This is a genomic window from Paenarthrobacter sp. NPDC090522, from assembly GCF_044769225.1.
Classification (GTDB): Bacteria; Actinomycetota; Actinomycetes; order Actinomycetales; family Micrococcaceae; genus Arthrobacter.
Window position 1 is genome coordinate 252,809 of the sequence record NZ_JBIVXL010000006.1, and the last position, 57,671, is coordinate 310,479.

Below are 57,671 nucleotides of genomic sequence, written 5' to 3' on the forward strand. Positions count from 1 at the left end.
GTACTGGATTCCCTTGCATGCCTTGCTCCTTGTTCCAGTTTAAAGCTGCCAGCCCGCGCTGGTAAGGCTTTGCTGGGTGTGGATTCCGCTGAAGTCCACGAGGTCTGGCGGCTCGAGGACTGGCCGGGACGCTCTTTGGACTGCAGCTTGGACGTGTTCCCATTGCGAGCGCTGTTCCCACTCCCAGTTGGCTGGAGCTGTACCGAGAGCGAGAGAGGAGTCGTGGATACCCCAACGGTCCCTGTAGACGGCAACGTCTCGAATCAAGGATGCATTCTCGAACCCATCTGCTTGAGCCTCCAGCTCTGTGGCGAGGGCTATCTTCCATTCAGGTTCCTCAAGTAGGGCAGCCCTGGCGACGTGGTCCATCCGCTTCCCAATCCGCCGTCGTACTTGATTCAGAGTCTCTCTCAAGTCGTCACGTTCAACGAAGAGCCGTTCTGTCATGGGATCGATGGGTATGTGGGGCATCGCGGAGCAGTAGCGACGAAGGCGTGAGTGGATCACCGCGGTGAGGTCCTCGGCCGTGGCGCCTGCGGCAAGGGATTCGGAGAGTACGCGGTGCGCCCCTGGGCGATTGGTGTTTGTCGCCTGACGCCACGCAGCTACTGCTGCTCCCCAAGCGGGAGAGACTCGCAGTGTGTCAGCAAGACCGGGCGAAAGAGGCTCGAGAGTTCTTGCCAGATCGGCGCTCGCCGCTAGCTGAGCCAGATAGTCGTACTCGCGGTTGAGCCGCTCAAGGCTGTCCGCGTGGGAGCGTTCACGGTCGCGAACCTCGTGGGCCGTCCGCTCAGCGCCTTCCGCTGCCAGGACTTCGCCGAGTATCGCCCGCCAGCTGGATCGCGCGGTCGGGTCAAGGATCTCGTCTTCGTCGGGGTCATTCTCACTGACATAGGCCATGTTGGACAGTCGTCCCCGGGTCATGCTGACGTACAGGAGTTCACGGGTGAGCCGGCCAGGCGTGACTACGACGTGGGCGGAGTCCACCGTGATGCCCTGAGACCTGTGTGCCGTGGTGGCGTATCCAAGTTCAACGGATGACTCCAGATATGCAGCGCCGAGTTCGACCGTCGCGTCAGTGTCCATTCGGCGAGCACGCAGCGATCTCTGACGTACGTTGATGCTCACCACTTCAAGCAGAGTTCCGTTCCGAATGAACGCACCCTGGTCGTCCACAAGGGATCGTTCATTTCGACGGGCAATGACGATGTCGCCACGACCCGCCTGCAGCCCATCCCTGAGCACAAGTGTCTGCTCTGCATCGGCGACGCCCAGGATAACCCTGTCAGCTTGGGCCCGCTGGTTGAGCATGCCGACCGTCTCGTTGTCAGGAGCAATCAGGACCGAAGCGCGCCCTGAAAGGACGTCGGAGTGCCAAGCAGCATAGGCGCGGTCCATCATGTCCAGATACGTGCCGTGAGCGATCCGCCCATGATGCTCGTATTCCTTGACGGCGGAAATGTCGCCTCCGCGAAGACCCACAGAAGCCGATGCCTCCCATGCGTGCTGGAAACGCCAAATCGAACTCAACCTGGCCGCCTTGCCCTGTCGGTCGAGCCACCCAAGAACTCCGCCGGCTTCGATGGAATCAAGCTGAGCGGGATCACCCACCAAAATGACCTTCGCGCGAGCCTGTTGGGCTTGTGCCACGATGGCCGCGAGCTGTTGTGTGGAAACCATTGACGCCTCATCGACCACCACAAGCTGATTCGCGCTGAAGGTCCACAGGGCCTGCTCGGCCGCCAGCCGCGTGATCCGTTGCTCGAGCAGTGTCCTCGCCGCATCCCGCGCCACTGGTGTGTTGAGCCGCGACTCTGCGTCAAAGAAGGCCGAACTCCTCTGCGCCGCTCCGCTGCCGACAGACTCGTAAAGCCACTTGGACACATTCTCGGCGCCCATGGCCAACTCCGAGCCAAGAACCTCGGCGCTCGCAGCCGCCGGAGCCAATCCAACCACGCTTCCCGAACCGAACTGAGCTTCCCAAGCGGCTTTGATCGCGCCGAGGGTTGTGGTCTTTCCCGTTCCGGCGGGGCCAACGATTGCGTCCAGCCGATGGGTGCTCAGCAGTACTTCGGCGGCTGCCGCCCGTTGGTCGTCGTGCAGCTCCGACGAGCCATCCTTTCTGTACGAGGCGAGCGACGCCATGGCGACATCCGCGCTGACGGCTGGGCCGCCGTCGTCGTTCCTTGCCGCAAGGACGTGCTCCTCGAGCGCAAGCGTCGTCTCGTCCGTGTAGACGCGCGAACCGTGAAAATCGAAGACGCTCCAGTTCGCAAAACGGAGATCGTCGGCAGCCTCGGCAGGGAGGCTGTAGCGGTACTCGGTGAGCGGCACCGATTGGAGCTCTGCTGCCGTGGCGACGGCGTCGATCATCGCGTTGCGGTCCTCCGGCGAGGCGCAACGGATCTCGGCGCAAACACGCTCTGCCTCCGCGATCAGGTTCCAGCGATTCCAGGTGGACCGCTTTTCAGCGACACGCTGACGGGTCACATGCCCGACGGCGGCAATCCAGTCCGGGGCAAAGTCGCCTACCCGGAAGGGTCGGTTGTGCGACCGTCGGATGACGGAGGCGACGACCCTCTCGGGATCGAAGCCCTTGGTCCGAGAGCGAGCGCGCCAGGCAGCGGAAAGCTCGCGCAGGGGAGCGGGGGCGGCCTCCTTTCGGTTTCTTGTGGACAGGGTCGCTTGTTGACGTAGCTTGACGGTGGTGGTTGCCAATGGTCTTGTGCCGTGCTCGGCGATCCATTCATTGACCAGTCGGTCAGTCTCGACGTCGATGAGTCTCGATCGGTTGGAAAACTCACGGATGAGGACGTCGTCGATCCCGGTCAGTTGTTGGCTCGGGTTGTGTGTGTTTTGGGCTGGTGGACGGATTTCCGTGTCGGTTCCGAGGTTGTGTTTCAGGGCGTCGAAGAGCAGGCCGTTGTAGTGTTCACTGGCCGCGACGACCGCCTTGTAGAGGCCTCGCGAGTCGAGTGTGGTCCAGGCGCCGTCGGTGATGCGCTGGACGCGGTTTGCGATCACGACGTGGGTGTGGAGTTGCGGGTCGCCGGCACGGGATTCCCAGTGATCGAAAGCGGCGGCGATGGCTCCCCGTGTGCCGAGGTGCGCGATGCCGTTTCGTCCGGCTCGGGTGTTGATGACCAGGTCCTCCAGCCAACGGACCGTCGCCTCGACTGCCTCGTGGTGGGTTTCGAGAATCTGCTCTTGTAGTTGGCGTGGGCTGAGGGCCCAGAGTCCTGAGACGGACTTGGGGACGCTGAAGGTGAGGTCGAAGCCGGCGACGGCGTGGTTGGCGATTGGTCCGTGGTTCTTTTGGGTGATGGTTGCTTCGCCGTAAGCGCGTCCGAGAGGCACCGCTGTGTCAGGATGTTGGGCGTCTTGGAAGATTGACCTTGCGTCGGACTCCGATACCGTCTGCCCGGCAGTTCGGTTGATGCCGTCGAGTCCGCGACCGATCCAGCGGCCTTGCGGTGTGCCGGTGGCCATGTAGTAGCTGATGGTGTCCGCGGGAGTGGGGCGGGCGTCGTCGAGCATTGTCGACTTGAAGAGGTACTTTAGCCCGGACTTTATCGATAGCCGGGCGATGGACATCGTCATGCACGAAGCGCCCCGGTTCTGCTTTTGCTGGGAAGCCAGCCTCGACGGCGGAGGATGCCGACGGTGGTTGGGTCGAGGGCGACGCCCTTCATTTTCGACACGTGGACCAGGGCTGCGGCCACGTGCGCGAGGTCTTGGACGTTGGTGCGTTGGGCTCGTTTCAGTCGGAGGACTTCGTTGTGGAGGAGACCATTGCGTGTGTCGAGCTCGTCGTAGATTGCGTGGAGTCGCTCGAGTTCAGTCGATTGGGACCTCAGTTCGGTAGTGAGGCGTTCGACGCGGTCTTGGCAGACGTCAGTGCTCGTGTTCTTGGATGCTGTGGAGTTCTTCTTGTTCACGAACGTTCATGGTGGAGTCGTCGACGGCGTGCATGACCATTCGTCGCGAAATGGAGGAATCGGGCCTTGGATGCCAGAGGTGTGAGACGACTGACGGGCTCGCACCGCCCGGGGTAGCGGTATGTTGTGACGCCGTGCCGGAATGTGGGCTTGCCCTACGACGAGCGCGACGATGAAACAGAGTTCGGATGCTCGACTGGTGTCAGCTTAGGTTTTGTGACCTCGTTGCTGCGTCGTCAGGTATCGGCAATATGAGCCTTAACCTGATGCTTATCATCACTGAATGTGACGTCAGGTTGGGGTGAAGTTCAGGTTGGGGTGAAGTTCAGGTTGGACGCTGCGGCTCGGCACGATGAAAGGACACAGGCATTCGGCCGATTCAGCAGGCTGATGGTGGAGACCTGGTATCACTTAGTCCACAGCACGATGGGTGAGCGGGTGGGTTTGGGTCTAGAGGCCTGTCTTGGTCAGAAGTGCGTCGATCATCATGAAGTACATGGTCTTGGGTGTTGCTGTGGTTGGGTCTGTCATGTATTGGATAGCGGCGCCGTCGAAAATCATCAGGAATGAGCTGACGAGCAAGGGGATGTCTATTCGGGATTCTTCGCTGCTGTGCATCGCTGCCGAAGCGAAAATGTTTCCCAGTTCCATGATGTAGGCGGGGTAAATCTTTGCGGCAAGCGGGCTCTCTGGAGCGTTGCGTGTGGCCCAGAGAATCATTTCTATTTCGGCCAGGATGTTGGCCGGTTCTTCCACCAGGGCCCGCCAGTAGCCCTCGGCGACGCTTTCGACTGCTTTGCGAAGTCCAAGATGGACGGGAGCGTCTCTAGAGAACCGGCTGAAGTTTCTCAGCCACGCTTCGGCGGCGGCATCCATGATCTGGTCTTTACCGTCGAAGCAGTAGCTAACGATTGCCAAGGGAGCATTGGCTTCCTTGGCAATCGCACGGATCGTTACCCCTTGCACGCCCTGCCGGCGCATGATTTCAACGGTAGCCGCGATCAACTGTTCTCTTCGTTCTTCTGCGGGTATCCGCATTGCTCCCTGTCCTCGCCTCACCGGACCGGCCGGGCAGACCGGTCCACTTAGACTAGGCCGTAGTAGCCTGGAATCAGAACAACCCCCTCGAACACGCGCACAACTCACCCCTGGCTATCACGAATCTGTGGATCTGGGCGGTCTAAAAACCGAAGGGGTGTTACAACCCCATTAGGAGTCTTCGGGCTCCTCTACACGGTGTTGCTTGCCTGCAGAAGGCTCAGTGCAGTCCAAGACTTTGAGGGGCGTATCAAAATTCATGCGCCTTTACTTGGCTCAGGAGCCGGCGCCGCCCGGTCGTTGAATTCCACCGAGGGATTACTCCCAATCTGATCCCTCGGCGGAATTACCATGGTTTTCAACGCATTTATGGCAATTCCCGCCGTGCAAGGACAAGGACGATCTCTAGAAGATGACGTAGAGCTTACGGAGGGTTTCATGGATCTCCCAGTTCCCACTCCAGCCTCGAGGGATGAAAACAGTGTCGCCCGGACCAACAAGCTCCGGTTCACCGCCGTCGGGAGTGATTGTCATGGAGCCTGACAGGACGTGCACGAATTCATTGGTTTCCAGAACCCAGCGCGAGGGGCCTGCAGTGCACTCCCAGATCCCGGATTCGGATCCATCTGACTCTTTCCACAGGTAGCGTCCACGGGTGTCCATCTGCTTACCCGTCGCCTCCGGGCAGGGTCCCCAATCGTCCAAGTCTTTGATGCTTCCGGCATCCCGAATGAGTCGGGCAGAAAGGAGAGTGGTCTTGTCAGTCATGAGGTTGCCTTCCAGATTGGATGATTTGGTGCCGACGATCCGGGCAGGTCTGCCAGCGCGGGTCGTTAGCTTTGAGTGATTTGACGTGTCGGATTTGTGCCTAGATATTGGAATATTTGAAAGAGTGGGACTCCAGGCCGTGGGGATTTGGGCCATAAATGGTCACCATCCGCGCATATACAGGCGCGAAATACCGTCCCGTCCGACCTGGGTTGACCCGTGCTGCGTCGCCAGGCCCGAGGACAACCGTTTTCCCACCACTCTCGATATGCAGTTCGCCTTCAAGAACAAAATTGGTCTCCGTGTGGGGATGGAAGTCTTCCCAGGCGCAGGAATGAAGTTCCCATTCCGAAAGGATGAAGTCTTCCCATTTGCCAACGCTGGGGTGGGAATTGATAAACCTGCAGCTCAATCCCATCCACTCATCTTTCATAGGCTTCATAGACTGTGCTGGCCACACATCGATGGCCTCCTCTGTTGAGGTCTGAGGAGTGGTAGTCGTCATTGTCTTAACCGTTCTCTGAGGGAAACCCTAACGGGTGATTCTTGCAGCCAAGAATCCAAGGGTGACATCGCAATGTTGCGACCACCCTGACATGAACATGCGTCCAAGTCAACAGTCCATCTAGATCTCCATTGCTCCTGGCGCGAACGCAGAGTAGGCGGATGATGTCATGATCGAGAATCTTTCTTGAACCATTGACTTGGACGCTTGTGCATGTAAAAGTTCTGAGATCAGAAAGTGATTGGCATCACACTCAGCCGGTTCGAATTTTGGCTTGCCGGGTCCCGGTGGAAATGTGGGGATGCCTCGCCTCTCGTGATCAGGTAGATGCCATGTCGTGCGCCCGCCTGGTCCCTTTACCCAGTTTTTGCAGTCCGCGACGAACGGTTCTGGCGATGATGAGCAGTTCCGCAAAGTGGGGACATCACCACACCATTCAGGAGAGAACATGGAAACCCTCATAGGAAAGCTCAGCAAGGCCGGCGCCATATACAAAGTAGAAGATGGCCACGCTGGGTTGCCCTCGATGAACCTGCCAGGCAGTGAAGCGGCGATCGGCGATTCCCTACACAACCCCGACGGATCGGTTATGAGTGCCGGCTTCTTTGAGCTGAAGGCTTCCGAGCCCGTCGTCTACACCTACACGTACGACGAAATGAAGGTCGTCGTGCAGGGCGAGTTCATCGTCACCGACGAAAGCACCGGGGAAACCACTCACGCGAAGGAACGTGACGTGCTGTTCTTCCCCAAGGGCACAACCGTCAAATTCGAAACTCCCGACTGCGGCCTGGGCTTCTTCGTCGGCGACCGCACCTTCGCACCTTAGCCTTCGTAACTTCGCATCGCGGACCACAACAGGTCCGGGATGAGACGAGATTCAGGAATCGCATCGACGCAGGTCGCGCCCGACGAAACCAACGGGACACTTGGCGATTCCATCCCCGCCGCTGGAGCTGGGCAATAGGTGCGGATCAACTTTCGAGGCCGCCGCTCCTGAACCAGTCAGGGTTCTTCACAGCTGCGCTTAGGCGTCCCACACACAGAACCTGCGCTTCGAACAACAGCCCGACCGGAACGCCTGTGGATATCCACTTGCTGTGCTGCGGGCGTATGGCACAGACCAGAATTGGAGTTGGACCGTTGAGTACGAATCTTATGAAGAGTGAGCCTGAGTCGCCACCGGCCGAGGTCGCCAAGGACCGAGGACCCAAGGTCAATTGGAGGGTCTTCACCATCTCTGCCGGCATCATCATCGCGTTCTCCTTATGGGCGATGCTCATGCCCGCCATCGCGGACAGCACCATGAAAACGGTGGTCGGCTGGATTGCCCAAAACCTCGGCTGGTTCTACGTCCTCACCATCACCCTAGTAATCGGGTATGTCCTCTGGGTGGCATTGTCCAAGGTCGGCTCGGTCCGTCTAGGCCCGGACCACTCCCGCCCGCAATACAAACTGTTCACGTGGGTGGCCATGCTCTTCGCATCCGGCGTGGGCATCGACATGCTCTTCTACTCCGTGACCGAACCCATCACCCAATACATGGCTCCCCCGGCGAGCCAAGGCCAGTCCGCTGAGGCGGCCCAGGATGCCGTGGTCTGGACCATGTTCCACTACGGCGTGGCCGGCTGGGCCATGTATGCCCTACTCGGCATGGCCATGGGCTACTTCGCCTACCGCCGCGGCACAGCCCTGACGATCCGCGCGGTCCTGTATCCTCTGCTTGGAAAACGAGTCCGGGGCGGAGTTGGCGACGCCATCGATGTCGTTACCCTCGTGGGCACCGTGTTTGGTGTTGCCACAGCCATGGGCATCGGCGTCGTCCTGCTGAACGTAGGATTTTCCATCATGTTCGGCCTGGAACAGGGACTGGCTCTTCAGATCGCACTTGTCATCGTCGCCGTCGTGTTGACGATCGCTGCCTGCACGTCCGGCGTTGACAAGGGGATCCGCTGGGTCGCGGAACTGAACATCTGGAGCGCTGCGGCCCTGCTCCTGTACATCCTTGTGACCGGCCAAACCTCCTTCCTACTTAACTCCCTGGTGGAAAACATAGGCCGCTTCATTGTGACGATGCCCGGACGCACGCTGCAGACCTTTGCATATCAGGAAGGCGGATCGGAATGGATGGGCGGCTGGACGCTCTTCTTTTGGGCGTTCTGGCTGGCATGGGGGCCGTTCGTTGGCTTGTTCCTGGCTCGCATCTCGCGGGGACGGACTCTACGGGAATTCGTCATTGCCGCCATCACCGCCCCTGTGCTGTGCGATTTCCTCGTCGTCAGCATCTTCGGCAACAGTGCTATGCACCAAGTCCTTGGCGGCAACACCGAGTTCGCGAAATTGGCCATGGATAGCCCCGAACAGGGCTGGTACGCGCTGCTGGACATGTTCCCGGGAGCGCCCCTCCTCATCGGCCTTGGCACCTTGTCCGGCATGCTGTTTTACCTCACAAGCGCCAACTCTGGCGCCATGATGATGTCCAACTTCTCCTCCACCATCCAGGACGCGTCGCAGGACGGCGCCAAGTGGCTACGCATCTTTTGGGCTCTGGTGACCGCGCTGTTGACGATCGCGATGCTCATAGCCGGGGGCGTTAGCACTATGGAACATGCCACCCTGATCTTCGCGCTGCCAGTGACGATCATCGCGTGGCTGGTCATGGCATCCTTCACTAAAGCCCTCCGGATGGAACGGGCAGCCCGGGAAGGACGCATACTCAGACGCGGACTCATAGCCCCGCATGGAAGTGACCATACGCTGGGCCGCACGTGGAAGCACAGGCTCGCCGCCCTACTGTCCTACCCCCCAAAGACCCAAGCCAGCGCATTCCTGGAAGAAACAGTGGTCCCCGCCCTGACCGAACTCATCGGTGAGTTCACTAAGCAAGGACATCACGCAGAGGTGAATGTTGTGCCAAACGAGCAGACCGGGATCCCCGGTTACGTCCTGACAGTCGCGGTTCCCGACCATGAGGACTTTCTCTACGAGGCCCAAGCTGTCGAAGCGTCGGTGCCGGTATTCGGCGGACGAATGTTCCCCGAAACGGAGGTCTATTACAGAGTCGAGGCATTCACCCGCACGGGGTCCGACGGATACGATCTCATGGGAGTCTCACATGAGCAAATGATCGACGACGTCCTGGCCCGCTACGAGAGTCATCTGGGCTATCTCACACACATCGGCAGGCAGGAACTGCCCTCCAACGCGGCCCAGAAACCATCTCCACCGGCATCAGAGGCACTCGGCGAACCCGAACTCCGCAGTAGGCAACGCCCAGGCCGGAAGTGATGCACCTCATGCTGATCACTGCTCTCATGTGTCGCGTCATCCGGTACCAAGAAGACGCCGCCGCGCCACCTACCGGGTGACGTGCCGGTCCTCACCGTTGCCGCGACGCATGGCCCCCCAGGTTCGCCAAACCCTGCAGTTGTGGGTGGAAAGGCCCTGTATTGGTCAGGAGGGCGGCGTTCCTCATGAAGTATGGTCCAAACTGGGAGAGGGGCTGCTGTTCGAAGAACGGTGCCGAAGGGACGCGCCGAGGATGCCGGGCGCTTTCTTCCAACTTCAGAGCAAGGTCACAGGATGAGAACGGCTCCATGCTCCTGGCAAAGGTCCCAAAGCCTCGACACATAGAGCACAGCTGTAGGAAATAGTCGCGCGCCCCCCAATCCGCCGGAGACTTGCGGTCTCCGGCGGATTGATTTCCGGCATTAGAGCGGCAACAGATGTCTTGGCATAGTATTCAGTGACTCACGCTGACTGAGCCGCGGGGTTGTTTAGCCGAGGCTCATTTCTACGCGGTATTTTGAGATCAGGTCCTCGTCCAGTTGCACGCCGAGGCCGGGTTCGTTCCGTACGCGGACGGCGCCGTTTTCCAGGGTGATGGGGTTGGTGACCAGGTCCTGGTAGAGGGCGCTGGTGCTTTGGGAGAACTCGATGAGGTTCCCGCCGGGGATGCTGGCCAGGAACTGCACCGTGGCTGCCATCAGTATTCCGGTGCTGAAGCCGTGGGGAACGAGTTCTGTGCTGTGTTGGGTCGCGACTTCATGGATGCGGCGCATTTCGCTGATTCCACCGCAGCGGGTGATGTCGGGCTGGATGATGTCGGGTCGGGTGTTTTTGATGAAGTCGGTGAACTCGGCAACTGTCGTGAGGCCTTCTCCGCCGGTGATTCTGGTTCTTGAGGTTTCGGCCAGTCGGCGGAGTCCGTCGTGGTCATCGCTGGGGAGGGGTTCTTCGATCCAGTTGAGGTTGTATTCGTGGAGCCGGTCTACTTGTGTCTTTGCGTATCTGTAGTTTTTCCAGCGGTAGACCAGGTCCACGGCGATTTTTGCGTCATCGCCTGCCGCGTTGCGGGCGGCGTGGACGATGCGTTGGTCGTGTTCGGGGTCCAGGCCGAAGAGACCGCCACCGAGTTTGAAGCTTGAGAAACCTGCCGCCAGGAGTTCGGTGACCGCCTCGGCGGTTTCGGTTGGTGTGTCTTTGGGGATCATCGTTCCGTAGGCGGGAATCGTGTCCCTTAGTTTGCCGCCGAGGAGCGTGTGGATAGGGACGCCGTAGTGTTGGGAGGCGATGTCCCACAGGGCGATGTCGATGGCGCTGATGGCGTGGATACCGGCGCCGCGTCGTCCCATGTACGAGGATTCTTCGTACATTTTGTGCCATAGCCGTGAGATTTCGAGAGGGTTTTCGCCGAGGAGGATGTCCCGCAGACCGCGGCTGGTGGAGTGGGAAGAGGGTGTTTCGACGAGTGCCTTGAGGACAGCCGGTGAGCTGTCAGATTCGCCGATTCCGATGATTCCTGTGTCCGTGTGGACCCGCACGATGAAGGCATCTTCGCCCCATTCACATGGTTCCGTGAAGGAGGGGATACGTAGCCAGATTGCTTCTACGTCTGTGATTCTCATTTACTTCTGCTTTTCCTCTGAGACGTCTTGTACTGCTTCAAGGTGGGGGAGGCGGACCAGCCCGGTTTCGGGATCGATCCGTGGGGCATCCTGCCGTAGCCACTTGAAGAGGCCCCAGACCTGGACCAGCAGGAGGAACAGGAATGGGATGGCTGTTAGGGTAAGGCCGGTTTTGAGGGTCCCAAGGTTCGCGTTGATCGCAAGCATGGCCATGGGTACTGCTGCGAGCATAACCACCCAGAACAGGCGCAGGTGCCGCGACGGGTCTTTGCCGTGGGGGAGGTTCCGGGTGCTGACGGCCGCCACGGTGAAGGATGTGGCGTCCATGTGTGATGCGAGGAAGACGAGCATGATGATGAAGTAGACAACGGAGAAAACTTGTCCGAAGGGCAGGGTGTTGAGTATCTGTGCGACGGCGGTGTCTCCGCCACTTGCTGTCAGAACCTCGGGGGCGTTGACGGTGCCGTGTGCCATTTGGTTGATGGCGTAGCTGGAGAGCACGCCGAAGAAGAACATGACGCCGGCGCTGCCGCCGACGATGAGTCCGAGAACGGTCTGGCGGATGGTCCGCCCCTTGGAGACTCGTGTCACGAAGATGGCGACGCCGGGGAGGTAGGAAATCCAGTACAGCCAGTAGAAGACGGTCCAGTCCCTGGAGAACGCGCCTCCGCCGTTGGGGTCCGTGAAGAGGCTCATGTGCAGGAAGTTCTGTGCTTCCAGGCCGACGGAGTTGACGATGTTGCCGATCGTGAACTCTGCCGGGCCGATGAGCAGGACGACGGCGGCGAAGAGGAATGCTGCCATCACGGCGACTTTGGCGAGTTTCTGGAGTCCTTTGTCGATTCCGATGTAGGAGCTGAGACCAAAGAGCAGGGTCGAGACTGTGAGGATGGATGCTTTGAGCCAGAAGGCGTTTTCGATGCCCATGAGACTCGCGACGCCTGCCGAGACGGTGCTGACCGTTACGGTCACGGTCAGGATCAGACCGCCGAAGGTGCCGAAGAGGAACAGAAGGTCAATGATCCGCCCGCCGATGCCGTCGGCTTTGATTTTCTTGGTGACGGCTTCGACGTTGCCGGCGTAGCTGAGCCGCTTCCCGCGCCGGACATGGAAGTAATAAGCCATGGCTACGCCCGCTACGACGTACATGGCCCAGGGGATTGGTCCCCAGTGGAAGAACGCGTACGCGACGCTCATGTCCAGGGCTTGGCGGGATTCGGGCTCCAGGTTCAGGCCGGGGGTTTGGTAGTAGTAGGCCCATTCCATGAAGGCCCAGTACATGGTCGCTGAGCCCAGGCCCGCGGAGATGAACATGAAGAGCCAGCTCGCGTTCGAGTAGGTGGGTTTGCCTTCGCCGAGCTTGATTTTGCCGTATTTGGACACGCCAAGCAGGACAGCCAGGAGAAGACAGCCCAGCCCCAGGACCTGAACGGGAGCACCAAAAATACGTGTGGAGGTGTCAAAGAGGACACCGGCCGACGCTTGGGCTTCTTTGGGCCAGAGCAGCAAGGCTGCCACGACCACTCCCACGACGAGGATGGAACCAATAACAAGCGTTTTATCCACCCGTGAACGCGGGGAATTCGTGGTTTCTGCCGCCGTTTTGGCGGCCGTTGTTTCGAGCATGGTGTCTCCTTTGACACGCTGGGGTTGGGTTGGGGGGTGAATCTCAGGCTGTGTCTGCTGCGTCGTCGAGCAGGTCTAGGTAGGGCTGGTTGGTGCCGATGATGTGTTCCTCGATGGCTTTGAGGCTCGCGTCCAAGTCACCGCTCCGGAACACCCGGGCGAGGTGTTTGTGGTCTTCCAGGAATTGGGTGGTTGCCCCGGTCCGGCCTGTTTGGAGGGCGAAGTGCATCCTGGTGCGCTGGTGGATGGAGTCCCAGATGCCCCGCACGGAGTCCGCGGGGCATGTATCAACCAGGACGGCGTGGAAGCGCATGTCCGCTTCGTTGAACGCTTCGCTGTCTTTGTTCAGTACCGCGCGTTCCATCTCGGCAAGGGCCCGGTCGAATGCCTCGAAGGTCTCAGCGTCGAAGAGACTGAATCCTTCGGTGAGGGCGAACTGTTCAATCTGAACCCGGATGGGCAGGAGAAGATGCTCAACCTCACTGCGTGAAATCGAAGCCACTTCCGAGCCCTTGTACGGGGTGGAAACGATCAACCCTTGAAGTTCAAGGATCAGCATCGATTCCCGGACGACAGCACGGCTGACCCCATACTCATCCGACAGCTCCTGCTCGATGATCCGCGCATGAGGCCGCAACTCACCGGAAAGGATCTTGCGCCGCAGCTCTCCAGCCAGCCGGTCCTTCAGGGATATGCGCTCCAGCTTTCCCATCATCTTCTCCTTAGCAAGTGACACAGTTCCGACGGTCGTCGCCCGACAGTCGTTTGTCGACAATCTAAATATAGAGTGAGGCGTACCACATTGACAAGTGATGAGTCTAAGAGTGTGAACCTTGGAGGTCGCAGTGCCTGGGTGCGGTGGGAAGAGTTGCGAACGAGATCGCGGCTGATTTCTTGACGAGGTCGGCTATGAGGAGGAATGAAGTATAGGTTCACGCTTGGCATCACTTGGAGCCGCAGGGTAACCGCCATCTAAGTGCCGTCTCGGGTCCGCTCACGAGTCGAAGGAGAAATGCTGATGGCTCGCATGACCCAACTGACCTCGCCGGGTGGCCCGGAGCATGATCGGTGACGGCAGTTACCGATCATGCTCCGGTTTCAGCCGCGGGAGTGTCCCGATAAATGCATCCCGGTGGAGTTCGGATGGTCAGCTCGTATGGATTTCGCATGCCCCAAGGTCCTCCTCGGCTAAAGCCGTGAGAGCGTTTCCGGTGCTCGACGAGCTACGAGGCCCCGCTTTTGTGGTTCTTCGCAGGGTCGAGGAGTTCGGCCAGGTGCAGGCTCTTGCGGTCGGGGTCCAGTTGTTTGACCTGCATGGCGCAGCTGAACCCGTCGGCAAGGACCGGGGTGGTGTCCGGTGTCTTAGCCAGGGCTGGGGCGAGGGCTTGTTCGGCTACTTTCATGGAGATGTCGTAGTGGTTGGCTTCGAAGCCGAAGTTACCGGCTACACCGCAGCAGCCGGTGGCTTCGGTGACGTCGGCAACACCCAGTGCGGCCAGGGCCCTGCGTTGGATGGTTGCGCCGAAGGTGGAGTATTCGTGGCAGTGTGTTTGGACGGTGACGGCCTGCGGCACGGTTGGTGGGTTCCACCCACCGTCGACCCATCCCTTCACTGCCTCGGCGAAGCTTTGGATGCGGCGGGAAACCCGTTCGGCTGCTTCGGTGCCGAGCAGTTCAGGGGCGTCCTTTTTCAAAGCGGCCGCGCAGCTGGGTTCGATCACCACGATCGGGGCGTCGGTGCCGTCGTCGAGCTTTTCGACTGCTTTGCCCATGAGTTTCTTGGCGGTGTCCAGCTGCCCGGTTGAGATCCATGTCAGGCCGCAGCAGGCGTCGGCCTCGCAGCCAACTTGCCGGCCGGTGCTTTCGATGACCCGTGCCGCGGCCCCTGCCACCTCGGGCCGGAATCCCTTGGTGAAGGAGTCAACGAACAAGATCGTATCGGCCGGTCCCTGGGTGTTGCGGAACGGCGCCAGCTCGTCGCGGAGCATCCGGCGTGAGGCGAACTTGGGCATCTTCCGTTTCGTGGTCAGCCCACCGGCTGCTGCGACGACCTTCCCGAGAGGACTGGCCAGCACCAGGTTCACGATTGGGCTGATCAGCGTGGTGAGTTTAAGCCAGCGCGGCAGCCAGCCGAGGGAGAAGTGCGACATGGGCCGCAGTCTGCCTTCGTAGTAGTGCGAAAAGAACTCGGACTTGTAGGTTGCCATGTCCACCCCGGCGGGGCAGTCGTTGGAGCAGGCCTTGCAGGCCAGGCACAAATCCAGTGCTTCGCGGACGTCCTCGGACTTCCAGCCCTCGTCGATGCTCCGGGCGCCGCGGACCATGTCCTGCAGGACGCGGGACCGGCCACGGGTTGAGTCTTTTTCGTCCCCGGTGGCCCGGTAGCTGGGGCACATGACACCGCCGGCATCGGACCGACACCGGCCGACACCGATGCAGGCCTGGACGGCGTGAACCCACGCGTCGGCCCCTGCCACGGCCGCTTCCACGGGCCGCAATTCGAAATGGGTCCGCCATTCACGGTCCGGGATGCCTTCGAGGGCGAGGTTGGCGTCGAAGGCGTCGGCGTCGGTGATGGATCCGGGGTTCAGGATCCCGGCGCTGTCCCAGATGTTCCGGTAGGCCTGGAAGGCGGCCATCATGGACGGGGAGTACATGACGGGCAGCAGTGCAGAGCGGGCCCTGCCGTCGCCGTGTTCGCCGGAGAGCGATCCGCCGTGCCGGACGACGAGTTCGGCGGCGGCGTGGGTGAACTTCCGGAAGACGCTGCGTCCTTCTTCGCTGCGGAGGTCGTAGGTGATGCGGATGTGCATGCAGCCGGCGCCGAAGTGCCCGTACATGATGCCGGTCAGGCCGTGTTCGTTCAGGAGTTCACGGAAGTCGGCCAGATAGGCGGCCAGGTTTTGTGGGGCGACGGCGGAGTCTTCCCATCCGGCCTGGGATTCTCCACCGCTGGCGGGCCGGGAGGACAGACCAGCTCCGTCTTCCCGGACCCGCCACAGTGTGGCGCGTTGCGCCACGTCCGGAACGGCGCGGCCATCCACTAACCGGCCGTTCGCGGCTAGCCGCTCCAGGAGGCGTTCGGCCTCCCGGGCGACGTCTTGGGGGTCGTCGCCGTCCAGGTCCACGTAGAGGAACGCTTTGCCGTTGGGCAGCCCCTGGACGGAATCGACTCCGCGGCGCAGCCGCATGGTGTCGACGATCGCTTCGTCGATGCCTTCCACCGCGGCCGGGGAGAACTCAAGGATGGTCTCGATGTCTTTGGCCGCGTCAACGACGTCGGCGTAGCCCAGGCACACGAGCAGGGCCGAGGGTGCCTTGGGTACGAGCTTCATCCTGGCCCGGACCACCACGGCGCACGTGCCTTCAGTGCCGGCGAGGGCACGTGCGACGTTCAGGCCGGTTTCGGGTAGGAGGTTGGCCAGGTGGTATCCGGAGACTTGGCGCTGGATACGACCAAGTTCCACCCGGAAGGCTGCGAGATTGTCCTGCGCGAGTTTTTTCAGGTCCTCTGACAGGTCAAAGGCGCGGGACACGGCGTAGGCGTCGGCAGGGTCGGTTGCCCTGAGCCCGGTCGCCGTTGCGGTGAGCTGAGCGCCGTCGGAGGTGACGACGTCGATTTCCACCACGTGGTCCGAGGTCCGCCCGTAACGGACGGAGTGGTTGCCGCAGGCGTCGTTGCCGATGGAACCGCCAATGGTGGCGCGGTTCTTCGACGATGGATCGGGGGCGAAGGTCAGGTTCCCTCCGGTGGCCTTTTCGGTTTCCCGGGTCAGGGTTGCCAGCACGACGCCGGCCTGAACGTCCGCTGTCCCGGCACCTTCGTCAATGGTCAGGATCCGGTTCATGTGCCGGGAGAAGTCCAGCACGATGCCAGGGCCGATGGCGTTGCCTGCCATGGAGGTCCCACCGCCGCGGCTGACCAGCGCGGTGCCGGTTTCGCGGCAGGCCGCGAGGGTTGCGATGACGTCCTGGACGTTGCGGGGGAACACAACGGCTACGGGCGCGAGCCTGTAGTTGGACGCATCGTAGGAGTAGGCGGCCAGACGGTGGCCGGAGGTTTCAGCGGGTATCCCGGCTGCCTCCAACCGGGTCAGGACAGGCGCTGTCTCCACGGCAGTGGGAACTTCTTGGGTCATGACTTACCTCAAACTCAATTCTTAGCGTGTGCTGCGCCGGGGCGAGAGGGAGCATCAATTCCAGTCGCGCAACCCCACCGCACGCTTCCAACAGAGGGAACCCGCGGTGTCGACTGGACGGCATTTCTAACGTTGGAGGAGTCCGTCAATTTGGTTGCCGATCCGGAATTTTTCTCTGTCCATCCAGTACCGGCGCAGAACGTTGTTGCTTACACACGTGTCCATGGCCTGGATGTCGGGTAATGCACCGATGTCCTCGGTGAGGAATTGTGCCAGTTGTTGGGGCCCGCTGAAAACGCCAGAGAACGCGACGGGTGATTTTCCGGTGACCATTGAGACCATACGGGCTGCTGGATGTGCTGAGAGTCTGTCCAGGACCGCGCTTATCGATTTTGGTTTGACCTGAAGGGAGACGACAGCGGCAAGCGGGAAACCTACTGCTCCGGGTTCGACTTCGATGCGGGGGGAGATGGCACCGGTTGCGAGCAGGTTCTGTATGGCCCGGTATGCTGTCGAGCTTCCCACGTCAAGGGTTCTTCCGATCTCCGCCGCTGAAGCGCGGGCATTGCGGCCGAGCTCACTCATGGTACGGAATTCGAGATCACTCATGTCATCGAGAGACCTGTACGCTGGCTGGTTCACGAGCACGGTGTGGGCGGAGAGTGCGGTCGTTTGTTGTGGTGTCAACCGAGCCAGCCGCCAGGACTGGCCGACTCTGCGCGAGTCCAGAACCAAGTGGGTTTCAACGGAGGCGATCCCGTCAAGAGACGAAATTTGGCAGTTGATGAGCGAATCCAAGTCAGTTCCCTTTAGAGGGAAGACATCACAATAGATGTCACTGGAACCCGAGGTGATCATGAGTAGCTGGATTTCGCGGAATGCCTTAAGACGCTGGGCAACTTTCATAGCCTGCCCGGGGAGGCACCGAATCCATAATTGACGGGGGTTGCCTGACAGGATCAGCGGCCAGGCGAAGCGACCCACGATCTTCATCAATCGGTCGTCCTGCAGGCGTTTCAGCCGTCGGGTAATCGTGCTGGTGGGCACGCCCAGGATCTCTCCCAGAGCGTTCGCGGGTACCCGCGGCGCGACCTGAAGGGCAGCGATGATGTCCAGGTCCGTCTCATCCAGCCGTAGGTCCTTGATTTTGACGACGGGCTCGCCGATATCTCGCGTTGCTTGATCCACTGTCATAGTACGTCCAGAATACCCTTGTTTAGACGGTTTGAGTAGGCGAAAAACCCATGAACACTCAACGAGATGAATGAAATTACCAAAACATCTTGCCTAAGAGGGTGATATCGCACTATGCTCCTTGGTGTGAGAGCTGCGTCACCCTGATTGTCGGTTGATTTATCCACCGTCGGGGAGCGGCTCCGGAGCTGATCTGCTCAGCGACTATCTATTAGGAGTGCCCATTGAACAATCCCCAGCCCTGGGAATGGACCGAGCCGCAATGGCGCGGCCATATTGAAAAGATCCGGGCCGGTGAGTCGCTTCTCGCGCCCGACCCAACGGCGCGCTGGAAGGACGGAGCGAAAGCGGCGGTGTTGCTGTCATTCGATTCAGACCACGAAACGATTCCACTGCGTGACGGCGAAACCTCACCCGGACGGATGGCCCAGGGCGAATACGGGGCACGTGCTGCCGTACCTCGCATTCTTCGGCTCCTCCACCGCTATGAGATACCCGCATCGTTCTACATTCCTGCGGTATGTGCGTTGTTGCGGCCACAGGAAGTGCCCTCATATGTGGATGCAGGACACGAGGTTGGTGTTCACGGGTGGATACACGAACGAAACACCTTGCTGACGTTTGATCAGGAATTGGACCTACTCGGCCGGGCCGCAGAGGTTCTTCAAAAGCAATCAGGGGCGAAGCCAACCGGCATCCGCACGCCATCGTGGGATTTTTCCGACTCTACGATGGATGTCATCCGTGAACTCGGCTTCACATACGACTCCTCTCTCATGGCTGACGACGTACCTTACGAACTCATCGCGGACGGCGAGCCTACAGGGATTGTGGAGATTCCGGTGGAATGGATCCGTGACGATGCCCCGTATCTGACCATGGATCGTTACACAGGCCTGCGGCCCTATATGCCGCCGCGTCAGCTGGGCCAGATTTGGAAGGACGAATTCGATTTCGCCTACGAGTCAGGCGGGGTTTTCCAACTCACCCTGCATCCCCATGTCATTGGGCACCCATCCCGTCTGGTCGTGCTCGAAGACCTCCTGAAGTACATCCGGTCCCACGACGGACTCTGGATCACAACACACGAAAAACTTGCAACCCATCTTGGATCCCGACTCACCGCTAGGACCCCCCAGCAATGACCCACCAAACTATCTCGGACGCACCCCACGAAACCAAATTGTCGGCCAAGGGACGCAAAGCCATCATCGCCGGTGGCATCGGTAATGCCGTCGAATTCGTGGACTGGGCCATCTACACGACCTTCTCTTCCGTCTTCGCTCACCACTTCTTCCCCAAGGGCAACGAAGTAGCTGCCCTTTTGGCGACCCTTGCCATCTTTGCCGTTGGCTTCATCATGCGACCTGTGGGCGCTGCCGTCATGGGCGCCTACGCCGACCGGCACGGCCGCAAGAAGGGCCTGGTCCTGACCATCAGCATGATGGCCTGCGCCACCCTCGTCATTGGTCTGGCACCCACCTACGAAACCGTTGGGTTGCTGTCACCGATCATTCTCGTCATCGCCCGCATGGTCCAGGGCTTCTCGGCCGGCGGAGAGTTCGGTTCCTCCTCGGCTTTTCTTGTTGAGTCGGCCGCACCCAAGCGCCGTGCCTTCGCTGGATCGTGGCAGCAAGTCTCCGTTGGGGCCGCCGTACTCGTAGCCTCTGGCATCGGCGCCATCATAACTTCCACACTCTCCAAGGAAGCCCTCGACGGCTGGGGTTGGCGTGCCGCATTTGTCTTCGCGGCACTGCTCGGACTCGTCGGTCTCTGGCTCAGGTCCTCCGTATCAGAAACAGAATCGTTCATCAATGCCAAGGAACGCGCGGAAACTACCGGGAAGAGCCAACGGAACGCCGTGCACACGATGTTCGTCAAGTACCCTAAGGCAACCCTCCAGGTCTTCGGGATAACCATTGCCGGTGCTCTGCTCACCTATGTCTGGGTTTCCTATATGCCCACCTATGCCGCGCTGACCACCGGCATCCCCCTGAGCCAAGCCTTAATCGCCAACGTCATTGCCGTCGGGGTCTTCACTGTCCTCCTTCCCTTCGCAGGACTGCTCTCAGACAAGATCGGGCGAAAGCCCACCATGACGGCATTCGCAGCAGGCTTCCTGCTGTTTGCATGGCCGGCCTTCAATCTCATGAACGGCAACTTCTGGATGCTGCTGCTCGTTGAAGTCATCGGCATAATCTTCCTGCTAGGTTACTCAGCCAACTGCGCCGCCATCATGGCCGAACAGTTCCGCGCTGAAGTACGTGCTACCGGCATCGGCCTACCCTACTCGCTCGCCGTAGCGATCTTCGGCGGAACCGCCCCCTACATCACCACGTGGATGACCACCAGCGGTCTCGGTGACTTTGTCTGGGTCTACTGTGCTCTGGCCGCCGCCATTGGCGTCGTCGTGTATCTGACCATGAAGGAAACAAAGGGCAAGGACCTCGATTAAGCCGGCGCATGGTCATCACCAACAGCATTGGCCGGAGGAGGCACGCGGTTTCGCGGAGCCCGTCTAACAACTGACGCTGGTCGACCTTAGCGCTGGCGAACTGGACCGCGGCGGCAACGACTTGCCGAGCAGCCGGTACGAGCTCGATTCAAGAGGGCTGCCCTTACGGCCATGTTGAATGGCCCGCCACCTAAACCAGGACGGGGCCGGACATCAATCAGCATGCTGACATCCGCCATCGCTCACCTGGATACCAGAGACATAATCACCAGTACGGCGAGGCGCGGTCTCCGGCTGCCGCTGCTGGATTACCTGCCTGCCCAGATTCAACTGCTGGGAAGCCCACTATCAGCATGGACGAAGCCCATCTGGCCGCTTTCGATGAGAGCCCAGGCCGAGTCCGCCAACACAGACAGGAAAACTATGAACGTCATTTCAGACTTGGTTACCTGGACCTCCCTCAAACGCCCTGACATGGTCGCTGACCTGTTCACCTACGTGTGCCACGAAACCCCTAGCGACGACAAGGCTCTCCTCGATGCCGGCCTGGCATGGATCGAGAAATGGCTGCACGAGAGACTCGGCAAACCCGATAGCCGCCGCCACGTCGACGGCGGCGCCTGGGGCGACATCCTCATCCTTGACTACGCGACGGACAACGAAGACGACGCCTGGGTCACAGCTTTATGCCATTACGACACTGTCTGGTCAGCCGGAACACTCACCCAATGGCACCCAACGATCGAAGGTGACCGATTCTCCGGTCCCGGAGCCTTCGATATGAAAGCCGGGACCGTGCAACTCGTGTGGGCTTTGAAGGCCAGCAAAGAACTCGGTATGCCCCTTCCCAACGTTCGTCTTGTCTTAACGGGAGATGAGGAAGTGGGCAGCCCGTCCTCCAGGCCCGTTATCGAACGAGAAGCCCTACGAAGCGATGCTGTGCTGGTCTTTGAAGCCAGCGCTGACGGGGCCGTTAAGACTGCACGCAAGGGCGTGGGACTGTTCCAGATACAAATCACCGGACGGGAAGCTCATGCCGGGCTGGATCCCGAAGCCGGCGTCAGCGCCATCGACGAGATGGCACGGGTGATCGTTGAGCTGCATGCACAGACCGATATGGATAACGGGACAACGGTCAACGTCGGCCTGGTCAAGGGCGGTACTCGACCAAACGTCACAGCGGGAACCGCAACCGCTGAACTGGACATCCGGGTCAGCAGCGAGGGCGAAGCCCGCAGGATCGATGCCGTTCTCGATAACCTCGCGACCCGACATCCAGAGGCGGTGTTGACAGTCACCGGCGGGTGGAACCGACCTGTCATGCCGCGCTCCCTCCAGACAGGGAAACTCTTCTCAACGGCGCAGGCCGCGGCCACCCAGCTGGGATTCGACCTCAACGAAACCTCCGTGGGAGGGGCCAGCGATGGAAACATCGCGGCCGCCCTCGGTCTTCCCGTACTCGATGGCCTCGGAGCCATCGGAGACGGCGCACACGCACGCAATGAGTGGATCAGCATCGATGGCATGCTCGAAAGAACATGTTTGACCAGCGCACTGCTCGCTGAACTTCACTACGACTCGAAGCTTCCTACACCCGAAAGGCTCCTGACCGAACACAGGCTTCAGCGGGCGAACTCCCGTCACTAGGACCTGCGCTTCCAGAAGGCGGCTTAGCCATCGAGCTCGCCACCCCAGGGTGCAGATATCCGTTCCAATCATCCGCAATTTACGGACGAAAATGCCCTCAAACTAACGCTTTACTTCAACAGCAAGGCCGCAGATGATTGTGATCGAGGACACAGATGGTGTGTCGGTTTCTAGCTCCGAAATGACGGAAGACCGTTACCTTGTGTGAGCTTCAGTGCAACCAACGCCGGACCCAGAAGGATTCCCAATGCTTGGATTCATAAGGAGACTAAATGCCCTGATGTGCCCGGAGGGCTGAAGGCTTCAAACATCCGGTCGGGGGACAACCCCTACGCGAACCGTGGAGGGAGCACACTTTCCGATCCACCCGGTTTCCGGCTCAGACTGGCGTACCAGCGGAAGCCCGGCCTATAACAATCTGCCTTAACTCCAGGGTCACCCACCTGGACCACAAGCAGTCACCTTGACCAGACAGTGTGGCTGTTTTCTGAAAGAAAATCCTTACCTCCTGCAAGGACAAACAATGAATACTTCTTCTTCTGTGGCCAAGAGCAGGCTTCTCATGGCGACGGCAATCATCGCCGTAACCGCCTTGGCAGGCTGCTCCTCTAGCGGAACAGCGGGCACCAATGGCCCCTCAAGCTCGACTGAGTCCTCAGTTGGTGTGGATGATCACTCGCGCGCGATGCTCCCTAAATCCATTAGCGATAAGGGGACCCTGACAGTAGCTAGCGGCCTGAACTACCCGCCGTTTGAATTCAAATCTGTCGATGGAGCCAACGACGGCATGGACGTCGAACTCATCACCGCCATCGGACAGCGGTTGGGATTGAAGGTCGCCATCCAGCAGGCCCCCTTCGACGCAATGCTCGCTGGACTCGGGAGCAACCGTTTCGATGTGGCGATGGCCCCCTTCACGATTACACCCGAGCGACGTAAGCAGGCCAACTTCATCCACTTCATCGATGCAGCAACGCTGGTCTCAGTCCTCAAGGGCAGCTCCACGGGAATCACCGGAACAGACACTCTCTGCGGCAAATCAACTGGCGTTATTACCGGGTCCATTGCCCAGGCTCAAATCCCTGCCCTCAATGACGCCTGCGCGAAGGCAAACCAGCCGGCAATCCGCGTTTCAGTACTCCAGGATCAGTCTGCGCTAGTTCAAGCCGTGATCAGCCGGCAAATCGAATCCATGCTTGATGACTCTTCGACCGTTTCTTATGTGAACAAGCAGACAGGCGACAAACTGCAGACTGTGGGCGAACCGTACGAACCCGCCGCCTGTGGATTTGCGATCGCAAAGAATAACGCCGATTTGCTGAAGGCAGCCCAGTCCGCCCTGCAGTCACTCATGGACGACGGAACGTACGAAAAGATCTTTACGAAATGGGATCAGACGACGAATGCTGTCAAGAAGCCCACGATCTACACCGAGACCGAGCCAAGCACGGCTCCGTCAGGAGCCAGCAATGCCGGGTAATGTCACCGATCCGTCTCCGCTGAGGGGCAGGACCGGGCTCACGCCTCTTGCTGTGGCAGACCTCCCTACCAGGCCCCCCACACGAGTTGGCAGGTACATCGCGAGCGTAGTCGTCGTACTGCTGGCCTACTTCATTCTCGCTTTCCTGTTCACCAACGAGGGCATGCAGTGGGATGTGATCGGACAATACATGTTGTCCGGCCGGATCCTTGAGGGTGTGTGGACAACGGTTTGGCTCACCGTGGTCAGCATGGTGATCTCAGTGGTGCTGGGAACCGTGATCGCCATCGCCAGAATGTCAGCGAACCCTGTCCTCAGTGCTCCCAGCGCTGCATACGTGTGGTTCTTCAGAGGAACTCCGCTCCTCGTTCAGCTGATCTTCTGGTTCAATCTGGCAACGCTGACACCCGTGATCGCGCTGAACGTTCCTTTCGGCCCGCCACTCTTCAGCGTCTCGACCAACGACCTGATAACGCCCCTCACGGCTGCTCTTCTGGGCTTGTGCTTGAACGAGGCCGCGTACATGGCCGAAATCGTCCGGGCCGGGCTCCTTGGAGTCGACAACGGACAGACCGAGGCCGCCTCGGCCTTGGGGATGCCCAAACCAATGATCCTTCGCCGGATTGTTCTTCCGCAGGCCATGCGGCTCATCGTTCCGCCGTCAAGCAACGAATTGATCAACCTGCTCAAGTCCACATCGCTGGTGAGTGTTATCACCATGTCCGAACTGCTGTACAGCGCACAGACGATCTATGCCCAGTCATTCCAAGTCATTCCGCTTCTCGCGGTTGCCAGCATCTGGTATCTGGCAATTGTGACTGTTCTTTCGGTCTTCCAGCAACTGCTCGAGAAACGTTTCGGCAGAGGTATCAGCCGAACAGCTCCGATATCACTTTGGGCCCGATTCCGCAGGAATCTCATGCCAGTGCGCCAAAAAGGAGGAGTGCTCCGATGAGAGCCCCTGTTGAGACATCCGAACCCATCATCCAGGCTCGTAATGTTCACAAGAGCTACGGTCCGATCCAGGTGCTCAAGGGCGTTGACCTGGACATCGAACGCGGGGAGGTAGTGTGCCTGATCGGGGCCTCCGGAGCCGGTAAGACCACTTTCCTCCGTTGCATCAATCATCTCGAAAAGATAGATTCGGGCGCCCTCTTCGTGGGTGGCGAACTGCTGGGCTATAAGCACGAAAAGCGGTTTCTGCGCGAAATGCGTGACAAAGAGGTCTGCCGCCAACGGGCCGAGATCGGCATGGTGTTCCAGCACTTCAACCTGTTTCCGCACATGACGGTCCTTCAGAACATCATTGAGGCGCCCATTCGCGTTAAATCAGTCAAACCCGAGAAGGCACGCTCACTGGCAATGGAGCTGCTGGACCGCGTCGGGCTCGCCGACAAAGCGCAGTCATACCCCCCGCAACTCTCGGGAGGCCAGCAGCAGCGGGTCGCTATCGCACGTGCCTTGGCCATGAACCCCCGGGTCATGTTGTTTGACGAGCCCACGTCGGCTCTGGACCCCGAGCTGGTCGGTGAAGTGCTGAGCGTGATGCGTGACCTTGCTGCCGCGGGAATGACCATGGTCGTCGTGACTCATGAGATTGGCTTCGCCCGCGAAGTGGCAAACAGGGTTGCCTTCTTCGACGGAGGCGAGATCCGCGAACTGGGAACCCCCGCCGAAGTTATTGGCAATCCAAAATCACCTCGTACCCGAGAGTTCCTGCGTCGGGTCCTCGAATAGGCGACGAACGACCAGCACGATCTGTCGGCGGGGCCTTCTTATGAGGAATCTCCAAGGATGTGCCCCGCCGACAAGGGCAGGACCAGACGGTACGGGCTTTCACCACAGCCCGCATTCATTGGCACAAAACCACTGGCACTCCGGTTTAGCAAAGAGCGCCGCAGTTGCGGCGAATACATCAAAGGAACGACTTCATGACCGACAAACAGCCGTGGCAATGGCCTGAATCCGAATGGCGAGCCAAAGTCGAAAAGATTCGCGCGGGACGGCCACTTCTACACCCGGACGTGCCCAGGCGTTGGAACGACGGCGACAAGGCCGCAGTACTTCTGTCTTTCGACGCGGACCATGAATCTGGAGCTCTGAGAGACGGTCAGACCTCGCCGGGATTGATGGCGCAGGGCGAATTCGGCACACGGGTCGGCGTTCCCCGCATCCTGGAGGTGCTGAAACGCTATGAAGTCCATGCATCGTTTTACATCCCCGCCGTCTGCGCGCTTCTCCGGCCGCATGAGGTGCCGGCTTACGTCGAAAGCGGCCATGAAGTCGCCCTTCACGGGTGGATTCACGAACGCAACACGCTGCTCACCTTTGACCAGGAACTGGACCTGCTGGGGCGCGCGGCTGACGTGCTTCAGGAACAATCAGGGCGCAGACCGACGGGAATCCGGACACCGTCCTGGGACTTCTCCGATTCCACCTTGGAGGTCATTCGAGAGCTGGGGCTGCTCTACGACTCGTCGCTGATGGCAGATGATGCACCTTACGAGCTCTTGGCCGACGGCAACCCCACGGGAGTCGTTGAGATCCCGGTGGAATGGATCCGCGATGACGCAGCCTATCTTGAAATGGACCGCTACAGCGGGCTCCGTCCGTACTTGTCGCCCCGGCAACTTTTGCAGATATGGAAAGACGAGTTCGATGCCGCGTATTCGGCCAACAGTGTCTTTGATCTCACACTGCACCCTCACATCATCGGGCACCGATCCCGGCTGGTAATACTTGAGGAATTAATAGACTACATGCGTTCCCACGCGGGTGTGTGGTTTGCTACCCATGAAGAGTTGGCCCTGCACATTGCACCTCAACTCACTGCGGGCCAAGATTTCAAAACCTCCTAAATTAAGGCCTTGCCTACTAAATCAATCCGAGCGATAACTGCATGGTTTGCAATCTAAGGCCATCGCACATGGGATGGTGAGAACGCGAAGCTCGTTGCCCATGCCAAATGCAGATTTCTGCTGCTTAACTGCTACTACAGCAGGTAGACCGGGCGCTCGACGGCCAGGAACGCCAGTGTGGCAACTCAGCCCAGGTCAACAGCGTGACCACAGCAACGTGCGTCGCCCGTTTGTCAGGCTGGCTAGTGCCTTTCAACCCCGGCCAAGGGCTGGACTAAGACGCGGCCACGCCGCAATTAGGCACGAGATATTCGTTCGGATTGCGTTTCTTCATGGACCGCACTGCCCAGACCATCGTTGATGACAAGCACTTCGGCGAGTGCTTCGAACAATGGATCATCTTGTCGCGATGCGCGGGTGACAAGCTCTATGGTGCGCGACTGTCCTTGCAGGGTCTGGACTGTAATACCGGAACGCAACCTCTCAGGCATGAGGGTTGGTACAAAAGCGGCAGCAAGACCTTCTCTGACGAGCTCTACTTGCGTAAGAACATCCGATGTTTCGAAGACCACGCGGGGCTCAAACCCTGATTGGCGGCACAAAGCTTCAGCCCAGTCGCGCACGGCAGAGCCTGAAGGTTCCAGGACCCACGAAGCTTCGCTAAGGGAAGCCAGATTCTCTATCTTGGTGGTGTCTCCCATCGGGGGAGCCAAGAGCATTGGATCGTTGGAGATATGTCTGCGATGGAGCTCTTGGTGCTGTGGTCCTGGGAACGCAGGATATTGTTCGATGATGGCGGCGTCGAGCTCACGCGAGAGAACCGCGGGTATGGCCACGTCCTCCTCTGCCTGTGTCGTATGTAGCTCCAGACGAGGATGCCTGACTGAGAGCTCGCGCACCAAGCCGGGCACCAAGGACAGGTAAGCGGTCTGGAATACGGCGATCCGCAGCTTGCCGGCCAGTTCCTGGCTGCCTCGCAAAGTGGCAGCGCGAGCTGACTCCCAGTTCTCCAATATCTGTGGAATTCGCGAGACGAGCGCTCGGCCCGCGGGCGTGAGTTTGAGGCGGCGCCCGTCCGGCTCAAGCAGGCGAGCCCCGAGCTCTGCCTCAAGGGTTGCAAGCTGCTGGGAAATCCCGGACGTGCTGTAGCTCATCGCCGCAGCAACCGCAGAGATCGTTCCCCGTTGCGATAGCTCCAGAAGGAGTTGAAGTCTCCGAAAGTCAGACATCTCTACATCATACAGACTGTCCGTGTTATGCGGACTAAAGCATCCGTAAACAAACGCTTTTACTTCGCGTGTTTGTTCTGCAGAATGGTGTGAAGCCAGCCACATCCGCGCTTTAGGACCTGACCACGATTCGTCACGATTGACGAATCGCCCGGGCGGCACAGTTGCCCCGTCAACGTCCTAAGGAGGCTCCGCGGATTGCGGATTCGCATACAACAAGTCAAAGGTTGCAACCATGAACGCTCCGTAAGCACAGTCCCGAGCTTCATTGCCGTCGTTTTCGCCGGCGTGGGTGCGGTCCTGCGCAGCTTCCGGGTGCGGGATGCATATCGAAGATTTACGTTGTCAGGCTGCTTGGCGCGAACGGCATCCGCAGGCCCAGGTCCACGGTTCCGACAATCACTACCAACCCTGCATTAGCCATCATGTGGCAACGGGTCGGATGGCCGGTCCAAGGACAAAATTACAACACCATTTAGGAACATCAACGTGTCTCAACTCAACGAATACACTCCTCATTCTCCTGCCTCACTGGTAGCCGAGCCAGCACAGTTGCTGGCCGATCTCGTCCGGATTGACTCGGTCAACCCTGACCTTGTCCCCGGTGGCGGCGGGGAAGCCGAAATCGCCGGCTTCATTGGCACGTGGCTCGAGGAACACGGCTTCGAAACGACACGGCTTGAACAAACGCCCGGGCGTCCCTCGATTGTTGCCATCGCCCGGGGAACCGGCGGGGGGCAGAACCTCATGTTCAACGGTCATATCGACACCGTCACCCTGGCAGGCTACGAGGGGGACCCACTGGATCCTCGGATTCAGGAAGGGCGCATGTATGGGCGTGGAACCTACGACATGAAGGCGGGTCTTGCCGCCCAAATGATCGCCGCCGCCACCGCCGCGCAGGAACCTCACTCCGGGGATATCATCCTGGCACTTGTTGCTGACGAAGAATTCGGAAGCAAAGGCACCGCCGAGGTACTCGAGCATTTTAGCGCCGATGCGGCAATCGTCAGCGAGCCAACGAATGACGACCTGGCGGTGGCTCACGGGGGATTCGTTTGGTTCGACGTAACCATCCATGGGATCGCCTCTCACGGTTCGCTCCCCGACAAAGGCATTGATGCGATTGTCAAAGCCGGGCCGTTTCTGGCTGCTGTGGGACAACTTGCTCGGAGGCTCTCAGAGGGTCAGGCCCACGACCTGATAGGTCCTGGAAGTATTCACGCCTCACTCATCACCGGTGGGGAAGAACTGTCAAGCTACCCTGCCGAATGCCGGATCGCCCTTGAACGGCGAACTGTTCCAGGTGAGACGGCCGATCAAGCCGAAGAAGAACTTCGCGAAATCCTCAACGACCTTGCCGTGAACGACCCCGACTTCCGGTTCAGCATCGACCGCACGATGGAGCGGTCACCCTTCGAAATCCCGGTGGATTCAGCCATAGCCAGCCTGGTTTCGTCCGCGTGCGAAGCCGTCACGGGTCGTCGTCCTACCGTCTATGGAAAACGGGGATGGACAGATTGCGCCCTTCTCCAGGAGGCCGGAATTCCGGCAGTTCTTTACGGTGTGGCCGGTGGCGGTGCGCACTCGGCAATCGAGTGGATCGAGGTCTCTTCCCTGGATCGCGTCACCAGAACACTCGCGGTGGTAACAGCCGAGTTCTGCAGGTGAACAGCGTGCCCGACGCAACACGCAATGGTTCCACCTACCTGCCCATCAACACCCTAAGAAGGACTTAATGAGTACCGCAGAGGTCACTTCGACCGAATCGCGTTCCATGCGATTCGCACTCAAGGCATTCGATGCCATCGAACGAGTCGGAAATAAGATTCCAAACCCTTTCTGGCTCTTCTGCATTCTTGCACTTGTAGTCATCATCCTCAGCGCGATCCTGCAAGGAGCAGGCATCAGCGCCATCAACCCCGCGAGTGGCGACCTCGTACAAGTGCGCAGCCTTTTGTCAAAAGAAGGCCTTGAGATAATCGTTGGAAAAGCCGTAAGTAACTTCGCTCAGTTCCCGCCGATGGCCACGATCGTCGTGGTTCTTCTGGGCATCGCGATTGCACAGCGGTCTGGGCTTATCGACAATCTCCTCCATCGCCTCGTGGCCCGCGTTCCAGGTAAATACCTGACTTTTGCAGTGGCCATGGCGGGCATGGTGAGCCACGTCGCAGACGATGCCGCATACATGACTCTTATCCCGATCGGTGCACTTGTCTTCAAGGCAGCAGGCAGAAGTCCAGTTCTCGGGATCGTTGTCACCTACGTGTCAATCTCCGCGGGGTACGACGCCTCTCCGGTGATAACCGTGACCGATGTTCTGCTCTCCGGAATCACCACAGCGGCCGCCCAAACGCTCGATCCGGCATATGTCGTAACGCCGTTGTCCAACTACTTCTTCAGCCTTGGATCCTCGATACTCATCGCGTTGGTGATCACGGTCATCGTGGAAACACTGATCAGCCGGCGCCCAGAGCTTCAGGCAGACGCTGCCAGCGACGCCCTCGACGGCAAGGACGCAGCGAGGATGGTCCCATCGGCGCGTGAAAAGAAGGCTCTCCGAATCACGGGTATCGTCGGACTGGCCAGCGCGGTTCTGCTCACACTGGCTGTACTCCCAGTCAATTCCCCGCTGCGCGGGGAAGGCGGAAGCATTGTGAATTCTGTCCTTTTCTCAGGCATGGCTTTCATTATCGGTCTGCTATTTGCGGTTTTGGGAGCAACTTACGGGTTTGTAAGCGGAAACTTCACCAAGGCGTCAGACGTCATCGCTGGAATGATCGAGGGCACCAAGACCCTCGCACCAATTCTGGTGTTGTTTTTCGCCATTTCACAGTTCTTGGCCTATTTCAAGTGGACGAAGCTCGGCGAGGTCCTCGCCATCTCAGGTGCGGAGTGGTTGGGTCACATCAACGCTCCTGGGTGGGCGATCCTTCTCGGAATAGCCGTACTCATTACCTTCATGAACTTCATCATCACCAGCGGTTCCGGGCTCTGGGCCCTCGCAGCCCCGGTTTTCGTCCCTATGCTGATGCTGCTGGATATTAATCCAGAGACGACTCAGGCAATTTATCGGGTTGCTGATTCCGTGACCAACTGTGTTACCCCAATGAGCCCATACTTCATCATGGCTTTGGGATTTATTCAGCAATACCGAAAAGATGCCGGCATCGGAACACTAGCCTCATATACGATTCCAATATCGGCCGTCATTTGGGTAGTTTGGGTCGGGTTCTTCATGCTTTGGTACGCCTTGGGAGTACCTCTCGGCCCGGGAGTCCCCTCAAGCTGATTCGATAAAGCTGATCGAGTCCAGCGCCCTTCCCGCTCCGGGGAGGGCGCTGAGCTCATTGGAGCGGACGACTGTCTGTTGGGTGGGGACACAATCTTCAAGAACACAAATATCCGCCCCGCGGGACCAAATCGATGCCAATTTTGGCGGGTGAGGCAAGCCAGGTCTTCCTCTGGGTCTATACGCGGCGATGAAGATAGCACCGCAGTCCTTCGCGTGAGGCCCTTGTTGGTGACGGTCGGCAAGTGAGCTATTGTGACGGCATGGCGAAATGGTTCACGTTTCGACCAGCGCTGACAGACCTGCCGCGCTGGTAGCCGGCACCGTAGCGACAGCGGTACCGGGGACAGGAAAATTCCAAACAATGGGAATGAGAGCACTAAGCTCCCGAACGGCCATGTCGTTCCAGTGAGCGAGAGGTCGCTGCTGTAGGGGGCCCGCTTGTAGGTAATCCGTTAGCGACGACAAGAAGGCCATTGATGGTTGGCCAGTATCGCAGCCACCGCGCGGGAGGATCGAGATGAAGCAATCCCGCGACATGTGGACGTCGCGGTTTCGCCTTTTGGAATCACCCATGGCCAGGAGTGCTCCTCCCGTTGATTCGGGTGTCCTTATGGTTGTTTTCACGGAACAACTTCGTGCAGGCCCCGATCAAAAAGTACGGTCAAGGTCTCCTGCACGGTCATCGACCATCCTATGAACCTTTTTGTTTCTCCCGCAGCCGCTGGAGGTGGCTGAACCTTGGCCTATATACAGGCTACCGATAGGTACATAACCCGAATGTCCAGGGGCTGGACGCTTTGACTTCAGTTGCTCCCCTTTGCCAGGATATTTCGACTTGGACGTCGGAGCGAAGGCAACGCCGCGTAGCGGGGCCGCATCTGCTGACTAGTGAGGCCTCAACTGCCCGTCTGCTTGAGTGGGGGTGCCATGCATCCATCCCGAGATGCGGTTGGTCGAGGTTTCACCGTGGGCGCAGGTCAGGCTGGGCGCGCCAACCATGGGTGCGGTCCAGAAGATATCGAGAGTCGGATGATCGTGATCCGCCGCCTACCCGTTGCAAGCATGAAATCGTTGCCGCGAGATTGGGCCGGTCCCGCTGAACGTGATGGAAGATCGCCACGACTTTACGTTCTTGATTGCTTTCGGCGGTGGGAAACTTGCGGATCTCCGAAGAGGAGAGTTCCAGGGCCATTGTTGGCAAGACCGCGACCGCAAGTCCGGTTTCTACGAAGTGAAACCGGACAGCCAGGTCTTCGGAGGAGCAGATGATGCGTGGTTCGAAGCCGGCTTTGCGGCACTGGTTGATGACCCAGGTCCGTGGAACAGAGTCTTGGGCCTCCACGGCCCAGCCTGCCTCCGCGAGTTGCCCAATGATGTCCCGTTCCGGTTCGATCGTGGAAGCAGTCGAAGAGTCCATCGCGAGCCAGAGCGGATCCTCGAACAACGTCTCATACTCGATGCCCGGGATAGACGGCGCCGGCATCCCCGGATACGCCTCTGCTATGACCAGGTCGTATTCGCCGGACTGCAGGGCAGGGAGGGTTTCTTCCGGTTCGCCTTGGTGGAACTCGATGGTCAGTTCCGGGTGCAGCTCGCGCAGTTCGCGGATCACCCGAGGCAGGAACGTGAGTGCCGCTGTTTGAAAGGCGGCGATCTTCACAGTTCCGCGGATCTGTTCCAGTGGCGCGGACATCTCGTCCTCTGCCTGTTCGAGCATGTCCAGGATTTTTTCTGCGTAGTCAACCAAAGTCAGCCCCTGAGAGGTGAGCTGCAGCCGCCGCCCGGCAGGTTCCACCAACGCAACGCCGATCTCTTGTTCCAAGAGCCGGACCTGTTGGGACACGGCCGAGGTGCTGCAGGAAAGGGCTTCAGCCACGGCGGAAAGGGTCTTGCGGTGGTGCAGTTCCCGCAAGACCCTCAGCCTGCCGACATTCAGCATGTGCGGCGTTCCTAGTGGTTGGTTTTGGTTGCCATGGCTAGAAAAACTCTACGATGAGTTCCACTTCCACTGGTGCGTTCAGCGGCAGTTCTGCCACCCCGACGGCGGATCGTGCGTGGGCGCCTCGGTCGCCGAAGATGTCCAGCAGCAGGTCGCTCGCGCCGTTGATGACGGCGGGTTGTCCGTTGAACCCCGGGGCGGAGGCAACGAAGCCGACGACTTTAACGATCCGGGCCTTGTCCAGATCGCCCAAGGCCGAGGCAGCGGACAGGGCGTTAAGGACGCAGGTGGCGGCCAATGCTGAGGCTTCTTCGGCGCTGACATCACTACCGACTTTCCCAGTGGAAGCAAGGACGCCGTTCTCGTGGGGGAGTTGCCCGGAAGTGTAGACCAGGTCTCCCACGCGAGTCGCGGGCACGTAACTGGCCACAGAGTTGGAGGGGGCCGGGAGTTCGAGGCCAAGTTCGTGCAGACGAGCAGTGGTCTGGGGGTGAAGAGCGGGGGCGTTGGTTGTCTGGGTCATGGCTTCCTTCAGTTGCAGTAGTCGATGGTGGTTTGGGTCAGCACGGAGGTGACGCGGTGCAGGGAGTCGAGTTCGATCCATTCGGTGGCTGCGTGGGCGCCGCCGCCGTCGACTCCGAAGAGCAGCCCGGGGATTCCGGCTTCGAGCATGAGTGCTGCGTCGGTCCAGAACGGTTCGCCACGCAGGGCCAGTTCCTGCCCGGTGGTGTTGCGGGCGGCGGAGAGCAACGCCTGAACGATGGTTTCCTCGGGGTTGACTTCGAAGGGTTGGCGTTCCAGTCCTCGGGTAATGGTGTAGCGGAAGTCCGGGTCGGTGTCAGCGATGGGATCCAGGATGGCTCGCAGTTCCGCTTCGACGGTGTCGGCGTTTTCGCCAGGGATGGTGCGCCGTTCCAGGGAGATGGTGCATTCGGCCGGGTAGCTGGAAATTTCCTCGCCACCACGGATGAGGGAGGCATGAATGTTTCCGGATTTCAGGGTGGCGTGCTGCAGCCCCGAAGCGAGTTTCCGGGTGAGTTCATCGAGCCCTGTGAGGAACCGGCCTGCTTTGGCGATGCCGTCGATGCCCAGGTCCGGGCGGGATCCGTGGGCTGCGACGCCGTGGATGGTGACGTCGAACCACGCAAATCCGCGGTGGGCGATGACGACGTCTTCGTGGGTTGGTTCGGAGATGATCGCTGCATCTGCGGTGAAGTGCCTGAGTACTTCTTCGGTTCCGGCGCTGGCGAATTCTTCGTCGGCGACCAGTGCGACGGTGATGTCTCCGCGGTGAGGCTGGGCGGAGGCGGTGGCGGCTGCGACCATGATGGCTGCGATGCCGGCCTTCATGTCGAAGGTGCCGCGGCCGAACATTTTGCCGTCCTCGACCCGCGGGTCGAGCGGGTCGCCGTCGTACCCTGCCAGGGTGACGGTGTCCAGGTGGCCGTTGAACATCAGGTTTTTGCCGCCGCCGGTTCCTGCGGCGACCCCCACGATGGATGGCCGGCCCGGGATGGCCTCAAGCCGCGTGACCTCGAAGCCACGACGTTCAAGCCAGGCCGAGGCGTAGTCGGCAATTGCGGTCTCGCCGGCGGCGCCCTTGACGAGGCGGGGGTTGACCGAGTCGATGCGCACCAGTTCCTTGAGGAGTTCAGCCGGATCAGAGACAAGCTGCGCAGCAAGGGTGGCTTCAGATGGTGTGGTCATGGTGGCTTCCTTAGCGCAGGGGATTGGCGGCGAGGCCTTCGGTGCTGACGAGGACGATGACGGACTCCGGCCCGATATTGAGGGCACGACGGCGGTCCTCACCTTTGAGCGCGGTGCGGACTCCTGCGAGGGTGGCAGCCCCGCAGGGGCCGGCGTCCTGGCCTAGAACGGTCAGGTCGATGACGGCCTGTCGGCATTCGTCCTCGGTAACACTGACTGCAGCGTCCAGGCCGGCAAGCAGGGAGGGCCAGCCGAGCTCGGACGGTGTGCCGCAGTTCAGGCCGGACATGATGGACGGGAAGCTGGTATCAACCGTGACGGGTTTGCCTGCGAGCAGGGACTGCGCGATGCAGGCAGCGGTTTCCGGTTCCACGCTCAAGAGTGAGGGGTGGGGGTGGCCGTCGCTGCGGTAGTGGTCCACCAGGGCGTGGGCCAGTGAACCGACACCGACAGGGCAGGCTACGAGGTCCGGACTGTCGAAGCCGAGGCCGGCGAGCTGTTGGTCGATTTCTGTAAAGAGTGTGGTGTACCCGTCGACGATCCAGCGGGGGATATCTTCGTAGCCGGGCCAGGACGTGTCCTGGATCAGGAGGTCCCGTGGGTTGTCGGCTGTCGACGCGGCGGCGGCTTCGACGACGTCGTCGTAGGTCAGGTCAAGCGGTACCAGCTGGGCCCCTTCGCTTTTGATTCCGTCAATGGCGGCATCGCTCAGTCCACCGGGAATGTAGATGCGTGCCGTGAGGCCCAGGAGTTTGGCCATACGGGACACTGCCCGGCCGTGGTTTCCGTCGGTGGCCGTGACGAGGACCGGAACCTGATCGGCCGGAATGTCGCCCGTGAGAAAGTCTCGCAGTTCGGGTACGGTGATGCCGCTGACGTCCAAGCCGAACCGCTCAGAGACGGCACGGCAGACGGCCCAGGACGCACCTAGGATCTTGAATGCCGGAAGGCCGAGGCGATCGGATTCGTTCTTGAGGAAGACTTGGGCCACACCGAGTTCAGCCGCCAGCAGGGGGAGTGGGGTCAAAGGTGTCGGAGCGTACCCCTCCAGTGTTTGGTGGTAGACGAGGGCGGACGATGGTGCGGCGGTCCGCCAGTCGCGGGCGGCGGGGTTGGCGTACCAGAAAGCGGTGTCAGTCGAAGGCATGTATCCAGCGTGCATTGAACGAAGCTCAAATAAAAGCGGCAGTTTATGGACTAATACGTCCTGCTTTACTTCGCGTTTTAGGATGGCTCTCCGTTGCAGCCATCGTCCCGGAATGGCACGAATGGTTGTGCTGGCCGGCTCGTCTGGTCAACGATCGCATCTTCCTCCATTGTTTCGAGAAGTACATGCCGCGAATGCCAATGACTCCACAGCTCTTACCTGGCTGCTTGCGCGGTGATTCTCTGCCTGAACCAGCGCTCGGTGGACACCTCTGGCCAGATGGAGTTCCGGTTTTGATGCCTCTTGGTAGCGCAAGGCGTCACCGACCTTCAGAGCCATCAGGCTCGTCGGTGCTGTAACTGGCACGATGAACATCACAGGGTGAGGGGTAGAAGGCTGGAAGCCTGTTGGACGTCCAACTAAAGAACAACTGACCCGGCAAGCGACGACGAGACTCCCGGTGCTCGAATGCCGTTGCTGGTGGTCGGCTGGTTCCTGGCGCGGGGCAACTTCCGTGCCCTCGCAGCTGCCAAGAGTGCCAGAACAGAGCGTCGAGTATTCAGAACTGAATCAGCTCGCCTCCGGGTAACCGGCGGCGAGCTTTTCTGCTATCTGCCCTGCAATGGCTTGCCGGACTGCCGTGATGGCGGGGGAGTGGCCGCTGCCGCTGCGGATGGCCAAAGCGATCCGGCGTGCCGGGCGCCCGGGCAGTTCACTGAGGGCCAGGCCCTCCACGTTTGATGCTTCAAGCGCCAAACCTGGCACCAACGCGGCACCCAGCCCTTCGGCTACCAGTCGAAGGTGCAGCATGACATCGGAGGATTCGAACCGGACGCGAGGCTCGAACCCCTCGTGGCGGCAGGCCGCCGTCGCCCATCTCCTGGCCAAGGTCCCCTCAGGCTCCAGCACCCACGCTGCTTCGGACAGATCACTCAGATGCTGCTGGTTTGAGGAGATTCCTGTGACGAGCCACAAAGGATCCCGTCCCGCCGTCGTGATTTCAGCGCCGTCGACGGTGATCTGGGGGTGACCCGGGTAGTCCTCCTGAAGAACAATGTCGAAGTCCCTGGCCAGAAGGCCGGGAAGGGCAGCTTCCACCGGGATATGGGACACCGTGACATCCAGTTCGGGGTGTTGGTGCTGCAGTTCCCGGAGGGCCGCCGGAATCACGGCGTGCCCGGCAGTCTGGAAACTCGCCACCCGAACGGTGCCACTGACCCTTTCCCGGGACAGGGCAATGTCCGCCTTTGCCGCCTCAAGATGACGGAAAATAGCCTCGGCGTGCTCGACGAGGATCCGGGCCTCGTTGGTGAGCCGCACTTTCCTGCCCACCGGCTCCAGCAGCGGAGCACCGACTTCCTGCTCCAGGAGCTTCAACTGGTGCGACACGGACGAGGCGTTGTAGTCCAGCGCTTCTGCTGCGGCCGCGAGCGTTCCCCGCAGGCTGACTTCCCGGAGCAAACGTAGTCGCTTCACGCTGTACATTGGGTAGCCCTCCAAATCATGCAAGAAAGTCATCAATACTGCTGGGAATCATCTTATCGACGCACTCGATGCCTCGCTCGTAGCCTTGATTTATCCCCTTTCCCTGAGCAGGAGAATCAATGAGTATCGAAGCAACCATCCCCGCGCTGGCCATCAACAGCGAACGGCTCTGGCAGTCACTCATGGATCTGGCCGCAATCGGCGCTTACGACGACGACGCGACCGGCCTGGTTGGCATCAACCGCCAGTCCCTCACCGACGAAGACGGCGAAGGGCGCCGGCTGGTGATCGGCTGGATGGAAGAAGCTGGCCTTGAAGTGACGGTTGACCAGATGGGCAACATCTTTGGGCGCCGGGAAGGCACCGACCCGGAGGCGGCCCCGGTCATGGCCGGTTCCCACATCGACACTGTTGCCACTGCGGGGGCCTTCGACGGCTGCCTCGGCGTTCTCGGCGCCCTGGAAGTCATCCGCTCCCTCAACGACGCTGGACTCACCACCCGCCGCCCCATCGTCATCACCGCCTGGACAGAAGAAGAAGGCGTCCGCTTCGGCACCGATATGCTCGGCTCAGCAGTCGCAGCAGGTCGACTCACCCTCGACTACGCCTACAACCTGGCGGACGAAGCAGGCCTCCGGTTCGGCGACGAACTCGAGCGCATCGGCTTCAAGGGTGAACGCCCCGTCCGTCTCCAAGCACCCCACGCCTACGTGGAGGCCCACATCGAACAAGGCCCGGTCCTTCAACAGGAAGGCCTGGCTATCGGCGTCGTCACCGGCGTGCAGGCCATCTCCTGGCAGAAAGTCACCCTCCACGGCCGCGCAGCCCACGCAGGCACCACACCCACCGAACTCCGCCTGGACGCCGGCCTGGCCGCAGCCCAGATCATCGTCCACGTCCGCGCCATGGTGAACTCCGGAAAGTACGGGCAACTTCGCGCCACCGTCGGGCACGTGCGCACCTCACCCGGGCTGCCCAGCGTCGTGCCTGACCTTGCGGAAATCACCGTGGACCTCCGCAACCCCGACGACGCCCTCATGGCCCAAGCCGAGCACGACCTGGCCGCATTCCTGGCTGAATTGCCCTCTGCGCAGCCCGGCCTCCGCGTCGAAACCAAGCGGATGGCCAAAACCGACGCCATTCCTTTCAATGAGGTCGTCCAGGACACCATCGCCGGGGTGGCCCGCGGGCTCGGGCACGAGGCTATGCCGCTGATGTCCGGTGCGGGCCACGACGCGCAGGAAATGGCTGCCATTACTCCCACGGCCATGATCTTCATTCGTGGACAATACGACGGCATCAGCCACAATCCGCGCGAATACTCCACTCCCGAAGACTGTGCAGTGGGAATCACCGTCCTCGCACAGACCATCCTGGAGCTCTGCGCCTAGCACACGTTCGACCCGTGGTGCGGCGTCCATGACGAAGCGGCCAGCGGCTCCAAAGAGCCGCTGGCCGCCGCTTTGGAAAAACGAGGATGCAGATTTCGCGTCTTGCGAGTTGGCCAGGGCGTTTTAGCAAGCGAGGAAGGGTGTCCCGTAGGCGTCGCCAAGACCACAGATACTATGCAACGGCCGGGCTGAGCTCCTCGCGCCATACCTTGACGTTGTCGTGTTGATGAACCGCAACACGTCCGTGGCCGTTATCCAGCCAGACCCAGAATATAGAGGCGTCATCAGCGATGAGATCAACGGATCCGAACTCGACGGCCCGGCTTTCCAATTGAATTCGTACGCGGTCCAACGGCATGAGTCCCGCCCACTCGGCGGTAGACATTTGCCACGCTGAGTGTCGCTGAGGCGGTGTCGGGTTGAGCGTTGCGTCTACGTGACCGCGAGCGTGATGTTCCATGCGGAACTCCTGTTAGTCGTCGTCTTTTCCAAGAGGCATCAGTACTGACCTCATGAGGTTGCACTGCAATCCATGGGGGGTTATCGCAAAGGGTTTGACCGCTCTCACTTCATTGGCAGGCTCAGAGTCAGCCCAAGATACCGGCCGGATCGGTTGAGCCGGTAGCTTGGGCTGACCGTGATCGTGCTCGCGATTAGCGGCCGCCGCGGAACCTGCCTGGCGAGAAGGGGTACAAGGCCGGGCTGAGGTGGTCTTCGCGTATGAGCTTGGTCAAAACACGGGCCGTGCCCGGGGCGAGGGTGACACCCATCATGCCGTGGCCCGTTGCAACATATGCGTTGTTGAGGCGGGGCAAGCGGCCGATGATGGCGAGGCCGTCTGGGGACATGGGCCTCATTCCGGCGCGGGGCTTGATTTGGTCTGCGGTTGGGGGCTGCCAGTCGCGAAGGTATTGCCCGGGGGCGCGAAGGATGGCGTCGACGCGTACCTGGTTGACCTTTTCATCCAGGCCGCCGAATTCCATGGTTCCGGCCAGACGGAAGCGTTCCTTGAAGGGCGTTACGGCCACCTTCGCGTCGTAGAAATTGGTTGCCCCGCGGAGACCATAAGGCTCAACTTCGATGCAGTATCCCTTTCCTGGGCGGATCGGGAGGCTGGCGCCGAAGAGTTTGGAGAGGGGCCCGGTCCAGGCTCCGGCGGCGAGCAGGAACTTGTCTCCTGTGAAGGTCCGCGTTCCCGAGGAGACACTGACGACCTTCCCGCCGGCGGTCTGGACTCCGTCGATAGGCGAGTTTTCGACGATCTCCACGCCCAGTTGAACAAGCTTTGAGTGCAGCGCCCGGGTGAAACCGCCGGGATCAAGGTGCAGTTCCTTTGGATAGAACAGGCCGCCCTTGACGGTGTCGTTCAGGCGGGGTTCGTGGACGCGGACCTCATCGCCGAGGAGTACGTGGGGCTCAAGCCCGAAGCGCTTGGTGAGGTCAACGTAGCCGAGGTGATGTTCCATCAACTCCTGGTCTTTGAAGGCCATCAACATGCCTTCATGGTGCAGCTCATAGTCGATTCCGTCTGCGATGTATTCGTCAAAGAGCTGGACCGTGTCCGCCGCGAGCTGCAGATCGGCCTCAAAGCCTGCCCGCTGCGCCTTGGCGTTGGAGGCGCGGAACATGCCAAGCATGAAGGAAATGAAGTCCGGCTTCAGCGACGGCTTGATGTAGAGGGGGCTGTCAGGCTGGGTCATCCACTTCAGGGCAGACAACACAACGCCAGGTCCGGGCACCGGCGCGGAGTCACCTGGAACAACCCATCCGGCATTGACGTCACTTGCGCCCAGACCGGTGTTCCTGGCGTCGATGAGGGTCACTGTTGTTCCCTCACGAGCGAGGTGGTACGCCGTGGTCAAGCCAATGACGCCGCCTCCAATCACCACAGTGTGCATCAGCGGTCCTTTCAAGAAAATGGAGGGATTTGGAACATCCCAATGTCTTACAATCACACAATAGGGCTGTTGACCCGGCTAGGCAAGACCGCATTCTGCAGGACGGTGGTGTGACGCCCAGGCTTTAGGCCCGCATGGCAGATTTGCTCGCCGAACTTCCGGACAGGAGATCAATGGCATTGTCCATATGGACGTTGACTGCCTTGAGAACGGCCTCTGCGCTGGCGCTTTCAATGGCGCGGAGGATCTCGAGGTGCTCGTCCACGGCCTCCTGGGGAGCGGAGTACTTGCCCTCCAGGCGCGCCAAGCAAAGCCGTGTTTCCACCATGAAGGTCTGCGCGGCCTTTTGAAGCCGGCTGTTTCGGAGGCTGCCAACCAGGATTTCATGAAAGCGCTGGTCGGCTGCCGTCAGGTTCGTGTGGTCGTCGGCAGCGACTGCTTCGGACATCAGCCTGCATTCCTGCTCTAAAGCTTCAAGTACCTCGTCATGGCTTGACCCGATCAGGCCGAGTGCCGCAGCACTCTCAACGGCCCGCCGCGCGTCATAGATGTCTGCAATATCTTCGGGTTCAATCTCCAGGACGAACATGCCCTTATTGGGCAGTACGACGATCAGGCCCTCCTGGACCAGGCGCTGCATCGCCTCGCGAACACTGCCCCGGCTGACGCCGAGCCTGGCCGCGAGATCGATTTCGCTCAAGCGCTGGCCCTCAATGAAGGATCCGGCTGCTATCGCATTGCGCAACTCATCCGCGACAAGATCCACTCGCGAGCGGGTTGTTACCCGCCCCATTACTGACAGCGCTTCTGCGCTCATGCTGCCTCCTTTGACGTCCGGACGATGCATGCCGGCCCTTCAAGCAGCTTAACACTTTTGTGAGACATTCCGAGAAGCCGAGAGTCGGAATGTTTGACAATCCGACCAGATGCGTTTTACCGTGGCACTCATAGGGCAGGCCAGCGTCATCCATTTGGAAGATCCGCAGGGCCACGAGCCGCTGGAAAGCAGCCCGGCATCGCGACCTGACAGGGCGACCGGGCATGGAGATATCCGACAGGAGTGCGCCATGGGGCCACGTACAGACTTCATTTACCTCTCTGAGCAGGACACCATTGAGGCTGGTGTCCTTGACGCGGGCAGATGCGTCGACGTCAGCGAAGAGGTCTTCCGCCTGCTGGCCGACGGTGATTACCTCATGGGCGGCCACGGCCATAACTCACATGGGCTGGGTTTGGTGTTCCCGGCGTCGTCGCCCTTTCCGAACATGCCGGTCGCAGGCCCGGATCGCAGATTTGTCGCCATGCCCGCATACCTGGGTGGGCGCTTCAACGTCTGCGGCAACAAGTGGTATGGCTCAAACGCTGCGAATCCTGAGCGCGGCCTGCCCCGTTCAGTGCTCACGTTGATGCTGAACGACAAGGAGACGGGTGAGCCGCTCTGCCTGATGTCCGCCAACCTGCTCAGTGCTGCCCGGACAGCAGCCGTGCCCGCGGTCGCAAGCCGTTACCTGACCTCCGGGAAGCCCGGAGTCCTGGCCGTCATCGGTTGTGGCGTCATCAATGCGGCCGTCGTCAAGGCGATCATGAGCCAGCACCCCCAGATTGGGAAGATCGTTTTCCATGACCGGACGCTGGCCAAGGCGCAGCGTGCCGCCGACGACGCTGCGCAAGCCTACGGCGTCGAGACTTCCGCAGCTCCCACACCTGAAACGTGTGTTCGCGAAGCGGACCTCATCACTATCGCTGCAAGCCGAACCAGCCCGCTGATCGTCCAGGACGATTGGTTCAAACCGACGGCGACCATCCTCCTGAGCGGGCCGGTCACGGCCAACGAGGCGTTCTGGACCGAAAGTGCTGTTGTCTATGACCACATAGGACTGCATGGGTCATATGTCGAGGAGGCAATCTTCTCCGGCGACAAGGATGCCTACTACCGCGGCGTCATTGGTGGTCCAATCTACCGATTGATCGATGAGGGCCGTCTGCCGGCCCTTAAGGATTCCTTGGATCTGGGCCAAGTCCTGGCTTCCGAATCCGGGCACGTTGCTGCCGGCAGGACCATTTTCGTCGCCTGCGGCATGGCAGTCTTCGACGTCGCGTGGGGGTACGAGCTGTACCGGCAAGCGCTGGAAGCTGGAATTGGACAGCGTCTCACCCTCTGGGACCAGCCCCATTCCAGCTGACTGAACCACCAGACCATCCACTCAGGAAGCTGAAGATCCATGCCCAAGATCAAAAACCGTAAGTCCCTGCTCGCCCAAGGCGATGTTGTATCCCGCGAACTGGTCCTCGACATCGCAGAAGCCACGCTCACCAGGCTCGACGCCTACAACCGGATCCGCTCGATCATGTCGCTCGACGGCGACACGCTCACCATCGGAACGCGAAGCTGGGATTTGACCCTCAAACTCAACATCTATCTGATCGGTGCAGGTAAAGCCTGCAATCACATGGCAATGGCTGTCGATCACGTGCTGGGGGAGAAGCTGACGCATGGCATTGCCATCGTCAAACTGGCCGAGGAAACCGATACGTTCAACCGAACCAAGGTATTCGTGGGGGGACATCCTCTGCCCAACCAAGCCGGCTTTGACGCGAGCCGGGAAATACTGGACCTCGTCGACTCGGCGGGACCGGATGATCTCTTCATCGCGGTCATCAGCGGAGGAAGCTCGGCGCTGATGAACTACCCGGTAGACGGCATCTCGGTGGAGGACGAGGCCGTCGCAACCGATCTCTTGCTCAAGTCCGGAGCCGGTATCTACGAGGTGAATGCTGTCCGGCGGCACATCTCCCAGACCAACGGCGGCCGGCTCGCAGAGCGCATCCGGTCGCGGGGCGCCGAGCTTATCGGCATTGGCATCTCCGACGCAGTGGGCAATGCTCCAACGTCTGATATCGGCATCCCGTATGAGCGTTATGCCAGCACACCTATCGGTCCCGACCGCACTACGCTGTCCGACGCCCGCAAAGTCATCGTCGACTACAACCTGCAGGACGTCCTTCCACCGTCCATCACTAACTACCTGAACGCCGCTGGCCCGGACCAGGAGACGCCCAAGGCCTTCCCTGAAAACACCTACTTTGTCCTGAATACCGTTCCGGATCTGTGCCTCATCGCGAAGGAGGAAGCAGAAAAGAGGGATATCCCGGCGTACATCCTCACCTCCTACCTCGAAGGCGAAAGCAAGGACGCCGGGACTTTCATGGCTTCGCTGGCACGGGAAATCCAAGCTACCGGTAATCCGTTCCGCGCCCCCTGCGTCGTATTCACCTCCGGCGAAACCACGACTTTCATTCCGGCCGTTGCGACCATAACCGGCCATGGAGGACCGGGCCAGGAACTGGTGACGGGCTTCGCCTTGTCCGCTGGTTCCGTACCCGGCGCGTGCATGTTTTCCATTGATTCGGAGGGAACTGACGGTACCTCGCCAGCGGCCGGCGGCCTCACGGATTCGACGACGGCGGAACGCGCCGCGGCCAGTGGCCTGAACCTCCACGCAGCGTTGCGGGGCCACGCAGCTTTCGAAGCCTTAACCGCCGTCGGCGATGCCGTTCTGACAGGAAATACCGGAACGAACCTCTGCGATTTCAACATCCTGTACGTCCCCGCCCTTTAGGCACCCCCCGCAAGCATCCACCCGTAGAACCAGAGACCTTTGGAGAGAAAATGGCGACCATCGAAGCCGTCCACGCACGCCAGATCCTTGACTGCAAAGCGCGCCCCATGGTGGAGGTGACTGTCAAGACGTCCGACGGGATCATCACCAGGGGAGCAGCTCCCACAGGGCAGTCCGTTGGAATGCACGAGTCGTTTGTCCTGCGGGACGGCAACCCGCGCGAGTACCACGGCCAGGGCGTCAGGAAGGCGGCCGACAATGTCAACACGGTCATAGCACCCGCCCTGATCGGGATGGACATTGAGGACCAAGCAGCCATCGACAAGGCGATGCTCGCACTGGACGGAACCGACCAGAAGTCATTCCTCGGTGGCAATGCCATCTACTCGACGTCCATCGCCGCCCTTCGAGCAGGTGCCGCCACCGCGGGCGTACCTGTCTACGAGCACATAGCCCGTGGCCCTTTGGCCACCGTTCCGGTGCCAAGCTTCAACGTGGTCAATGGAGGGCGCCATGGAGAAATCTTCCAGGCCTTCAACGAATTCCTCATCATGCCCTACAAAGCAGAGAACATAGACCAAGCTGTCGAAATCGGCGTCGAGGTCTTTGATCGCCTGGGCAAAGTACTCGAGAAGTACTCGGGCCACGCACCGGCGATCGCAAAGTCCTACGGTTATGCAGCGCCCTCATCCGACCCACAAGTTGTCCTGGAGCTCATACAGCAAGCCATCGACGGCTCCGGTTACACCAACGAGGTCGCCTTTGCCTTGGACTGCGCATCGAGCGAGACCTACGACGCCGCCACGAAGACCTACGAACTGAACAACTCAAGGGTCACTTCATCTGAACTCATTGCCTACACCCGAAAACTCACCGAACAGTTTGACTTTGTCTTCATCGAAGACCTGCTCGACGAGAACGACTGGAATGGCTTCAGCGAGGCAGTTCGCGAACTGCGGCGCACCATCATCCTCGGCGACGACCTGATTGTCACCAATCCGGCATTCCTCGAGCGCGCCATTGCACAGAAGGCGGTGGACGGCTTCATTTTGAAACCGAATCAAGTCGGCACCATTACAGAGGCCCTGCAAACCTTCGACACCGCCGTCGAAAACGGACTCCTGGCGGTACCTTCCGGTCGATCCGGCGGTGTCATTGATGATGTGGTCATGGATCTATCGGTGGGTCTGCAGGTTCCGTTCCAAAAGAACGGGGCGCCCCGCTCCGGGGAGCGCATCGAAAAGCTGAATTTCCTGATGCGCGCCTCAGACAGCCTGCCGGGCAGCCGCCTGGCGGATGTGCCTTCAATCGTCCGGTTTTAGCAGCCCCACCGTCCCTCAGTAAAGGAGCAGATCCGTGAAACGCCACGCCTATCCTGGCCATGCCACATCAACCCGACTCCGGGCGACGACGGGGAGTCACTGCCCTAAAACCGGGCTCTGGTGGTTACCAGGAAACAAGGACTCAACGATTTTCGCTTACCAGGGAAACCTGATGCCGATGCATCAGGGTATATGGGCCGAGTGGAGTTGGATGGTCACGGACCCTGGCGACTGGTGATTCATCTTCCGACGCGCGGACCTGTGGTGTCTCGCTCCGGGCGGTCCGTTACTATACAATCAATCGGACTTCCTGAAAGCCAGACAATATAACAGGCAGCCCAAACCGGCGTAGAAGGTGGCAGATGACAATCCCAAGATCAGACAGTGTGGGGCTGGTTGCCGGCCTGACGCGCCGCGACGGCGCCATCCAGGAGATCCGGCGGGCAATCGTTCGCGGTGGATTGCTTCCGGGCGAGAAGATCACGGAGGTCAGTCTGTCGGCGCAGCTTGGAGTCAGCCGTCCGACCCTCAGGGAGGCGCTAAATCAGCTTTCGCGCGAAGGATTACTTGTTCAGGAGCCGTTCCGGGGCATGCATGTGGCGGAGCTCGGTCCAGCTGAACTCCTGGACATCGCGCATATCAGACACTCGCTGGATTTGCTTGCCATAGACTCCATTCTTGAATCGACCGATGGAACGCGCATGGCCCGCTTGGACGCGCACTGGGAGACCTTTGAGGCAGTTGAGAGGGACCCGGATCCCCTGATCAGGCACGAGGCCCACGTAGCCTTCCATCGAGGAATCTGGGAAGCCTCAGAGAACCAGGTGCTGCTGAGGGTATGGCCGGTCATCGAAGCGCACATCACGGTGGCACTTGCCCAGGATAATGCCCTGCGCTCGGACCCAGGCAGGGCTATTCAGCAGCACCATGCCCTTATCGAGGCCATGCATAGCCGCGACCGCGCTGTCATCCAAAAGGCATTTTGGGAGCACACGGTGGGCAGTGCGGAGGACATCGTCGCCATCATCGAAGCCCGCAGTCAGGAACGGTAACAGGGGACGGCCCAATCAGTTCCCTTGCTCCACGTCGACGTGGAGTGCAAGAAACACAGAGAATCCGTCACGTAGTGCGGATAAGGCATGACGTCCAGGGAGGACAAAGAATGGGTGGCATTGTTGTTGTCGGCGTTGACGGAAGTGAAACGGCGCGCCGAGCGGCCGACGCGGCGGCCGGCTTGGCCTCAGCTTTGGGCGCGAAGCTCCACGTAGTCACAGCCTTCAGTGATGAGCGTGTGGAAGTCGTAGGAAGTGGTAGCGACCAACTCATCGTCTCGGACGCCCGAAGGGCTGAAAAGGTTGCCAGGGACGTGGCCGTAGAGCTGCGTTCTGACACCTTGGAAGCTGACTACTTCGCTATTCACGGCAGTCCCGCGCAAGCCCTGATCAAACAGGCGGAGACGCACGACGCGTCGATGATCGTGGTAGGCAACAAGCGGATGCGCGGCATCGGGCGGGTGCTGGGCAGCATTGCGAACACTGTGGCACACAGCGCCCCCTGCGATGTGTACATCGTCAAGACCGATCAGTAATCGCCGTTTGATGCGCGCGTTGATGGGGGTCGGCGGCCTGTAGCGGCCGGCCACTGGCCCTCTCCCGGCATTTAACTGCCCTTGGAAGTTTGGACTGTTGATTCCAGTCCACAACCTCCGAGGGCAGTTTTTCTTTAACTTCATGCTCCCAGGATGGCGTGCCTCAGGACATTATTCAGCGCGTTTGAAACCAGCTATAGACGTGATGCGGATTACCTTCTATGCTTTCGGATAGACAGTATGTCTTACAATCAAACACTCAGAGGAGAAAGATTGTGACCCGGAAAACAACCAACCAAAAGGTGAACCGCACCGTTCTGGCGGTCATCGTGGTGATTCTTCTAGCAGTCGGCGGAGGTGCCTTGTTCTCGGCCCTTCGTGGCGGTGGCGGCAATGGTGCCGAGGCTGCTTCAGCTGCATCGCAGGGTAGCTTCCTTGAAGACATCAAGAAGCGCGGCGTGTTGCGCGTAGGCGTTGCCCTGTCGCCGCCGCACACCGTTCAGTTGCCCGACGGCACGTACGGCGGCCCGAATATCCTCCCGCTCCAGAACCTTGCAAAGGCGCTTGATGTAAGGCTCGAAACCGTTCCGGCCGAGTGGAAGAACATCGTCGCTGGTTTGCAGGCGGGTCGCTACGACTTCGCAGCCAACCTCGACCGGACCCTTGAGCGCTCAACCGCCATCCAGTTCACAGAAAAGGTCTGGGACTACCCGGCTGTGTTCGTCGTGAAGGCGGACTCACCGTACGTAACCACCGATGACCTGCTCAAGTCGGGCAAGCAGATTGGAACTGCCCAGGGAACGGCGCACGAGGCATCGTTCGTGCGGCAATACCCGACTGCGGCCACTCTCCCGACGGACTCGTTCACCAACCTGGTCCAGGCCTTGAAGGCCGATCGCATCGTGGCTTCACTCACCGACCTGCCCACGGCCGTGTCCCAGGCGCAGGAAGACTCAAGCCTGAAAATCATTGTGCCCACGCCGGACATCTACCGTGGCCTCGTAGCCTACGGTGTCCCCGCGAACGCAGATTCCCGATCACTGCAAACCGTCAACATCGCGATCGAGCGTGCCCTCAACGAAGGTGTGCTTCAGGCCGAATACGCCAAGGTCGGATACCTCGACGAGACACAGCTGGCCGGCGCCGGCCTGCTCAAGAAGTAGCCTGAAGGGTAAATCCCATGCTGAATTACGACTTCAACTGGTCGGTGGTGACCACCAACCTGGACCGGCTTCTGGCCGGCTTGGGGACCACACTCGAAATTGCGGTCATCACGATTGTGCTGAGCATGATCCTGGCGGTCCCGGTGGCATCTGCACGTATGTCGGAGATCGACGTGATCCGCTGGATCGCCCAGATCTACATCGAAATCTTCCGCTGCACGCCACTTCTGGTTCAACTGTTCTGGATCTTCTACGCCCTACCGGCGCTGACCGGAGTAACCTTGCCAGGTTTCGCTTCCGCAATCATCGCCTTGACACTGAATCTGACGGCGTTCATGGCTGAGGCATATCGCTCCGGCTTCCAATCCGTCCCGGTCGAGCAGATCGAAGCCGGCAAGATGCTCAGGCTCACCAGTTTCCAGCGGCTCCGCTACATCATCCTGCCGCAGGCGCTGAGACAGCAGGTCCCTGTCATCCTGTCCCTGAATATTTCCCTCTTCAAGGACACTGCGCTGGTTTCCACCATAGCCGTCGCGGATCTCATGTTCATCACAAACACGATCTCTGCCCAGTCCTACCGTGCCCTGGAAGTGTTCACCGCAGCAGCGATTATCTACTTCGTCATTGCCTTCCCGGTCTCGCTCATCACCAGCTACTTGGAACGGCGAATGCAGTCCGGCCAGAAGGTTCCAGGCAGGAGAAAGCTGCGGGCGCTCTCGGAAGCCAGTGTGGTGGCGGCGAAGTGAACATGAAGCTAACAAACCGAAAGTGGAGGTCACACCATGAGTGACGTTCAAGCACCGAGGACCGGCGCTGTCCGGACCATCTCGGCAACCACCGGCGATGTCCTGGTCTCGGCCCGCGGCCTGCAGAAAAGCTTCGGCGATCGGCAGATCCTCAAGAATGTGGACTTTGACATGCTGGCTGGCGACATCACGGTCATCATCGGCAAATCGGGATCCGGCAAAAGTACACTCCTCCGCGCCTTGGCCGGACTGACCGATCCCGACGAGGGCCGGATCGTCTTCGACAACGAGGTCGTGTTCGAGGACCAGGAACGAACAGAGGCGTGGGAAGAGGTTGATTCCCACATTGGGATGATCTTCCAGAGTTACACGCTGTGGCCACACATGGATGTAGCCAAGAACCTCACCCTGGCTCCGCGGAAGAAGCTGGGCCTCAGCGAAGCTGAAGCAATCGAGCGGGCCAAGCGCTCCCTTGCAGAAGTAGGCATGTCCCACCACCTGCACAGCAAACCGAGCCAACTCTCCGGTGGTGAACGCCAGCGTGCCGCTATTGCTCGAGCGCTCATGATGCAGCCGAAGCTCTTGCTGTGCGATGAGATCACGTCGGCCCTTGATCCACCCGTCGCTGCCGAAGTCCTTGGAGTGCTGCGACGCTTGAAGCAGGACGAAGGGATTGCCATTGCCTTGGTTACCCATGACATGGCATTCGCTTCAAAGGCGGCCGACCGCGTGGTGTTCTTCCACGAGGGCGAAATTGCCGTCAACGCTACTCCGGATGAGGCCTTCAACCGATGCGATAACCCCGACCTCAAGAAGTTCGTGGACGCAGTTCGATTCTAGTGTCCGCTGCCCCAGCCTGGCCCCCGAGCCGGCTGGGGCAGCGCAGCGCAAAAGACCTATATTGCAGAGGGAAGAGGAGACATGAAGCTTTGCCTTAACCAGGCCACAACGATGCCTTATGGTCTGGAAGAGACCATCAGGGCAACCGCGGCCGCGGGAATCGAAAACATCGGCCTTTGGGTTGAACCGGTCGAGGAAGCCGGCGTGACGGCGACCAAGCGTTGGTTGAACGATTCAGGGCTGGCCGCCACGTCGATGAGCCGGGTGGGTTTTCTGGCCAACAAGCGCGGAAATGAACTAGAGGGAGCCTACGACTCCGTGCGTCGGGCCCTGGACACGTGCGCAGAACTCGACATTCCGACCTTGGCGTTCGTTGCAGGGGGGCTCCTTGAGGAAGACCGCTCCATCCGCAACGCCGAGGGACGCGTCCGGGACGCACTCGAAACACTGTTGCCCGAGATCGCCCAGAGCGGGGTAAAGGTCATGCTTGAGCCCATTCATCCGCTGTTCGTCAACGATCGCTCGATCGTCACGAGCGTCGGCCAGGCCCTGCGGGTACTGGACGGACTTCCGTCCGAGAACTTCGGTGTTTTGGTGGACTCTTGGGCTACGTTCTGGGATCCGGACCTCAAAGACTCCCTTAACCGAGCAGCGATCCTGGATCGCCTTACCGGATACCAGATCAACGACTTCACCCTGCCGCTGCCGGTCCCGAACAATATGAACGGCCGACTCATGCCGGGCGACGGCATCATCGATCTGACCTCCATGACTCAATGGGTGGCTGACACCGGCTATTCCGGAACGGTCGAAGTGGAAGTTTTCAATGATGACATCTGGAAATTGCCCCTGGACGAGATCCTCAAACTTACTGTTGCGGCCTATGAAAAGGTCATCGGCAACGTCCACCTGAACTAAACCAACTCGAAGGGAAGATGATATGGAAGAAGCCAAGACTGCAGTAGTCACCGGAGCAGGCGGAGGAATCGGCAGCGCTGTTGCATCGCGGCTCGCCGCGGACGGTTTTCACGTCTATGCCCTTGACCTGCGTTTCGCCGACGATGCTTGGAAGGATGATCCAAACAAGGACCGGATTGAGTCCGTTCCCGTCGACCTGGGGGACCCTGCCGCTATCAAGGCAGCATTTGACGAGCTGCGCGGGAAACTGACGAGCCTTGAAGCCCTCGTGAACTGCGTTGGGATTATGCGCCGCGGCGACGCGCTCACCCTTACTGAACAGGATTGGTTCGATACATTCCGTGTCAACGTCGACGGAGTGTTCTTTACCTGCCGCGAAGCCCTCCCACTGCTTGAAAAGGCGGGATCGAGCGCAATCGCCAACATTGCCTCGAACTGGGGCCTCACGCCCTCTCCGGGCCACATTGCCTACAGTGCTTCGAAGGCCGCAGTCGTTTCTTTGAGCAAGAGCCTTGCCTTGGACTACGGACGACTTGGCATTCGGGTCAATGCCGTATGCCCAGGGGAGATCCTTACACCGATGGTTGAGCAAAAACTCCGTGACAATGGAATGACTGAGGAGGATCTCGCAGCTCCCATTCCTATTGGCCGCGTTGGTCGGCCCGTCGATGTTGCGGGATTGATGTCTTATCTGGTCGGGCCCGAATCGAGCTACATGACGGGCGGAGCCGTGGAGATCACTGGTGGGCTCTGGTCATGACATCAGTTGAGAGCGCATTTGTTTCCGGCCGCGATGAGTGGCCACTCAGTGGGCGAAGGGTGTTGGTCACAGGCGCATCGGGCGGTATCGGAACAGCAATCTGCCGCGCATTGCACCGTGACGGAGCCCAACTTGCCATTCATTACGGTGGTAGTCGGGAGCAAGCGGAAACTCTTGCCAAAGAAGGCCCCAACGGGTCTGTGGCTCTTCAGGCGGACCTCACGTCAGACAGCGGTCCGGATGGACTCTGGGATGCAGCAGTCGAAGCATTGGGTGGAATCGACGTACTGGTCAACAATGCCGGACTCTGGATTCCTTCCCCTCTGGAAACAGAGGACGAATGGATCGCGGGCTGGGATGCCAACCTGGACCTCAACCTCCGCTCGGCAGCTTGGTTAACGCGAAGGGCTGTCCTTGATTTCAAGAACAAGGGTGGCGGCGCCATCATTTCGATTTCCAGCCGTTCAGCGCTTCGCGGCGACGATGCAGACCACCTTGCCTACGGTGTAGCGAAGGCCGGGCTCCAAAATCTCATGAAGGGCGTAGCGCGGGCATATGCCCACCAGGGTGTCTTGGCGTACTCCATCGCGCCGGCCATGGTGGGGACGCAGATGATCGCGGGCCACATCAGCCCTGAGAAGCTTGCGTCCCTGCCGATGCGAGACGTCGTCCCACCCGAGGACGTTGCGGAGACGGTTGCCTTTCTGGCTTCCGGAAAGGCCCGTCACATGACGGGTGCGACATTGGATATCACGGGCGCGGATTATGTCCGGTAACCACGCTTAAAAGGGTCGGGTCACGGAAGATTCCGTGACCCGGCCCTTTTCGCTTAATTTCCGAGCCTGCGGGGGCTCGGCCTAAGCCCCTTTGAAATGGAAGATGTGCGTGCAATTGCACGGGTTGGCCGATGCGCCCGGGTCGCCGCAGGTCCACATGCCCGGGCTTGCGCCAACCATTGTTGCCAGCCAAACCCACTCTTCGAGAGGCCGCGCCTCGTGGAGGCAGTCGTCGCATGTCCGGCTCACCGCGGGGGATGGGCGGCCTGCCCCGAAAACGACTTTCAAGAAGTTTCGCTTAGAGAACATAGCGCCAGAAGGTGAAGTGCTGGGTGCTCAGGGGCTCCAGGTGGCCGGAACGGCCTCTTACCCAAACTATGCCGCGCTCCATGTCTATGAGGTCTATCCGTTCCCGGCAATAGACCAACTCGCCCTGCCGGGCCTCGATCATCTCCCCGGGGTGAATGACACGCAGATTGGTGACCATCGATTCAATGGGAAAGTACTCGACCATGGGATTGTCCTTTTGGCTGAGGCGAAGACGAGGGAGCGACTTACGGGAAAGCGGCCGCCGCAACCCCAAACTGCTTGGTGTTACGACGACCGCTTTGAGCTCGCTGTTAGGCCGGGTACGTTACTCCGCTACAAAGTAGAAGCGCTTGTTGACGAACTCGCCAATGCCCAGGGGGCCCATCTCCCTGCCGAAGCCCGAACGCTTGACTCCGCCGAAGGGAAGCTCAGCGGATTCTGCGGCAATGATGTTGACGTGGGTCATGCCTGTCTCAAGACGTGAGGCGATCTTTGCTGCGCGTGCAGGGTCCGCGGAAAAGACCGATCCACCTAGGCCAAATTCCGAATCGTTGGCCAGCTCCAGTGCTTCTTCATCACTGGAAACCTTGAACACAGTAGCTACAGGGCCAAAGATCTCTTCCCGGAAGGACGCTGAGTCGCGACGGACGCCGGTCAGGACGGCAGGGGAGAAGTAGGCGCTCTTCCGCTCGGTCAGCACGCCGCCGACTTCGAGCGTGGCACCGTCCGCAACAGCCCTCCTGACCTGGTCGTTCACGCCTTCTGCGGCCGCCCTGCTCGACAGGGGCCCGAACGAGCGATCGTGCATGTTCAGCGGGTCGCCGGGTTCGAGACCGTCAGCAAGCTTCTTCAGCTCGGACACGAACTCATCGTAGATGTCGTCCATGACAATGATGCGCTTGTTGCCGTTACAAACCTGGCCACCGTTGTAGACCCGGAATTCCCAGGCGTCAGCGGCTACTGATGCAAGATCATCCGAGTCCAGGACGATCATCGGATCATTGCCGCCAAGTTCCAGCACTGCCTTCTTGAGGTGGCGGCCCGCCTGCTCGCCAATGATCGAACCGGCCTTTTCCGAACCGGTCAGGGACACTCCTTGAACACGAGGGTCCGCGATGATCGACGAGATCTGGTCATGAGATGCGAACACGTTGGTGTACCCGCCAACAGGAACTCCTGCATCTTCCATGATCTGTTGAATGGCGAGAGCGGACTTGGGGCAAATGTCCGCGTGCTTCAGCAGGATCGTGTTGCCGAGGACAAGGTTCGGCGCGGCAAACCTGGCTACCTGGTAGTAGGGGAAGTTCCACGGCATGACGCCCAACAACACACCGACCGGTCGGTTCTCGATGATTGCCTTGCCCTTGATGGTGCTGGGAATCTCGTGGTCTACCACCAGGCTCGGGCCGTGAACGCCGTAGTAGTCGATGATCGAGGCCGCAAACTCAACTTCTTCAATACCTTCGGAAAGGGGTTTTCCCATCTCCTGGGCGATGAGCCTGGCGAGTTCGTCCTTGCGTTCTTCGAACAGTTCTGCGACGCGTCGCACAATGGCGGCGCGATCCTGGATGTTTCGGTTCTTCCATTCGTGGTAGGTTGCGTCGGCATTCTTCAATGCCTGTTCAATCTGCTCGTCTCCTGCGGCTTCGAAGGTTTCGAGGATTTCACCTGTGGCAGGGTTTTCAACCCGGTACCGTGACATATTGCTCCTTACATATGGTGCTGTGCGTGGTTCGCTGCTTGCTGCGGGCGAACAGGGATAAATACATGGTTTATGTATGGCCGGCAAAAGCCGCCGACTTACCAGACGCGGAAGACCTGACCCGTTTCAATGCCGTGCGCCGACCGGACGTAGGCCTGGGCTACGTCCTCCGGCGAGACCCCCGGGAACCCCGGGAAGATCGAGCTGTGCCCGTTAGGTTGATTGATGATCGTGGGGCTGACTGCATTAATGCGTATACCCGCGGGGAGGTCCAAAGCAGCGGTCTTGATGAAGGCCTCAATACCTCCGTTGACAGTGCCGGCAATGACGCTGCCCGGTACGGAGTGCTGTGCAAGGATGCCGGTAGTCAGGGTGAAGGAACCGCTTTGCGCGACGTGGGGGATACCCGCCAGGACCAGGTTGATCTGCCCACCCAGTTTGTTGGCAAAGCCGGAGGCGAAGTCCTCCGGGGTCGCTTTGGCGGTGTGGACGTAGGGGACTTTCCCGGTGACAGACAAAATGGCGTCCACGGTTCCTACCTCCTCGAAGGCAGTACGGATGGATGCGGCATCCGTAATGTCGACCGCTGGTGAGGTGGACCGGGACAGTGAAATCACCTCATCGCCAATTTCCTGGAATGCCTTGACGACGGCCCGACCTATTGTGCCGGATCCGCCAATAATGAGAATGCGCACTAACGCTCCTTTGCCAGACAATCTTACGATATGAAGCAGGCTATCACGCCTTCCCTGGAGCTGTGAAGGCTCATCTGAAGACGCATGAAAAGTGATTGCAGGTTGGCATTGACGGATTGCCTGACAAGTGACTACGCTCATATCAAGGCCCTTGTCTGACAATCAGTTTGGCTGACTATACGCCCTGCTAGGCAGGGTTTCGCACATCTCGAAAGGATCACCAATGACGAACCTCGAACTGAAGGGCATTCTTGCCGCAGTCGTTACCCCCTTCGACAGCGACGGCAATGTGGACATCGGCGGAATCGAACGCCAGGTAGATCACATCCTCGGCAACGGTGCACACGGCGTCGTGTCCACTGGCAGCACGGGCGAATTCAACTCCCTCTCCCTCGAAGAGCAGAAGACGGTTAACGCTGCCTATGCAAAGGCAGCACAAGGCCGAGGCTTTGCGATTGCCGGTGCCGGTGCCGTCACCACGGAGAAGGCCATCGAACTCACGGAAGCAGCCGCCGAAGCCGGTGCAGACGCCGTCATGATCGTTCCGCCGTTCTACGATTCCCTGAACTTCGACGAGCTGCTGGCGCACTACAAGGCCATCTCGGAGGCAGTCGACCTGCCGATCATGTACTACAACATCCCCAGCGTCACTGGTGTGGACCTTTCGCCGGCCCAGTTCGCGCAGCTGGGTCGTGAGACCAATGTCAGCTCCTTCAAGGACACCGGCGGAGACGTAACCAAGCTCGCCACTGTCCTGTTTGAGCACTCGGATGACATCACTCCGCTCAACGGCTGGGATACCCTGACCTTCGAGGGGCTCGCCCTTGGCGCCAAGGCCGGAGTATGGGGCGGCGCCAGCTTCATGCCGAAGCTGGCTGGTGACCTCTACCAGGCCCTGGCTGTCGACCTCGACCTGGCCCGCGGCCGCGAACTGTGGAAGCTGATCAACCCCATCTGCGTCTTCCTCGAAGAACACAACTACGCGGCTGCCATCAAGGCAGGTGTTTCGCTGGTGGGCAACGACGCCGGCAGCACCCGTCGTCCCATCCAGCCCCTCGCGCAGGAGTACCGTGACGAACTGGCAGCCCTTCTGCGGGCGGCCGGGGTCGAAGTCACCGCTAAGTAAGGAAAGAGCACGATGGCACCGCGCAAGGTGATTCGCGCCATCGACGTCCACGCGGCCGGAGAACCCGGCCGCGTGGTCCCGAATGGCGATTTGCTCGTTCGAGGCGCAACAATGAGTGAGCGCCTCGTATACGCGCAACAGCACCTGGATGAATTCCGACAGTTGCTGTTGCAGGAACCACGTGGTTACCCCAGTTTGTGCGGTGTCATCGTCACCTCTCCGGTCAACCCTGGCAGTGCCTTCGGCATTGTTGTCTTCGAGCATGGGGGTTTCCGCCCCATGTCCGGAAGTAACTGTATGTGCGCCGTGACGGCCATGGTAGAAACTGGCGCCGTTGCAGTTGAAGAACCAACTTCGCGGCTCAGGATCGATACCGCTGCCGGTGTAGTAGAGGTTGTGGTGACCGTGGACAATGGCCGCGTCACTGATGTCTCCATCGAGAACGTTCCCTCGTTCGTCGTTGAACTGGACCACGAATTTGAGCTGCCGCAATACGGTACCGTTCGGGCCGACGTCGTCTTTGGTGGTCAGTTCTATGTTCAGGCCAAAGCTGAAGACTTCGGCCTCAAACTCGAGCCGGGGCAAACCAGGGAGATTCTGCGGGCAGGAAGCCTCCTCCGGGAAGTAGCCCGCCGCACTTTCCCGGTGGTACACCCTGAGCACCCGGAAATCGCTGGCATTTCGTTGGCCATGATCCACGGCTCAACCGACACTCCAGGAGCAGACGCTCGAAACGCCGTCATCTGTCCCAACGGCCCCGTCGATCCAGGCGATCCCGCAACATGGACCAGCACGCTTGACCGCTCGCCATGTGGAACGGGGACCTCGGGGCGAATGGCCGCCAAGTTTGCCCGTGGTGAGTTGGTGGTGGGGCAGGAATTCGTCCACGAAAGTATGATCGGCTCCTTGTTCCGCGGGCACATACGGGGGACCGCGGAAGTCGCCGGCCGCCCTGCGGTGCTTCCCACCATCGCCGGCAGAGCGTGGATTACGGCGTTTCATGATTTTGTACTCGAAGATGACGACCCCTATCCCACCGGATTCAGGGTGGGCGACATCTGGGGGGCCAGCGCCTAGAGCGCTGGCCCAAGGCGCCCAACGATCTTGGACTGCCTGAATGCGCCCCGGGACGATCGCGAGCTTCACTCGATCGTCCCGGGGTACAGTCATTGCTGCAGTTTTCCGAAGCCTGACGTCCGCAGTGGACGTCAGGCTTCTAGTCGTTGGGGTCCATACCTGCGAGCAGTTGCTGGATCGTCTGTGTGATTGGAATGCCCCGGGTCTCAGCCTCGGCTCGGACCGCATACCGGTGATCGGCAGGCAACCGGTCCATCCCGGCCTCGCGAAGCATCTGGAGAAACCCTGCCACCCGGATGCCAAACTCTGAGTTACCGCCACGTTCAGGGTCGGCCACCAGGAGAAATTGGCCAGTGCGCGAAGGATAGGCCCCCTCCGGCTTGCCG

The 57,671-nt window shown here is 60.0% G+C and carries 49 protein-coding genes (2 of these 49 running past the window's edge); 25 read left to right on the forward strand and 24 right to left on the reverse strand.

Annotated features, from left to right (window positions below; genetic code table 11):
- From ACIQT2_RS10115 to ACIQT2_RS10140, 6 genes are all read right to left on the reverse strand, one after another.
- Positions 1 to 19: the beginning of a hypothetical protein gene (locus ACIQT2_RS10115; protein WP_402945976.1), read on the reverse strand. It extends 488 nt beyond the left edge of the window; only the first 19 of its 507 coding nucleotides appear in the window; the start codon lies at positions 17 to 19; its stop codon lies off the left edge, out of view.
- Between the two features lie 20 nt (positions 20 to 39).
- Complete coding sequence (gene mobF / locus ACIQT2_RS10120) at positions 40 to 3,600, reverse strand: MobF family relaxase (RefSeq protein WP_402945978.1); 3,561 nt, start codon at positions 3,598 to 3,600, stop codon at positions 40 to 42.
- Positions 3,597 to 3,938, reverse strand: coding sequence for a hypothetical protein (locus tag ACIQT2_RS10125; protein WP_402945980.1), 342 nt, complete (start codon positions 3,936 to 3,938; stop codon positions 3,597 to 3,599). The genes mobF and ACIQT2_RS10125 overlap by 4 nt, the downstream gene beginning before the upstream one ends.
- A 450-nt stretch (positions 3,939 to 4,388) precedes the next feature.
- Entirely contained in the window at positions 4,389 to 4,976 is a 588-nt protein-coding gene (locus ACIQT2_RS10130) for a TetR/AcrR family transcriptional regulator (protein ID WP_402945982.1), read from the reverse strand.
- Between the two features lie 405 nt (positions 4,977 to 5,381).
- Complete coding sequence (locus ACIQT2_RS10135) at positions 5,382 to 5,744, reverse strand: cupin domain-containing protein (protein ID WP_402945984.1); 363 nt, start codon at positions 5,742 to 5,744, stop codon at positions 5,382 to 5,384.
- A gap of 100 nt (positions 5,745 to 5,844) precedes the next feature.
- Positions 5,845 to 6,249, reverse strand: a complete 405-nt coding sequence (locus ACIQT2_RS10140; protein ID WP_402945986.1) for a cupin domain-containing protein — start codon at positions 6,247 to 6,249, stop codon at positions 5,845 to 5,847.
- A gap of 448 nt (positions 6,250 to 6,697) precedes the next feature.
- On the opposite strand from ACIQT2_RS10140, the gene ACIQT2_RS10145 reads away from it, so the two are divergent.
- Both ACIQT2_RS10145 and betT read left to right on the forward strand, forming a co-directional pair.
- On the forward strand, positions 6,698 to 7,075 hold the full coding sequence (locus tag ACIQT2_RS10145) for a cupin domain-containing protein (RefSeq protein ID WP_402945988.1): 378 nt from the start codon (positions 6,698 to 6,700) through the stop codon (positions 7,073 to 7,075).
- Between the two features lie 329 nt (positions 7,076 to 7,404).
- The gene (betT, locus tag ACIQT2_RS10150) at positions 7,405 to 9,534 is read left to right on the forward strand and encodes a choline BCCT transporter BetT (protein WP_402946076.1); all 2,130 of its coding nucleotides are present in this window, start codon (positions 7,405 to 7,407) and stop codon (positions 9,532 to 9,534) included.
- Positions 9,535 to 10,022: 488 nt separating this feature from the next.
- Here betT and ACIQT2_RS10155 read toward each other — a convergent pair whose 3' ends face one another.
- The 5 genes from ACIQT2_RS10155 to ACIQT2_RS10175 all read right to left on the reverse strand — a co-directional run bounded on the left by ACIQT2_RS10155 (position 10,023) and on the right by ACIQT2_RS10175 (position 18,112).
- The gene (locus ACIQT2_RS10155) at positions 10,023 to 11,153 is read right to left on the reverse strand and encodes a mandelate racemase/muconate lactonizing enzyme family protein (protein ID WP_402945990.1); all 1,131 of its coding nucleotides are present in this window, start codon (positions 11,151 to 11,153) and stop codon (positions 10,023 to 10,025) included.
- Entirely contained in the window at positions 11,154 to 12,779 is a 1,626-nt protein-coding gene (locus tag ACIQT2_RS10160) for a BCCT family transporter (RefSeq protein WP_402945992.1), read from the reverse strand.
- 43 nt (positions 12,780 to 12,822) lie between these two features.
- Positions 12,823 to 13,491, reverse strand: coding sequence for a GntR family transcriptional regulator (locus ACIQT2_RS10165; protein ID WP_402945994.1), 669 nt, complete (start codon positions 13,489 to 13,491; stop codon positions 12,823 to 12,825).
- A gap of 511 nt (positions 13,492 to 14,002) precedes the next feature.
- On the reverse strand, positions 14,003 to 16,918 hold the full coding sequence (locus ACIQT2_RS10170) for an FAD-binding and (Fe-S)-binding domain-containing protein (protein WP_402945996.1): 2,916 nt from the start codon (positions 16,916 to 16,918) through the stop codon (positions 14,003 to 14,005).
- Positions 16,919 to 17,044: 126 nt separating this feature from the next.
- Entirely contained in the window at positions 17,045 to 18,112 is a 1,068-nt protein-coding gene (locus ACIQT2_RS10175; RefSeq protein WP_402945998.1) for an Lrp/AsnC family transcriptional regulator, read from the reverse strand.
- 224 nt (positions 18,113 to 18,336) lie between these two features.
- Here ACIQT2_RS10175 and ACIQT2_RS10180 point away from each other — a divergent pair, with 224 nt between their 5' ends.
- The 7 genes from ACIQT2_RS10180 (at position 18,337) to ACIQT2_RS10210 (ending at position 26,552) form a co-directional block, all read left to right on the forward strand.
- Positions 18,337 to 19,257, forward strand: a complete 921-nt coding sequence (locus ACIQT2_RS10180) for a polysaccharide deacetylase (protein WP_402946000.1) — start codon at positions 18,337 to 18,339, stop codon at positions 19,255 to 19,257.
- A complete protein-coding gene (locus ACIQT2_RS10185; protein WP_402946002.1) occupies positions 19,254 to 20,567 on the forward strand; it encodes an MFS transporter in 1,314 nt (437 codons plus the stop codon). The genes ACIQT2_RS10180 and ACIQT2_RS10185 overlap by 4 nt, the downstream gene beginning before the upstream one ends.
- 423 nt (positions 20,568 to 20,990) lie before the next feature.
- Complete coding sequence (locus ACIQT2_RS10190) at positions 20,991 to 22,214, forward strand: M20 family metallopeptidase (RefSeq protein ID WP_402946004.1); 1,224 nt, start codon at positions 20,991 to 20,993, stop codon at positions 22,212 to 22,214.
- A 523-nt stretch (positions 22,215 to 22,737) separates the two neighbouring features.
- A complete protein-coding gene (locus ACIQT2_RS10195) occupies positions 22,738 to 23,694 on the forward strand; it encodes an ABC transporter substrate-binding protein (RefSeq protein ID WP_402946005.1) in 957 nt (318 codons plus the stop codon).
- A complete protein-coding gene (locus tag ACIQT2_RS10200; protein ID WP_402946007.1) occupies positions 23,684 to 24,649 on the forward strand; it encodes an amino acid ABC transporter permease in 966 nt (321 codons plus the stop codon). The genes ACIQT2_RS10195 and ACIQT2_RS10200 overlap by 11 nt, the downstream gene beginning before the upstream one ends.
- Entirely contained in the window at positions 24,646 to 25,431 is a 786-nt protein-coding gene (locus ACIQT2_RS10205; protein WP_402946009.1) for an amino acid ABC transporter ATP-binding protein, read from the forward strand. Before ACIQT2_RS10200 ends, ACIQT2_RS10205 begins: the two co-directional genes overlap by 4 nt.
- 194 nt (positions 25,432 to 25,625) lie before the next feature.
- On the forward strand, positions 25,626 to 26,552 hold the full coding sequence (locus tag ACIQT2_RS10210) for a polysaccharide deacetylase (RefSeq protein ID WP_402946011.1): 927 nt from the start codon (positions 25,626 to 25,628) through the stop codon (positions 26,550 to 26,552).
- A 296-nt stretch (positions 26,553 to 26,848) separates the two neighbouring features.
- Here ACIQT2_RS10210 and ACIQT2_RS10215 read toward each other — a convergent pair whose 3' ends face one another.
- Positions 26,849 to 27,781 carry a LysR family transcriptional regulator gene (locus ACIQT2_RS10215; protein ID WP_402946012.1) on the reverse strand — a complete coding sequence of 311 codons (933 nt, stop codon included), beginning with the start codon at positions 27,779 to 27,781 and terminating at the stop codon, positions 26,849 to 26,851.
- Positions 27,782 to 28,270: 489 nt separating this feature from the next.
- On the opposite strand from ACIQT2_RS10215, the gene ACIQT2_RS10220 reads away from it, so the two are divergent.
- The gene (locus ACIQT2_RS10220) at positions 28,271 to 29,452 is read left to right on the forward strand and encodes an ArgE/DapE family deacylase (RefSeq protein ID WP_402946014.1); all 1,182 of its coding nucleotides are present in this window, start codon (positions 28,271 to 28,273) and stop codon (positions 29,450 to 29,452) included.
- Positions 29,453 to 29,519: 67 nt separating this feature from the next.
- Positions 29,520 to 31,073 carry an AbgT family transporter gene (locus ACIQT2_RS10225; protein WP_402946016.1) on the forward strand — a complete coding sequence of 518 codons (1,554 nt, stop codon included), beginning with the start codon at positions 29,520 to 29,522 and terminating at the stop codon, positions 31,071 to 31,073.
- Between the two features lie 964 nt (positions 31,074 to 32,037).
- On the opposite strand, the gene ACIQT2_RS10230 is transcribed toward ACIQT2_RS10225, so the two are convergent.
- From ACIQT2_RS10230 to ACIQT2_RS10250, 5 genes are all read right to left on the reverse strand, one after another.
- A complete protein-coding gene (locus tag ACIQT2_RS10230) occupies positions 32,038 to 33,015 on the reverse strand; it encodes a LysR family transcriptional regulator (RefSeq protein WP_402946018.1) in 978 nt (325 codons plus the stop codon).
- Positions 33,016 to 33,052: 37 nt separating this feature from the next.
- A complete protein-coding gene (locus ACIQT2_RS10235) occupies positions 33,053 to 33,538 on the reverse strand; it encodes a RidA family protein (RefSeq protein WP_402946020.1) in 486 nt (161 codons plus the stop codon).
- Positions 33,539 to 33,546: 8 nt separating this feature from the next.
- Positions 33,547 to 34,722, reverse strand: coding sequence for an ArgE/DapE family deacylase (locus tag ACIQT2_RS10240; RefSeq protein ID WP_402946022.1), 1,176 nt, complete (start codon positions 34,720 to 34,722; stop codon positions 33,547 to 33,549).
- Between the two features lie 10 nt (positions 34,723 to 34,732).
- Positions 34,733 to 35,869 carry a diaminopropionate ammonia-lyase gene (locus tag ACIQT2_RS10245; protein ID WP_402946024.1) on the reverse strand — a complete coding sequence of 379 codons (1,137 nt, stop codon included), beginning with the start codon at positions 35,867 to 35,869 and terminating at the stop codon, positions 34,733 to 34,735.
- 570 nt (positions 35,870 to 36,439) lie between these two features.
- Complete coding sequence (locus ACIQT2_RS10250; protein ID WP_402946026.1) at positions 36,440 to 37,345, reverse strand: LysR family transcriptional regulator; 906 nt, start codon at positions 37,343 to 37,345, stop codon at positions 36,440 to 36,442.
- Between the two features lie 128 nt (positions 37,346 to 37,473).
- Between ACIQT2_RS10250 and ACIQT2_RS10255 the strand changes: the two genes are divergently transcribed.
- Positions 37,474 to 38,745: a M20 family metallo-hydrolase gene (locus ACIQT2_RS10255; RefSeq protein WP_402946028.1), complete on the forward strand. Its 1,272-nt coding sequence runs from the start codon at positions 37,474 to 37,476 to the stop codon at positions 38,743 to 38,745.
- Between the two features lie 172 nt (positions 38,746 to 38,917).
- Here ACIQT2_RS10255 and ACIQT2_RS10260 read toward each other — a convergent pair whose 3' ends face one another.
- The 3 genes from ACIQT2_RS10260 to ACIQT2_RS10270 all read right to left on the reverse strand — a co-directional run bounded on the left by ACIQT2_RS10260 (position 38,918) and on the right by ACIQT2_RS10270 (position 41,460).
- Positions 38,918 to 39,130, reverse strand: a complete 213-nt coding sequence (locus ACIQT2_RS10260) for a hypothetical protein (RefSeq protein WP_402946030.1) — start codon at positions 39,128 to 39,130, stop codon at positions 38,918 to 38,920.
- A 268-nt stretch (positions 39,131 to 39,398) separates the two neighbouring features.
- Positions 39,399 to 40,643 carry an NAD(P)/FAD-dependent oxidoreductase gene (locus tag ACIQT2_RS10265; RefSeq protein WP_402946032.1) on the reverse strand — a complete coding sequence of 415 codons (1,245 nt, stop codon included), beginning with the start codon at positions 40,641 to 40,643 and terminating at the stop codon, positions 39,399 to 39,401.
- A gap of 124 nt (positions 40,644 to 40,767) precedes the next feature.
- On the reverse strand, positions 40,768 to 41,460 hold the full coding sequence (locus tag ACIQT2_RS10270) for a GntR family transcriptional regulator (protein ID WP_402946034.1): 693 nt from the start codon (positions 41,458 to 41,460) through the stop codon (positions 40,768 to 40,770).
- Positions 41,461 to 41,710: 250 nt separating this feature from the next.
- Between ACIQT2_RS10270 and ACIQT2_RS10275 the strand changes: the two genes are divergently transcribed.
- The 11 genes from ACIQT2_RS10275 to ACIQT2_RS10325 all read left to right on the forward strand — a co-directional run bounded on the left by ACIQT2_RS10275 (position 41,711) and on the right by ACIQT2_RS10325 (position 52,376).
- Positions 41,711 to 42,826, forward strand: coding sequence for a tyramine oxidase subunit B (locus tag ACIQT2_RS10275; protein ID WP_402946035.1), 1,116 nt, complete (start codon positions 41,711 to 41,713; stop codon positions 42,824 to 42,826).
- A gap of 39 nt (positions 42,827 to 42,865) precedes the next feature.
- Positions 42,866 to 44,263 carry a glycerate kinase gene (locus tag ACIQT2_RS10280; protein WP_402946037.1) on the forward strand — a complete coding sequence of 466 codons (1,398 nt, stop codon included), beginning with the start codon at positions 42,866 to 42,868 and terminating at the stop codon, positions 44,261 to 44,263.
- Between the two features lie 50 nt (positions 44,264 to 44,313).
- Positions 44,314 to 45,585 carry a phosphopyruvate hydratase gene (locus tag ACIQT2_RS10285; protein WP_402946039.1) on the forward strand — a complete coding sequence of 424 codons (1,272 nt, stop codon included), beginning with the start codon at positions 44,314 to 44,316 and terminating at the stop codon, positions 45,583 to 45,585.
- A gap of 386 nt (positions 45,586 to 45,971) precedes the next feature.
- Entirely contained in the window at positions 45,972 to 46,637 is a 666-nt protein-coding gene (locus ACIQT2_RS10290; protein ID WP_402946041.1) for a GntR family transcriptional regulator, read from the forward strand.
- A gap of 110 nt (positions 46,638 to 46,747) precedes the next feature.
- The gene (locus ACIQT2_RS10295; protein ID WP_402946043.1) at positions 46,748 to 47,173 is read left to right on the forward strand and encodes a universal stress protein; all 426 of its coding nucleotides are present in this window, start codon (positions 46,748 to 46,750) and stop codon (positions 47,171 to 47,173) included.
- A 275-nt stretch (positions 47,174 to 47,448) separates the two neighbouring features.
- On the forward strand, positions 47,449 to 48,336 hold the full coding sequence (locus ACIQT2_RS10300) for a substrate-binding periplasmic protein (protein ID WP_402946045.1): 888 nt from the start codon (positions 47,449 to 47,451) through the stop codon (positions 48,334 to 48,336).
- A 17-nt stretch (positions 48,337 to 48,353) separates the two neighbouring features.
- Positions 48,354 to 49,082: an amino acid ABC transporter permease gene (locus ACIQT2_RS10305; RefSeq protein ID WP_402946047.1), complete on the forward strand. Its 729-nt coding sequence runs from the start codon at positions 48,354 to 48,356 to the stop codon at positions 49,080 to 49,082.
- A gap of 36 nt (positions 49,083 to 49,118) precedes the next feature.
- The gene (locus ACIQT2_RS10310) at positions 49,119 to 49,922 is read left to right on the forward strand and encodes an amino acid ABC transporter ATP-binding protein (protein WP_402946049.1); all 804 of its coding nucleotides are present in this window, start codon (positions 49,119 to 49,121) and stop codon (positions 49,920 to 49,922) included.
- A gap of 81 nt (positions 49,923 to 50,003) precedes the next feature.
- Positions 50,004 to 50,840 carry a sugar phosphate isomerase/epimerase family protein gene (locus ACIQT2_RS10315; protein WP_402946051.1) on the forward strand — a complete coding sequence of 279 codons (837 nt, stop codon included), beginning with the start codon at positions 50,004 to 50,006 and terminating at the stop codon, positions 50,838 to 50,840.
- Between the two features lie 22 nt (positions 50,841 to 50,862).
- Entirely contained in the window at positions 50,863 to 51,600 is a 738-nt protein-coding gene (locus ACIQT2_RS10320) for an SDR family NAD(P)-dependent oxidoreductase (protein ID WP_402946053.1), read from the forward strand.
- Positions 51,597 to 52,376 (forward strand): SDR family NAD(P)-dependent oxidoreductase, encoded by a 780-nt coding sequence (locus tag ACIQT2_RS10325; RefSeq protein ID WP_402946055.1) that lies wholly within the window; start codon positions 51,597 to 51,599, stop codon positions 52,374 to 52,376. Before ACIQT2_RS10320 ends, ACIQT2_RS10325 begins: the two co-directional genes overlap by 4 nt.
- Before the next feature lie 298 nt (positions 52,377 to 52,674).
- On the opposite strand, the gene ACIQT2_RS10330 is transcribed toward ACIQT2_RS10325, so the two are convergent.
- The 3 genes from ACIQT2_RS10330 to ACIQT2_RS10340 all read right to left on the reverse strand — a co-directional run bounded on the left by ACIQT2_RS10330 (position 52,675) and on the right by ACIQT2_RS10340 (position 55,082).
- A complete protein-coding gene (locus tag ACIQT2_RS10330; RefSeq protein WP_402946057.1) occupies positions 52,675 to 52,890 on the reverse strand; it encodes a hypothetical protein in 216 nt (71 codons plus the stop codon).
- A gap of 120 nt (positions 52,891 to 53,010) precedes the next feature.
- On the reverse strand, positions 53,011 to 54,387 hold the full coding sequence (locus tag ACIQT2_RS10335; RefSeq protein ID WP_402946059.1) for an NAD-dependent succinate-semialdehyde dehydrogenase: 1,377 nt from the start codon (positions 54,385 to 54,387) through the stop codon (positions 53,011 to 53,013).
- A 98-nt stretch (positions 54,388 to 54,485) separates the two neighbouring features.
- The gene (locus ACIQT2_RS10340; RefSeq protein ID WP_402946061.1) at positions 54,486 to 55,082 is read right to left on the reverse strand and encodes a short chain dehydrogenase; all 597 of its coding nucleotides are present in this window, start codon (positions 55,080 to 55,082) and stop codon (positions 54,486 to 54,488) included.
- 223 nt (positions 55,083 to 55,305) lie between these two features.
- On the opposite strand from ACIQT2_RS10340, the gene ACIQT2_RS10345 reads away from it, so the two are divergent.
- Positions 55,306 to 56,208 carry a dihydrodipicolinate synthase family protein gene (locus ACIQT2_RS10345; protein ID WP_402946063.1) on the forward strand — a complete coding sequence of 301 codons (903 nt, stop codon included), beginning with the start codon at positions 55,306 to 55,308 and terminating at the stop codon, positions 56,206 to 56,208.
- Positions 56,209 to 56,220: 12 nt separating this feature from the next.
- Positions 56,221 to 57,285, forward strand: coding sequence for a proline racemase family protein (locus ACIQT2_RS10350; RefSeq protein WP_402946065.1), 1,065 nt, complete (start codon positions 56,221 to 56,223; stop codon positions 57,283 to 57,285).
- A gap of 139 nt (positions 57,286 to 57,424) precedes the next feature.
- Here the strand turns inward: ACIQT2_RS10350 and ACIQT2_RS10355 are convergent, their stop codons facing one another.
- A protein-coding gene (locus ACIQT2_RS10355; protein WP_402946066.1) for an Ldh family oxidoreductase crosses the window boundary here: on the reverse strand, positions 57,425 to 57,671 show its end. The gene runs 803 nt beyond the window's last position; 247 of the gene's 1,050 nt are visible here — the last part of the coding sequence; its start codon lies off the right edge, out of view; its stop codon occupies positions 57,425 to 57,427.

Coding starts and splice junctions, on each gene's coding strand:
- mobF (WP_402945978.1), bottom strand. CDS start 3,600: ATGACGATGTCCATCGCCCGGCTATCGATAAAGTCCGGGCTAAAGTAC.
- ACIQT2_RS10130 (WP_402945982.1), bottom strand. CDS start 4,976: ATGCGGATACCCGCAGAAGAACGAAGAGAACAGTTGATCGCGGCTACC.
- ACIQT2_RS10135 (WP_402945984.1), bottom strand. CDS start 5,744: ATGACTGACAAGACCACTCTCCTTTCTGCCCGACTCATTCGGGATGCC.
- ACIQT2_RS10140 (WP_402945986.1), bottom strand. CDS start 6,249: ATGACGACTACCACTCCTCAGACCTCAACAGAGGAGGCCATCGATGTG.
- ACIQT2_RS10145 (WP_402945988.1), top strand. CDS start 6,698: ATGGAAACCCTCATAGGAAAGCTCAGCAAGGCCGGCGCCATATACAAA.
- betT (WP_402946076.1), top strand. CDS start 7,405: ATGAAGAGTGAGCCTGAGTCGCCACCGGCCGAGGTCGCCAAGGACCGA.
- ACIQT2_RS10155 (WP_402945990.1), bottom strand. CDS start 11,153: ATGAGAATCACAGACGTAGAAGCAATCTGGCTACGTATCCCCTCCTTC.
- ACIQT2_RS10160 (WP_402945992.1), bottom strand. CDS start 12,779: ATGCTCGAAACAACGGCCGCCAAAACGGCGGCAGAAACCACGAATTCC.
- ACIQT2_RS10165 (WP_402945994.1), bottom strand. CDS start 13,491: ATGGGAAAGCTGGAGCGCATATCCCTGAAGGACCGGCTGGCTGGAGAG.
- ACIQT2_RS10170 (WP_402945996.1), bottom strand. CDS start 16,918: ATGACCCAAGAAGTTCCCACTGCCGTGGAGACAGCGCCTGTCCTGACC.
- ACIQT2_RS10175 (WP_402945998.1), bottom strand. CDS start 18,112: ATGACAGTGGATCAAGCAACGCGAGATATCGGCGAGCCCGTCGTCAAA.
- ACIQT2_RS10185 (WP_402946002.1), top strand. CDS start 19,254: ATGACCCACCAAACTATCTCGGACGCACCCCACGAAACCAAATTGTCG.
- ACIQT2_RS10190 (WP_402946004.1), top strand. CDS start 20,991: ATGAACGTCATTTCAGACTTGGTTACCTGGACCTCCCTCAAACGCCCT.
- ACIQT2_RS10195 (WP_402946005.1), top strand. CDS start 22,738: ATGAATACTTCTTCTTCTGTGGCCAAGAGCAGGCTTCTCATGGCGACG.
- ACIQT2_RS10200 (WP_402946007.1), top strand. CDS start 23,684: ATGCCGGGTAATGTCACCGATCCGTCTCCGCTGAGGGGCAGGACCGGG.
- ACIQT2_RS10205 (WP_402946009.1), top strand. CDS start 24,646: ATGAGAGCCCCTGTTGAGACATCCGAACCCATCATCCAGGCTCGTAAT.
- ACIQT2_RS10210 (WP_402946011.1), top strand. CDS start 25,626: ATGACCGACAAACAGCCGTGGCAATGGCCTGAATCCGAATGGCGAGCC.
- ACIQT2_RS10215 (WP_402946012.1), bottom strand. CDS start 27,781: ATGTCTGACTTTCGGAGACTTCAACTCCTTCTGGAGCTATCGCAACGG.
- ACIQT2_RS10225 (WP_402946016.1), top strand. CDS start 29,520: ATGAGTACCGCAGAGGTCACTTCGACCGAATCGCGTTCCATGCGATTC.
- ACIQT2_RS10230 (WP_402946018.1), bottom strand. CDS start 33,015: ATGCTGAATGTCGGCAGGCTGAGGGTCTTGCGGGAACTGCACCACCGC.
- ACIQT2_RS10235 (WP_402946020.1), bottom strand. CDS start 33,538: ATGACCCAGACAACCAACGCCCCCGCTCTTCACCCCCAGACCACTGCT.
- ACIQT2_RS10240 (WP_402946022.1), bottom strand. CDS start 34,722: ATGACCACACCATCTGAAGCCACCCTTGCTGCGCAGCTTGTCTCTGAT.
- ACIQT2_RS10245 (WP_402946024.1), bottom strand. CDS start 35,869: ATGCCTTCGACTGACACCGCTTTCTGGTACGCCAACCCCGCCGCCCGC.
- ACIQT2_RS10255 (WP_402946028.1), top strand. CDS start 37,474: ATGAGTATCGAAGCAACCATCCCCGCGCTGGCCATCAACAGCGAACGG.
- ACIQT2_RS10260 (WP_402946030.1), bottom strand. CDS start 39,130: ATGTCTACCGCCGAGTGGGCGGGACTCATGCCGTTGGACCGCGTACGA.
- ACIQT2_RS10265 (WP_402946032.1), bottom strand. CDS start 40,643: ATGCACACTGTGGTGATTGGAGGCGGCGTCATTGGCTTGACCACGGCG.
- ACIQT2_RS10270 (WP_402946034.1), bottom strand. CDS start 41,460: ATGAGCGCAGAAGCGCTGTCAGTAATGGGGCGGGTAACAACCCGCTCG.
- ACIQT2_RS10275 (WP_402946035.1), top strand. CDS start 41,711: ATGGGGCCACGTACAGACTTCATTTACCTCTCTGAGCAGGACACCATT.
- ACIQT2_RS10280 (WP_402946037.1), top strand. CDS start 42,866: ATGCCCAAGATCAAAAACCGTAAGTCCCTGCTCGCCCAAGGCGATGTT.
- ACIQT2_RS10285 (WP_402946039.1), top strand. CDS start 44,314: ATGGCGACCATCGAAGCCGTCCACGCACGCCAGATCCTTGACTGCAAA.
- ACIQT2_RS10295 (WP_402946043.1), top strand. CDS start 46,748: ATGGGTGGCATTGTTGTTGTCGGCGTTGACGGAAGTGAAACGGCGCGC.
- ACIQT2_RS10305 (WP_402946047.1), top strand. CDS start 48,354: ATGCTGAATTACGACTTCAACTGGTCGGTGGTGACCACCAACCTGGAC.
- ACIQT2_RS10310 (WP_402946049.1), top strand. CDS start 49,119: ATGAGTGACGTTCAAGCACCGAGGACCGGCGCTGTCCGGACCATCTCG.
- ACIQT2_RS10315 (WP_402946051.1), top strand. CDS start 50,004: ATGAAGCTTTGCCTTAACCAGGCCACAACGATGCCTTATGGTCTGGAA.
- ACIQT2_RS10320 (WP_402946053.1), top strand. CDS start 50,863: ATGGAAGAAGCCAAGACTGCAGTAGTCACCGGAGCAGGCGGAGGAATC.
- ACIQT2_RS10325 (WP_402946055.1), top strand. CDS start 51,597: ATGACATCAGTTGAGAGCGCATTTGTTTCCGGCCGCGATGAGTGGCCA.
- ACIQT2_RS10330 (WP_402946057.1), bottom strand. CDS start 52,890: ATGGTCGAGTACTTTCCCATTGAATCGATGGTCACCAATCTGCGTGTC.
- ACIQT2_RS10335 (WP_402946059.1), bottom strand. CDS start 54,387: ATGTCACGGTACCGGGTTGAAAACCCTGCCACAGGTGAAATCCTCGAA.
- ACIQT2_RS10345 (WP_402946063.1), top strand. CDS start 55,306: ATGACGAACCTCGAACTGAAGGGCATTCTTGCCGCAGTCGTTACCCCC.
- ACIQT2_RS10350 (WP_402946065.1), top strand. CDS start 56,221: ATGGCACCGCGCAAGGTGATTCGCGCCATCGACGTCCACGCGGCCGGA.